Annotated in this window: 47 protein-coding genes, 2 tRNA genes and 1 pseudogene; 31 read left to right on the top strand and 19 right to left on the bottom strand. The window is 60.3% G+C overall.

Translation table 11 applies throughout. The annotated features are described in order from the left end of the window. Positions 1-140 precede the first annotated feature (140 nt). The 4 genes and pseudogenes from sseA to DC522_RS21930 form a co-directional block, all read right to left on the bottom strand. Positions 141-995: a 3-mercaptopyruvate sulfurtransferase gene (gene sseA, locus DC522_RS21945; protein ID WP_116530756.1), complete on the bottom strand. Its 855-nt coding sequence runs from the start codon at positions 993-995 to the stop codon at positions 141-143. A 42-nt stretch (positions 996-1,037) separates the two neighbouring features. Continuing rightward, positions 1,038-1,760, bottom strand: coding sequence for an alanyl-tRNA editing protein (locus tag DC522_RS21940; RefSeq protein WP_116530755.1), 723 nt, complete (start codon positions 1,758-1,760; stop codon positions 1,038-1,040). A 75-nt stretch (positions 1,761-1,835) separates the two neighbouring features. Further along, a pseudogene (locus tag DC522_RS21935) lies at positions 1,836-3,310 on the bottom strand (deoxyribodipyrimidine photo-lyase). 137 nt (positions 3,311-3,447) lie between these two features. Next, a tRNA-Asn gene (locus DC522_RS21930) sits at positions 3,448-3,522 on the bottom strand. A 200-nt stretch (positions 3,523-3,722) separates the two neighbouring features. Between DC522_RS21930 and DC522_RS21925 the strand changes: the two genes are divergently transcribed. From DC522_RS21925 to DC522_RS21905, 5 genes are all read left to right on the top strand, one after another. After that, positions 3,723-3,796 (top strand) — tRNA-Cys (locus DC522_RS21925). A gap of 24 nt (positions 3,797-3,820) precedes the next feature. Next, entirely contained in the window at positions 3,821-4,483 is a 663-nt protein-coding gene (locus DC522_RS21920) for a protein-L-isoaspartate O-methyltransferase (protein WP_116530749.1), read from the top strand. A 228-nt stretch (positions 4,484-4,711) separates the two neighbouring features. Then, complete coding sequence (locus DC522_RS21915) at positions 4,712-6,094, top strand: TolC family outer membrane protein (RefSeq protein WP_116530754.1); 1,383 nt, start codon at positions 4,712-4,714, stop codon at positions 6,092-6,094. Between the two features lie 121 nt (positions 6,095-6,215). Then, positions 6,216-6,791, top strand: coding sequence for a PopZ family protein (locus DC522_RS21910; protein WP_371680199.1), 576 nt, complete (start codon positions 6,216-6,218; stop codon positions 6,789-6,791). A gap of 99 nt (positions 6,792-6,890) precedes the next feature. Beyond that, positions 6,891-9,599 carry a valine--tRNA ligase gene (locus tag DC522_RS21905; RefSeq protein WP_116530748.1) on the top strand — a complete coding sequence of 903 codons (2,709 nt, stop codon included), beginning with the start codon at positions 6,891-6,893 and terminating at the stop codon, positions 9,597-9,599. Positions 9,600-9,743: 144 nt separating this feature from the next. Here DC522_RS21905 and DC522_RS21900 read toward each other — a convergent pair whose 3' ends face one another. After that, positions 9,744-11,090 (bottom strand): Nramp family divalent metal transporter, encoded by a 1,347-nt coding sequence (locus tag DC522_RS21900; RefSeq protein WP_116530747.1) that lies wholly within the window; start codon positions 11,088-11,090, stop codon positions 9,744-9,746. 280 nt (positions 11,091-11,370) lie between these two features. On the opposite strand from DC522_RS21900, the gene DC522_RS21895 reads away from it, so the two are divergent. The 5 genes from DC522_RS21895 to DC522_RS21875 all read left to right on the top strand — a co-directional run bounded on the left by DC522_RS21895 (position 11,371) and on the right by DC522_RS21875 (position 15,399). Next, a complete protein-coding gene (locus tag DC522_RS21895; RefSeq protein WP_116530752.1) occupies positions 11,371-13,350 on the top strand; it encodes an acetyl/propionyl/methylcrotonyl-CoA carboxylase subunit alpha in 1,980 nt (659 codons plus the stop codon). A gap of 55 nt (positions 13,351-13,405) precedes the next feature. Further along, positions 13,406-13,843, top strand: coding sequence for a DUF1489 family protein (locus tag DC522_RS21890; RefSeq protein ID WP_116530746.1), 438 nt, complete (start codon positions 13,406-13,408; stop codon positions 13,841-13,843). A gap of 23 nt (positions 13,844-13,866) precedes the next feature. Next, positions 13,867-14,118: a hypothetical protein gene (locus DC522_RS21885; protein ID WP_116530745.1), complete on the top strand. Its 252-nt coding sequence runs from the start codon at positions 13,867-13,869 to the stop codon at positions 14,116-14,118. 80 nt (positions 14,119-14,198) lie between these two features. After that, positions 14,199-14,555, top strand: coding sequence for a hypothetical protein (locus DC522_RS21880; protein ID WP_116530744.1), 357 nt, complete (start codon positions 14,199-14,201; stop codon positions 14,553-14,555). 133 nt (positions 14,556-14,688) lie between these two features. Continuing rightward, positions 14,689-15,399: a DnaJ domain-containing protein gene (locus tag DC522_RS21875; protein WP_116530743.1), complete on the top strand. Its 711-nt coding sequence runs from the start codon at positions 14,689-14,691 to the stop codon at positions 15,397-15,399. A 93-nt stretch (positions 15,400-15,492) separates the two neighbouring features. Here DC522_RS21875 and DC522_RS21870 read toward each other — a convergent pair whose 3' ends face one another. Then, positions 15,493-17,085 carry a D-alanyl-D-alanine carboxypeptidase gene (locus tag DC522_RS21870; protein WP_116530742.1) on the bottom strand — a complete coding sequence of 531 codons (1,593 nt, stop codon included), beginning with the start codon at positions 17,083-17,085 and terminating at the stop codon, positions 15,493-15,495. 254 nt (positions 17,086-17,339) lie between these two features. Here DC522_RS21870 and DC522_RS21865 point away from each other — a divergent pair, with 254 nt between their 5' ends. The 5 genes from DC522_RS21865 to DC522_RS21845 all read left to right on the top strand — a co-directional run bounded on the left by DC522_RS21865 (position 17,340) and on the right by DC522_RS21845 (position 21,817). Next, on the top strand, positions 17,340-17,675 hold the full coding sequence (locus DC522_RS21865; RefSeq protein WP_116530741.1) for a phasin family protein: 336 nt from the start codon (positions 17,340-17,342) through the stop codon (positions 17,673-17,675). A gap of 270 nt (positions 17,676-17,945) precedes the next feature. Beyond that, the gene (gene clpS / locus DC522_RS21860) at positions 17,946-18,338 is read left to right on the top strand and encodes an ATP-dependent Clp protease adapter ClpS (RefSeq protein ID WP_116530740.1); all 393 of its coding nucleotides are present in this window, start codon (positions 17,946-17,948) and stop codon (positions 18,336-18,338) included. 29 nt (positions 18,339-18,367) lie between these two features. Further along, a complete protein-coding gene (gene clpA / locus DC522_RS21855; RefSeq protein WP_116530739.1) occupies positions 18,368-20,830 on the top strand; it encodes an ATP-dependent Clp protease ATP-binding subunit ClpA in 2,463 nt (820 codons plus the stop codon). Then, positions 20,827-21,078 (top strand): hypothetical protein, encoded by a 252-nt coding sequence (locus DC522_RS21850; RefSeq protein ID WP_116530738.1) that lies wholly within the window; start codon positions 20,827-20,829, stop codon positions 21,076-21,078. Before clpA ends, DC522_RS21850 begins: the two co-directional genes overlap by 4 nt. A 163-nt stretch (positions 21,079-21,241) precedes the next feature. Next, positions 21,242-21,817, top strand: a complete 576-nt coding sequence (locus tag DC522_RS21845; protein ID WP_205769716.1) for an NADPH-dependent FMN reductase — start codon at positions 21,242-21,244, stop codon at positions 21,815-21,817. Here DC522_RS21845 and DC522_RS21840 read toward each other — a convergent pair. From DC522_RS21840 to DC522_RS21830, 3 genes are all read right to left on the bottom strand, one after another. Next, positions 21,814-22,995, bottom strand: coding sequence for a GNAT family N-acetyltransferase (locus DC522_RS21840; protein ID WP_116530736.1), 1,182 nt, complete (start codon positions 22,993-22,995; stop codon positions 21,814-21,816). The two genes, DC522_RS21845 and DC522_RS21840, sit on opposite strands and share 4 nt — an antisense overlap. A gap of 156 nt (positions 22,996-23,151) precedes the next feature. Next, positions 23,152-23,904, bottom strand: coding sequence for a glycerophosphodiester phosphodiesterase family protein (locus DC522_RS21835; RefSeq protein ID WP_116530735.1), 753 nt, complete (start codon positions 23,902-23,904; stop codon positions 23,152-23,154). Further along, the gene (locus tag DC522_RS21830; protein ID WP_047188435.1) at positions 23,901-24,371 is read right to left on the bottom strand and encodes a RidA family protein; all 471 of its coding nucleotides are present in this window, start codon (positions 24,369-24,371) and stop codon (positions 23,901-23,903) included. The genes DC522_RS21835 and DC522_RS21830 overlap by 4 nt, the downstream gene beginning before the upstream one ends. A 238-nt stretch (positions 24,372-24,609) precedes the next feature. Here DC522_RS21830 and DC522_RS21825 point away from each other — a divergent pair, with 238 nt between their 5' ends. Then, the gene (locus tag DC522_RS21825; protein ID WP_165820244.1) at positions 24,610-25,446 is read left to right on the top strand and encodes a cell envelope integrity EipB family protein; all 837 of its coding nucleotides are present in this window, start codon (positions 24,610-24,612) and stop codon (positions 25,444-25,446) included. Here the strand turns inward: DC522_RS21825 and DC522_RS21820 are convergent. Then, positions 25,437-26,714 (bottom strand): DNA polymerase IV, encoded by a 1,278-nt coding sequence (locus tag DC522_RS21820; RefSeq protein WP_116530733.1) that lies wholly within the window; start codon positions 26,712-26,714, stop codon positions 25,437-25,439. The genes DC522_RS21825 and DC522_RS21820 overlap by 10 nt on opposite strands. A gap of 12 nt (positions 26,715-26,726) precedes the next feature. Further along, positions 26,727-27,017 (bottom strand): DUF3572 domain-containing protein, encoded by a 291-nt coding sequence (locus tag DC522_RS21815; protein ID WP_116530732.1) that lies wholly within the window; start codon positions 27,015-27,017, stop codon positions 26,727-26,729. Positions 27,018-27,117: 100 nt separating this feature from the next. Between DC522_RS21815 and DC522_RS21810 the strand changes: the two genes are divergently transcribed. Together DC522_RS21810 and DC522_RS21805 are read left to right on the top strand one after the other, a co-directional pair. Then, entirely contained in the window at positions 27,118-27,501 is a 384-nt protein-coding gene (locus tag DC522_RS21810; protein ID WP_116530731.1) for a response regulator, read from the top strand. Between the two features lie 509 nt (positions 27,502-28,010). Next, positions 28,011-29,852: an adenine deaminase gene (locus tag DC522_RS21805; RefSeq protein WP_116530751.1), complete on the top strand. Its 1,842-nt coding sequence runs from the start codon at positions 28,011-28,013 to the stop codon at positions 29,850-29,852. A gap of 3 nt (positions 29,853-29,855) precedes the next feature. Here the strand turns inward: DC522_RS21805 and DC522_RS21800 are convergent, their stop codons facing one another. The 4 genes from DC522_RS21800 to DC522_RS21785 form a co-directional block, all read right to left on the bottom strand. Continuing rightward, positions 29,856-30,665, bottom strand: coding sequence for an alpha/beta hydrolase (locus DC522_RS21800; RefSeq protein WP_116530730.1), 810 nt, complete (start codon positions 30,663-30,665; stop codon positions 29,856-29,858). A gap of 35 nt (positions 30,666-30,700) precedes the next feature. Then, positions 30,701-31,822 (bottom strand): FUSC family protein, encoded by a 1,122-nt coding sequence (locus DC522_RS21795; RefSeq protein WP_116530729.1) that lies wholly within the window; start codon positions 31,820-31,822, stop codon positions 30,701-30,703. Between the two features lie 61 nt (positions 31,823-31,883). Then, positions 31,884-32,078: a hypothetical protein gene (locus DC522_RS21790; RefSeq protein ID WP_116530728.1), complete on the bottom strand. Its 195-nt coding sequence runs from the start codon at positions 32,076-32,078 to the stop codon at positions 31,884-31,886. A 70-nt stretch (positions 32,079-32,148) separates the two neighbouring features. Continuing rightward, entirely contained in the window at positions 32,149-32,523 is a 375-nt protein-coding gene (locus tag DC522_RS21785; RefSeq protein ID WP_116530727.1) for an SPW repeat protein, read from the bottom strand. 83 nt (positions 32,524-32,606) lie between these two features. Here DC522_RS21785 and DC522_RS21780 point away from each other — a divergent pair, with 83 nt between their 5' ends. Next, a complete protein-coding gene (locus tag DC522_RS21780; RefSeq protein WP_116530726.1) occupies positions 32,607-32,858 on the top strand; it encodes a hypothetical protein in 252 nt (83 codons plus the stop codon). 38 nt (positions 32,859-32,896) lie between these two features. On the opposite strand, the gene DC522_RS21775 is transcribed toward DC522_RS21780, so the two are convergent. Further along, a complete protein-coding gene (locus DC522_RS21775; protein ID WP_116530725.1) occupies positions 32,897-33,154 on the bottom strand; it encodes a hypothetical protein in 258 nt (85 codons plus the stop codon). A gap of 345 nt (positions 33,155-33,499) precedes the next feature. On the opposite strand from DC522_RS21775, the gene DC522_RS21770 reads away from it, so the two are divergent. From DC522_RS21770 to DC522_RS21715, 12 genes are all read left to right on the top strand, one after another. After that, positions 33,500-34,135 (top strand): SGNH/GDSL hydrolase family protein, encoded by a 636-nt coding sequence (locus DC522_RS21770; RefSeq protein WP_116530724.1) that lies wholly within the window; start codon positions 33,500-33,502, stop codon positions 34,133-34,135. Positions 34,136-34,359: 224 nt separating this feature from the next. After that, complete coding sequence (locus DC522_RS34970) at positions 34,360-34,989, top strand: hypothetical protein (protein WP_165820242.1); 630 nt, start codon at positions 34,360-34,362, stop codon at positions 34,987-34,989. A gap of 248 nt (positions 34,990-35,237) precedes the next feature. Continuing rightward, positions 35,238-36,452 (top strand): site-specific integrase, encoded by a 1,215-nt coding sequence (locus DC522_RS21760; RefSeq protein ID WP_116530723.1) that lies wholly within the window; start codon positions 35,238-35,240, stop codon positions 36,450-36,452. A gap of 62 nt (positions 36,453-36,514) precedes the next feature. Continuing rightward, complete coding sequence (locus DC522_RS21750; protein WP_165820243.1) at positions 36,515-37,144, top strand: hypothetical protein; 630 nt, start codon at positions 36,515-36,517, stop codon at positions 37,142-37,144. Positions 37,145-37,255: 111 nt separating this feature from the next. Next, positions 37,256-37,468 (top strand): AlpA family transcriptional regulator, encoded by a 213-nt coding sequence (locus DC522_RS21745; RefSeq protein WP_116530720.1) that lies wholly within the window; start codon positions 37,256-37,258, stop codon positions 37,466-37,468. A 296-nt stretch (positions 37,469-37,764) separates the two neighbouring features. Beyond that, positions 37,765-38,613, top strand: a complete 849-nt coding sequence (locus tag DC522_RS21740; RefSeq protein WP_116530719.1) for a hypothetical protein — start codon at positions 37,765-37,767, stop codon at positions 38,611-38,613. Further along, positions 38,610-39,050 carry a hypothetical protein gene (locus tag DC522_RS21735; protein ID WP_116530718.1) on the top strand — a complete coding sequence of 147 codons (441 nt, stop codon included), beginning with the start codon at positions 38,610-38,612 and terminating at the stop codon, positions 39,048-39,050. Before DC522_RS21740 ends, DC522_RS21735 begins: the two co-directional genes overlap by 4 nt. Before the next feature lie 61 nt (positions 39,051-39,111). Beyond that, on the top strand, positions 39,112-40,113 hold the full coding sequence (locus DC522_RS21730; RefSeq protein ID WP_133239337.1) for a hypothetical protein: 1,002 nt from the start codon (positions 39,112-39,114) through the stop codon (positions 40,111-40,113). Positions 40,114-40,266: 153 nt separating this feature from the next. Then, positions 40,267-40,773: a hypothetical protein gene (locus DC522_RS21725; RefSeq protein ID WP_116530716.1), complete on the top strand. Its 507-nt coding sequence runs from the start codon at positions 40,267-40,269 to the stop codon at positions 40,771-40,773. A gap of 910 nt (positions 40,774-41,683) precedes the next feature. After that, complete coding sequence (locus DC522_RS37355) at positions 41,684-42,070, top strand: HNH endonuclease signature motif containing protein (RefSeq protein ID WP_371680185.1); 387 nt, start codon at positions 41,684-41,686, stop codon at positions 42,068-42,070. A 92-nt stretch (positions 42,071-42,162) separates the two neighbouring features. After that, positions 42,163-42,516 (top strand): hypothetical protein, encoded by a 354-nt coding sequence (locus tag DC522_RS21720; RefSeq protein ID WP_116530715.1) that lies wholly within the window; start codon positions 42,163-42,165, stop codon positions 42,514-42,516. Positions 42,517-42,697: 181 nt separating this feature from the next. Continuing rightward, positions 42,698-43,033 (top strand): hypothetical protein, encoded by a 336-nt coding sequence (locus DC522_RS21715; RefSeq protein WP_116530714.1) that lies wholly within the window; start codon positions 42,698-42,700, stop codon positions 43,031-43,033. 29 nt (positions 43,034-43,062) lie between these two features. On the opposite strand, the gene DC522_RS21710 is transcribed toward DC522_RS21715, so the two are convergent. The 3 genes from DC522_RS21710 to hsdR are packed head-to-tail and all read right to left on the bottom strand — an operon-like array spanning position 43,063 to position 48,698. Beyond that, positions 43,063-44,802: a restriction endonuclease subunit S gene (locus tag DC522_RS21710; RefSeq protein WP_116530713.1), complete on the bottom strand. Its 1,740-nt coding sequence runs from the start codon at positions 44,800-44,802 to the stop codon at positions 43,063-43,065. Continuing rightward, a complete protein-coding gene (locus DC522_RS21705; protein ID WP_116530712.1) occupies positions 44,799-46,256 on the bottom strand; it encodes a class I SAM-dependent DNA methyltransferase in 1,458 nt (485 codons plus the stop codon). Before DC522_RS21705 ends, DC522_RS21710 begins: the two co-directional genes overlap by 4 nt. 3 nt (positions 46,257-46,259) lie before the next feature. Further along, positions 46,260-48,698: an EcoAI/FtnUII family type I restriction enzme subunit R gene (gene hsdR, locus DC522_RS21700; RefSeq protein ID WP_116530750.1), complete on the bottom strand. Its 2,439-nt coding sequence runs from the start codon at positions 48,696-48,698 to the stop codon at positions 46,260-46,262. Positions 48,699-48,872: the final 174 nt, after the last annotated feature.

Here is a 48,872-nt window from a genome sequence, read left to right as displayed (position 1 = left end):
AACACGCCCGACGAGTTCTTCAGGAACCCGCAGCACGAGCGCACCAGGCTCTTCCTGTCCCAGATCCTGCACTGAGCGGATCGGTGAAATGCAAAAGGCCCCGGAAAACTCCGGGGTCTTTTGTTTGCTGTGCTCGGATATCAGTCCTTCTTCGCAGGTCCCGTTCCTAGCGGCAAATCCTCCCGCGCGCCCCATTCGGCCCAGGCGCCGTCGTAGATCGCCCTCATCGGATGGCCAGCCACTTCGAGGGCGACGCCAACAATAGCCGCCGAAACGCCGGAGCCGCAGGTGGTGATCACCGGCTTCTCGGGATCGATACCGGCTTCTTTCAGAGCCTGCTGGATTCCCGCCTTGTCCTTCAGCTTGCCGTTCTCGACGATTTGGCCGAAGGGCAGGTTGAGGCTTCCCGGAATATGGCCTGAGCGAAGACCCGGGCGGGGCTCGGGCGCTTCGCCGCGGAAACGTTCGGCCGGGCGTGCATCGACCACCTGCGCAGCGTGTGTCCGAAGAGCCTCCTGAACGGCAGAGGCATCCGCCACGGCAGCGGTGTTGAAGGACGGCTTAAAGATCCTCGGTTCGCGTTTTCTCTCAGGCCCGGTCTCGATTGGGCGGCCTTCCGCCTTCCAGGCCGGGAAGCCGCCCTCGAGGATCGAGACGTTGCGAGCGCCGAACACCTGGAAGGTCCAGCGGACGCGCGGAGCGGAAAAGAGGCCAGCGCCATCATAGACGACGATGACCGTGTTCTCGTCTATGCCCATATCGCCGACCGTTTTTGCAAACACCTCCGGCGAGGGCAGCATGTGGGGCAGGGAGGACGAGGTGTGCTTGACCTTATCGATGTCAAAACGCACTGCGCCGGGGATGTGGCCCGCCAGGAACTCTGCGTCAGGGTCGCGGTTCTGTGTCGGCAGATACCAGGAGCCGTCGATGATCACGACATTCGGATCGTCCAGATGCTCCTGCAACCGTTCGGGTGAAACGAAGAGCTGGGACATGGTGATGCTCCTGATGATCGGTTTCATGGAAAGATAGGGTCTTCACTCGACGAGGGACAGGCGAACGCGGCGGTTCTGCTTGCCCTTCTTCTCGATGTCGGTGATGACGGCTTGGCCGATCTCGCCCGTGCGGCGCACATGGGTACCGCCACAGGGCTGCAGGTCGATGCCCTCGATCTCCACCAGGCGAACCCGGCCCGATCCGCGCGGCGGTTTCACCGACATGGTTTTCACCAGCCCTGGATTGGCATCGAGCTCCTCATCTGTGATCCAGCGGTCGGTGACAGGTGCGTCGCGCGCGATCAGCGCATTCAGCTTGTCGGTCAGGTCTGCCTTGTCGAGACCAGCGTCGGGAATGTCGAAATCAAGCCGCCCATCGCCATCACCAATCGCGCCGCCGGTGACCGGATAGGGCAGGACGACGCTCAGGAGATGAAGCGCGGTGTGGACGCGCATGCGCTTGAAGCGGCGCTCCCAATCGAGCTGCAGCTCGATATTATCTCCCGGGGTAAAGCGGGCGGCCTCTTCGGTGTCGACGAGATGGACGATCTGCGCGCGGTCGGAGCCGTAAACCGTGTTCGTGACATCGACCTTCTCGCCATCCGAGCGCACGATCAAACCCACATCGCCCGGCTGGCCGCCGCCTTGGGCGTAGAACACGGTGCGGTCGAGAATGACGCCGCCTTCGGGCGTCACAGCGAGCACGGTTGCCGTGCAGGAGCGGGCATAGGCATCGTCGCGAAACAGAAGAGCAGTGGCTGTCATGATCATTCCAGAAAGGCGGGGACAGGGGTGTTCCTGCACGAGAGCGCCGATGCTGACGGCAAGCAGCCTGATGGGTCAAGCCACTCCCTTGGTCTCATGGTCGAGATCACGCAGGCTGCGGAAGGCCGCGAGCGCACGTTCGCGCAGGGCCATGTGGCACGATGGGGACGGGATATGTCTTGCCAAGCTCCACGCCCGCGGCTTTCAGAACTGCCGCAGGCGTTTCCCAGGGCTGATGAATGTTGGCGGCGGGAAGGCTCGCAAGCTCCGGCACATAAGCGCGGACATAGTCACCGTTCGGATCGAATTTTTCGCCTTGTGTGATCGGATTGAAGATGCGGTGAAAAGACGCCGAATCCGGACCTGAGCCTGCGATCCACTGCCAGCCGAAGGCGTTGTTCGCCGGGTCCGCATCCACCAGCATATCCCAGAACCAAGCCTCGCCCTGCCGCCGATCAGTGAGGAGATGTTTTACCAGAAAGGACGCGACGATCATCCGCACGCGATTGTGCATCCAGCCCGTGCGCCAAAGCTGACGTGTCCCGGCATCCACGATCGGACAGCCTGTCCGGCCTCTCTGCCACGCTTTCAGGTATTCCGGATCGTTCTCCCACGGAAATCTTTCGAAACGCGGCGTATGCGAATTTTTTTGGCAGATGTGGATAAGTGTGCAGAAGCTGATCGCTGAAATCGCGCCAGACGACTTTACTCAAAAATTTTTGCGTGTCCTGAGACAGTTCAGGGCGTTCGGCAACGATATTCCGTGCCGCATGCCAGACCTGGCGCGGACCGATCTCGCCGAACTCAGATGCGGCGACAGGCGCGATGTTGCTTCTTTCCCCGGCACATTCCGGCTTTCTGCAAAGCCAAGAAGGACGGTTTCGAGAAAATGCCGCAGCCTTTCCTGAGCCGGGCGTTCGCCCGGCTGCCATATGGCACCGAATTCGGCAGCCCAATCGGGTTTTTTTGGCTTCAGTCCAGTTCATCTAACGGCACACCGAGATCGAGGACCGACTGAGGCCATGTGCCGCTGGGAATCAATGTAGGGACAGGGCGAGGGCCTTCGACGAGTCGCGCCAGGGGGCCTTGAGATAAGGCGTGAAGACCTGGAAGGGCTTTCCTGACTGATTCATCACTCGCCAGGGCTCGTGGAGAAGCCGCCCATTGAAGCTCTGAATCGTCAGGCCCCGATCCATCAGGCGCTTCTTGATCGTGCCGTCGAGGGCTATTTCGGCAGCGCCGTAGCGGCGATTCCAGAAAACAGCCTGGGCTCCGGTAGCGGAAATCACCCTCTCGATCGCCTGCAGAGCAGGGCCACAACACATCAGGACAGGGCGGGAACCTGCCCGCCGGAGCGATTCGTCGAGAGCCTTGAGCGAACCATGGAGCCGTCAGCGGGCCGCACCTCCCAAAGGTCTCGGGCCATCAGCCGATTCTCCCATAATTTCGAGGCACAGAACCGGTGCGCCCGCCTCCAGGGCGGCTGAGAGAGCAGGATTGTCGCTCAGGCGGTGATCGTCACGAAACCAGACAAGGACGGGGGAAGCCACGCCGTTTCTCCAAAGCACACGCCGAAGCAAAGCCTACTGCTACGCTTGGAAAACCTATGCAGCACGAAAGCGCACGAACCCCAAGCAGGCAGGGGCGTCGCTGAAGATGTATGATTTTTTCAGAGAGGGGGAGAAGTTGGCTCCGGCGGTAGGATTCGAACCTACGACCAACGGATTAACAGTCCGCTGCGCTACCGCTGCGCCACGCCGGAATAAGCCATACCTTCAGGAGACTTTCGCCTCTTCTCGCCGGGACTGCCGGAGCAGCTCTCGTCGGCGACGGTGCGTGGCATATAACACGAGTTTGGCGGGGTGCAAGCCCCTTTCGTGAGCTATCTCACAAAACGGGCTGTTGCTCTTTGGAAGGGCACTTGCTATGAGGCTCCCGCCGCGTTCGCGGTACGCCCCGGATGGCCTCGTGGCGGAGTGGTTACGCAGAGGACTGCAAATCCTTGCACCCCGGTTCGATTCCGGGCGAGGCCTCCAAGTCGAATTTCTGAGGCAATCTCCATGGTCGATTTCACGCAAGCGCGCCGGATGATGGTTGATAGCCAGCTGCGCACTTTCGACGTGAACGACCTTCCGTTGCTCGATGCCATGGACACCGTTCCGCGCGAGAAGTTCGTTCTCCCCGGCCGTGAGGAGCTTGCCTATATCGATCAGGACATTCTGGTCAGCGACAGCGCCACCCGCCGCTACATGCTCTCTCCCATGAACCTGGGCCGTATGATTCAGGCTCTTGGCGTCGAAGCCGGCGAGACGGCGCTCGATGTGGCTTGCGGCCGCGGCTATGCCGCCGCCGTATTCGACAAGCTCGGCGCTCGGGTGACGGCTCTGGAATCGGACGAGGCTCTCGCCGATGCGGCCAAGAAGAGCCTTGCAGTCGCCGGTGCAGGTGGGGTCGAGGTGGTGACCGGTCCGCTCGACCAGGGATATGCCGGGAATGCTCCCTACGACGTTATTCTCATCAACGGCGCGGTGGATGTGCGCCCCGAGGCGCTTCTGCAGCAGTTGGCCGAAGGCGGCCGCCTGGTCTGCGTGAAGGGTCGTGGCCGTGCGGCCCGGGCAACCCTCTATGTGCGCTCGGGCGATGCGTTCGGCGAGCGTACCCTCTTCGACGCTGCGGCTCCCGTTCTGGCGCCCTTCGTCCAAGAGCCCGGCTTCACATTCTGAATTCTTACTAAATTCCTAATTTCGTTCGAAAATAGTGTCGCTTTTTTGCGCCACCCCCACACTAAAATTCATCGCCTTGAAGGGGGGCTGTTGCCGACTCGAATGGCATAGTTATTGTTGCGCTTTGAATGATCCGAGTTTTGTGAATCGGTTTCGACGACGATTGAGCGTATCGAAATCGTCAGGCAGGTGGGCGTGAACGGGAAGCAATCCAGCAACAAGTATCGCATGCTCCTTGGAGTCATGGCCTCCGCATTCGTGCTGATGGGCGCGAACGGTGTTTCAGCCGAGACGCTGGAAAGCGCATTGGCCAGGGCCTATGGCAACAACCCAAACCTGAACGCCCAGCGCGCCGGCGTTCGTGCCGCCGACGAAGACGTTGCTCAGGCGAAGTCCGGCTACCGTCCACGGGTTACGGGCACTGCGGAGATCTCGCGCACCTACTCGCAATATGACCCGAGGACGCCGCGCAATATTTTCGGTACAGGGGGTGAGCAGACTGAGTGGCTGACACCTCGTAATTTTGGCGTTGAGATCACTCAACCGATCTTTGACGGGTTTCGGACGGATAATCAGGTTCGGCGGGCGGAATCAGGCGTTCTCCGCTCCCGGGAAGACCTGAACACCGTCGAACAGGATATGCTGTTCAGCGCCGCCAGCGCCTATATGAACGTGCTGCGCGACACGGCAATCCTCGATCTCCAGCGCAACAACGTCGAGGTGATCGACGAGCAACTGCGTCAGACCCGGGACCGCTTCAACGTCGGTGAGGTCACTCGAACAGACGTGGCTCAGGCCGAGTCGCGTCTCGCCGCCGCGCGCTCCCAGGCAAGCGCGGCCGAGGCCAATTTGCGGACCAGCATCGCGCAGTACCGCCAGTTTGTTGGCGTTGAGCCGCGACAGCTGGCGCCTGGGCGTCCGCTCGACAGGCTGACTCCCCGTACTGTGGATGCAGCTATCAAAATCGCACTTGGAGAGCATCCGGCCATCAAGGCTGCCCAGCATGCCGTCGATGCCGCCGAGCTTGCCGTGAAAGTTGCTCAGGGTGCACTCGCTCCGCAACTTGGGGTTACGGCTTCTGTTAACCAGGCCTATGACGTGCAAACGTCTGGCGACGAGAGGCTCGCTGCCGCCGTTGGGGCGAGGCTGACTGTTCCGATCTATGAAGGTGGACAGGTCTATGCCGAGGTCCGACAGGCCAAGGAACAGGCCGGTCAGGCTCAGCTCCAGGCGGATTGGGTTCGCGATCAGGTGCGCGCCGCAGTTCTATCATCCTGGGGTGAACTTGAGGCCGCTCGCGCACAGATCCAGGCTGCGCAGGCCCAGATCGATGCGGCCGAGACGGCTCTCAGCGGTGTCCGTGAAGAGGCCCGCGTCGGCCAGCGTACCACGCTGGATGTGCTGAACGCTCAGCAGGAGCTTCTCACGGCCCGCGTGAACCTGATCCAGGCGCAGCGCGATCGTGTGGTGGCCTCCTACAGCCTGGTTCAGTCCATGGGACGCCTCAACTCCCGTGCTCTGGGGCTCGCTGTGAATCACTATAGCCCCAAGATTCACTACGATCAGGTCAAAGATCTTTGGATCGGCACGGCCACGCCTGATGGTCGTTGATAAGTATCGGGGCCAGGGCGATTCAGTTCTGGCCCCGCTTGTTTTCTATAAGTTTGCGTAAAATACTTAAAAACAATTCTCAAGAATGAGATTCTAAAACTCTATTGTATTGGGTGGGGCTATGGGTTCGATGAACCTGAAGGTCAATGAACCATCGATGGAAGATATTTTAGCTTCCATCCGTCGCATTATTTCTGATGATCATGAACCGGCCCCGGGGCCGGCTTTCCGGGAGCCCGAGCCGACGCCCCTGAAGACCGTTCTCGATATCGCCGAGAGACATGTTTCCTCCGGTCTTTATCCTGAGCCTTTGCTTGACGTCGCCGAGGAGGAGAAATCTCTCGCCCAGGGCGATTCATTCCAGGAGGAGCGGTCCATCGCCCGTATCGCGGAGAGCTATGAGGCCGAACGGCCTGTTTCTCCGGCTGCCGTGCCAAAGGCTCCCGCTCCTCAGGCCTTCGCTCAGCCCTGCGAGCGGAACCCTGGCGAATCCCTCTTGTCCCGGATGACGGAAGCCTCCGTTTCCGAGGCCTTCGGACGGCTGAGTGCGGTCCGCGCGCAGAGCCAGCCCCAGACCGTCGAGGACCTGATGAAGGAGATGCTGCGGCCTATGCTCAAGGCATGGCTCGACGATAACCTTCCGACCCTCGTGGAGCGGCTGGTGAAGACCGAAATCGAGCGCGTGACTCGCGGATAAACCCCAAGTTTTCCGTCCATCGGTTGACTTCGTCCCATCCGTCCGGTTTGTAGCCGTCTTGCTCGCGCGTTTGGCGCGCCAACTGGCCGGTATCGCATCATGATGGACAAGACGTTCGACCCTGCTTCCGTCGAAGCACGCATCGCCACCCTCTGGGAGGAGGCCGAGGCCTTCAAGGCTGGACGGCCGGATCGCAGGGACGCCGAACCTTATTCCATCGTCATCCCGCCGCCGAACGTCACGGGCTCGCTCCACATGGGGCATGCCCTCAACAACACGATCCAGGACATCCTCTGCCGCTTCGAGCGCATGCGAGGCAAGGACGTGCTGTGGCAGCCGGGCACCGATCACGCGGGCATCGCCACCCAGATGGTGGTCGAGCGCAAGCTCATGGAGAAACAGATCCACCGCCGCGAGCTCGGCCGCGAGGAATTCATCAAGCGCGTGTGGGAGTGGAAGGAGGAGTCCGGCGGCACCATCGTGCGCCAGCTCAAGCGCCTCGGCGCCTCCTGCGACTGGTCGCGCGAGCGCTTCACCATGGACGAGGGCCTGTCCAAGGCCGTGCTGAAGGTCTTCGTCGACCTCTACAACCAGGGCCTGATCTACAAGGACAAGCGCCTCGTGAACTGGGACCCCAAGTTCCAGACCGCGATCTCCGATCTCGAGGTGGTCCAGGTCGAGGTGAAGGGCAACCTCTGGCACATCCGCTATGCCATCGAAGGCATGCCTGACCGCTCCATCACCGTTGCCACCACGCGTCCTGAGACGATGCTGGGCGACGTGGCCGTTGCCGTGCATCCGGAGGACGAGCGCTACAAGGATCTCGTCGGCAAGTTCGCGATCCTGCCGCTGGTGGGGCGCCGCATTCCGATTGTCGCCGACGAATATTCCGACCCTGAGAAGGGGACGGGCGCGGTGAAGATCACGCCTGCGCACGACTTCAACGACTTCGAGGTCGGCAAGCGCCACAAGCTGCCGCTGATCAACATCTTCGGCACGGAAGCGCAGCTGGCGCTCTCCGGCAATGAGGGCTTCCTTGAAGGCCTTCAGCAGACGGACGATCTGCAGGCCGTGATGGCTCTCGAGGGTCTCGACCGCTTCGAGGCGCGAAAGCGCATCGTCGCGATGCTCGAGGAGCGCGAGGTTCTCGTTCAGATCGAGCCGAACACCCATGTGGTCCCGCATGGCGACCGTTCGAACGTGGTGATCGAGCCTTATCTCACCGATCAGTGGTACGTGAACGTGAAGCCGCTGGCGGATCGTGCGCTTGATGCCGTGCGCAAGGGCCAGACCAGGTTCGTGCCGGAAAACTGGGAGAAGACCTACTTCCAGTGGCTCGAAAACATCGAGCCGTGGTGCATCTCGCGCCAGCTCTGGTGGGGCCACCAGATCCCGGCCTGGTACGACGACCAAGGCAACGTGTTCGTCGCGCACTCTGAGGAGGATGCGAAAGCCGAAGCGCGCACCACGCACGGCAAGGACGTGGCGTTGAAGCGCGACGAGGACGTGCTCGACACTTGGTTCTCCTCCGCGCTCTGGCCGTTCTCGACGTTGGGTTGGCCGGACGAGACGCCGGAACTCAATCGCTATTATCCGACCAACACGCTTGTCACTGGCTTCGACATCATCTTCTTCTGGGTCGCCCGCATGATGATGATGGGCCTGCACTTCATGGACGAAGTGCCCTTCGACACCGTCTACATCCACGCTCTCGTCCGCGACGAGAAGGGCGCGAAGATGTCGAAGTCGAAAGGCAACGTCATCGATCCGCTCGACGTGATTGAGCAGTATGGCGCGGATGCGCTGCGCATGACGCTCACCTCGATGGCCGCGCAGGGGCGCGACATCAAGCTGTCGGTTCAGCGCGTCGAGAACTACCGCAACTTCGCGACCAAGATCTGGAACGCGGCCCGCTTCGCCGAGATGAACGAGTGCAAGCGCATCGCAGGCTTCGATCCGAAGTCGGTGAAAGAGACGCTCAACAAGTGGGCGCTCAGCGAGTGCGCGAAGGCGGTCAACGACGTCGCGGCCGGTATTCAGGCCTACAAGTTCAACGAGGCGGCAGGTGCTGCCTATCGCTTCGTGTGGAACGTGTTCTGCGACTGGACGCTGGAGCTCGCCAAGCCCGTGCTGCAGGGGGCGGATTCTCCTGCGAAGGATGAGACCCGTGCCACCATCGCGTTCATCCTCGATGAAATCTGCAAGCTCCTGCATCCCATCATGCCCTTCCTGACGGAAGAGCTGTGGGAGGTGAAGGGGCAGGAGGGGCCGAAGCGCGAGACGATCCTGGCGCTGGCGCCCTGGTCGAATCTGGATCACCTCATCGATCCGCAGGCCGAGGCCGAGATCGGCTGGGTGGTGGACCTCGTCACCGAGATCCGCTCGGCCCGTTCCGAGACGAACGTGCCCGCCGGTGCGCAGATCCCGCTCGTGCTCGTCGCGTCTTCCGCCGATGTGAAGGCTCGTGCGGATCGCTGGGGCGATATCGTGAAGCGCCTCGCGCGCCTCTCCGGCATCTCGTTTGCAGATGCCGCGCCGAAGAGCTCGATCCAGCTCCTCATCCGCGGCGAAGTGGCGGCGCTGCCGCTGGAGGGTGTGATCGATCTCGATGCCGAGCGCGCGCGCCTCGCCAAGGAAATCCAGAAGCTGGATGTGGAGATCGGCAAGATCGATGCGAAGCTCGGGAACGCGGACTTCATCAAGCGCGCGCCCGAGGAGGTCGTCGAAGAGCAGCGCGAGCGCCGCGAGGAGGCTCTCACTCGCAAGACGAAGATGGAAGAGGCCCTCTCGCGCCTTAAGGATGCGTAAGCAATCCTTGCAAACACTCGTCATCACCGGCCTTGGGCCGGTGATCTCGATCTGAACGGCTCTGTGTCTCACAGAAGCGGGATGGCCGGGATGAACCCGGCCATGACGGGGAGGATACGGCGGATGACGAGGCGCCTATGCTCCTCACCCGATCACGAAATCCATCAGCAGCTTCACGTTCAGCGTCACAATCACCGCCGCGATGACACCGGCGATGACGGTGAGCCAGCGCGGCGTGACGAGTTCGCCCATCTTCCGCTTGGAGGCTGTCATCGTCACGAGCGGGACGACTGCAAAGGGCAGCTGAAGGCTGAGGATCACCTGGCTGAGGATCAGCAGTTTCGCGGTGCCGCTCTCACCATAGGCAATGGTGACGGCAGCTGCCGGAACAATGGCGATGCCACGGGTGATCAGGCGGCGCATCCAGGGTGCCATCTTGAAGTTGATGAAGCCCTCCATGACGATCTGGCCGGCCATGGTAGCTGTTACCGTGGAGTTGAGACCGCAGCAGAGCAGCGACAGGCCGAACAGCATCGGCGCGATGGCGCTCCCCAAGATCGGCTGCAGCAGGGTATGCGCTTCGCCGAGTTCGGCAATCTCCGTACGCCCCGTGCCGTAGAAGGCTGCCGCGGCGAGGATCAGCAGAGAGGCGTTGATGGTGAGAGCGAACATCAGCGCAATGGTGGAATCGAGCGTTGCGAAGCGCATCGCCTCGCGTTTCTCCGGCAACGTCTCACCATAGGCGCGTGTCTGCACGATGCCGGAATGCAGATAGAGGTTATGCGGCATCACCGTCGCGCCAAGAATGCCGAGCGCGAGATAGAGCACGTCCGGATTGGTGACGATCTCGGTTGTCGGCGCAAACCCGGTGATGACAGCACCCCAATTCGGATCGGCCATGGCAATCTGGACGCCGAAGCAAATGGCGATCACGCCGAGCAGGGTGATGATGAAGGCCTCGACCCAGCGGAAGCCGAGATTCTGCAGATAGAGGATCAGGAACACATCCAGCGCCGTAATGATGACGCCGATCTCCAGCGGAATGCCGAAGAGAAGATTGAGACCAATCGCCGTGCCGATCACCTCGGCAAGATCCGTGGCACAGATGGCGAGTTCTGCCAGAAGCCATAAGCCCCAGGCGATGGGTCTCGGGTAGGCATCCCGGCAGGCCTGTGCGAGGTCGCGGCCGGTGGCCACCGCGAGACGCGCGCAGAGCGACTGCAGGATGATCGCCATGATGTTCGAGATCAGGGCTACCGAAAGTAGGGCGTAGCCGTATTTCGAGCCGCCGGCGATGGAGGTCGCCCAGTTGCCCGGGTCCATATAGCCTACGGCCACGAGATAGCCCGGCCCCAGAAACGCCGCCGCCCTCCGCCAAACTGAGCCAGGGCGCACCTTGATCGAGCGGTTCACCTCCGGAAGGGAGGGCAGGCTCACGTCCTGACGCCAAGCTGCTTTGCGCACGAGGGAAACAGGGGCGGACTGATCCATGATTCTTTCTGCAGTTGCAAATCATTTGCAAGAAAACGGTAGCGTGGCTTTTTCAGATAGGCAAGGGGCTGCCTCCAAAGGGATCTTCCAAACGGGTGTCGCATAGGATCTAGCCGACCTGTTGGACGAAAGTCGGAAACGGAATGCGGGAACGCCGCGGCTCGCCGTCTCGCCTGTTAGGGACAACTCGGAATAAGCTGTTCCCGCGTGACAGGCGGCCTAGGTTTTGCTTTAGCTTCTGACAAAACCGAACCAGAATTCGGACTTATAAGGGATGGCCATGCTCGAGAGTGTTCTCATCGCCAATCGCGGCGAGATTGCCTGCCGGATCATCCGCACCGCCAAGCGGCTCGGGATGCGCACCATCGCGGTCCATTCGGAGGCGGATGCGAATGCGCTCTTTGTGCAGATGGCGGACGAGGCGCACCTGATCGGCCCCGCGCCCGCCCGCGAAAGCTATCTGAAGATCGACAGGATCATTGAGGTCGCCAAGCGCACGAAGGCTGCTTCCATCCATCCCGGCTATGGCTTCCTCTCCGAGCGCGCCGAATTCGCCGAGGCCTGCGCCGCCAACGGCATCGTGTTCGTCGGCCCGCCGGCCTCCGCCATCAAGGCCATGGGTCTGAAGGATGCGGCAAAAGCGCTCGTGCAGCAGGCGAACGTGCCTGTGGTGCCTGGCTATCACGGGTCGAAGCAGGATCCGGATTTCCTGCGCCAGAAGGCTTACGAGATCGGCTATCCCGTGCTCATCAAGGCTGTCGCGGGCGGCGGCGGCAAGGGGATGAAGCGCGTCGAGAAGGCGGCCGATTTCGAGGCTGCTCTCGAGAGTGCCCAACGCGAGGCCTCGAGCGCCTTTGGCGATCCGCGCGTGCTGGTGGAGAAATACATTCTCTCGCCGCGCCACATCGAGATCCAGGTATTCGCGGATGCGCACGGCAATGTGGTGCATCTCTTCGAGCGCGATTGCTCGCTCCAGCGCCGCCATCAGAAGGTGATCGAGGAAGCGCCGGCTCCCGGCATGACGCCGGAAATGCGCAAGGCCATGGGTCAGGCCGCCGTCGAAGCCGCCCGCGCTGTCGGTTATGTGGGCGCGGGCACCGTGGAGTTCATCGCCGATGGACGCGAAGGGCTTCGTCCCGACCGCTTCTATTTCATGGAAATGAACACGCGCCTGCAGGTGGAGCATCCGGTCACGGAAGCGATCACGGGGCTCGATCTCGTGGAACTGCAGTTCCGCGCAGCCTCGGGCGAGAAGCTGCCGTTCACACAAGAGGATCTCACGATCAACGGTCACGCGGTCGAGGCGCGCCTTTACGCCGAAGATCCGGAAAAGGAATTCCTGCCTTCGACCGGCAAGCTCTGGGCCCTCGAATTTCCGGAGAACGAGGGTATTCGCATCGACACGGGCGTCGAGACTGGCGCCGAGGTGACGCCTTACTACGATCCGATGATCGCGAAAGTGATCGCACATGGCGCGACACGCGAGGAAGCGTTGTCGATGCTTGCAGAGGCGCTTGGCGAAACGATTGTCGCCGGACCGAAGACCAATGTCGCGTTCCTGAAGAAGCTGTGCGAAGCGCGCGAGTTCAGGGCAGGGCAGTTCGATACCGGATTCATCGACCGCAATCTGGACAGCCTCGGCGTCGCGCCGCAGGCGCTGGATGAGGTTGCCGTCTCCTTCGGTGCTGCAGCCTTGGTCTCGCGGGAGATCGACCGGTTATGGATGATGGAGCATCTGAGAAATGACGAGCCTTCATCTCCCTGGTCGGAGCCGGACGGTTTCCAGCTGCTCGGAACGCGCAGTGTCGGCATGCCCTTAAGGGTCGATGGTGAGCGCGTCGAGGCGCGTGAAATCTTCAGCCCTGACCATCCTGGTGTCAGCACGGTTGCGGTGGGCGAGAGCGATCGATGGGCCGATGAACAGGTCGACCGGGAGGTCGATGCGCCGCATGGAGTCTACATTTTCAGGAACGGTCGTCAGACGCTCGTGCAGCCCTATGATCCGTTCGACGTCGATCTCGAACACATGGACGAGGGCGGCTCTGTGAAGGCGCCGATGCACGGCAAACTCGTGGCCGTGTTCGTGCAGCCTGGAGAGAAGGTCGAGAAGGGACAGCGCCTTGCCATCGTCGAGGCGATGAAGATGGAGCACGTGCTCGTCGCGCCTTCGGACGGCGAGGTGGCGGAGATCGCCGCCGAGCCCGGTGCGCAGGTGGCGGAAGGCGCGCGTCTCATTGTGCTGAAGGCTCAAGAGGAATAGAAGTACGGCGCATCGCCGGATTTGCGATCCGCCGCGCGCATGGTTCAACGCTGACATGGCCCTTCATCTGATCAAACTCTGCGTAGGCTGCGAGTCCATCACCGATCTCGAGGAATGGATCGAGGAGAACCGCGCGCATCATCAGCGGCTCGGTCGTGACTACGAGCAGACGCACACCACCCGTATGGTGCCTAAGCGTGTGGAAGAGCTCTTGGATGGTGGCTCCCTCTATTGGGTGATCAAGGGCCAGGTGGCTGCACGCCAAAAGCTTCTGGATGTGCGCCCATTCACGGATGCGGACGGCATCGGGCGTTGCCGGCTTGTGCTGGAGCCGAAGGTGATAGCCGTTGAGCCGCGTCCCTACAGGCCTTTCCAGGGTTGGCGCTACCTCGTCGCGAAGGATGCCCCGCGTGATATCGACGGCAAGGCAGGCGATCTTGCCAAGATGCCCGAGGACATGCGACGAGAACTGGCCGAACTCGGCTTGCTTTAACTTATGTGAACCTGGAGCGGGTCATGACGCGCCTGACCATTCTCGCAACTTCCCTGTTCGTGTTGGCGGGGCCGGCCCTTGCGAAAGAGTGCCGCATCCCTGATCCGAAGCCGGGCCAAGCGGTCCAGGTGCCGGAGGCATGCAAGGACGTCGTTCGCGCAAAAAGCCGCCAGACTGATGCTCTCAAAAGCGACAAGGGTGCCATCGATCTGGGCCACGGCACAACGCTGCGCATCGGCGGGCGTGTACGGGCTGAAACGAACTGGAGACATTAGACTTTTTTGCTGGGGAACATCTTGGAACCCCGCTGCCTGGATTCGCATTGGCCTTGCAGTTCAGTAGAGTGGAGGTTCCAATGCTCCTGTCTGCATCCGAAGGCCGGCACTGGCGCTATGAAGTGTGTGAGCATGAGGACGGTTATCTCGTCCAGATGCGCGATCTGACGACGGGAGAGTTGGACGACGATTTCTCCACCATCTTTCGCACTCTGCCGGTTGCTTTCGCCTATGCCGAGATGTCGGCCGCTTACGAACGCTACGCCGCGTGCGAACTCGAACAGGTCGAGGACGAGCAGATCGAGTTCGACGTGGAGGCCACCGAGCGGCACTTCATCGATTTGAGCGACCGCCTGCACGATTCCGGCGTCAACGGCGTCGTCATCCAGGCCTGGGAGCGGGAAAGCCAGCGCGGTGCGGCACGCCTCCTTCATTAAGCTGGCCAACACAGGTTTTTCGGACGCTAGGAAGCCGGTCCCTCGAAAGAGGGGCCGGCTTTCGCGTGAAATGGACCGGCGGTGATTTACAAGTGCCTTATCCCGGCCCACATCTTGGGATGGGGATGAACACATGATGCTGCTTTATGGAATAGCGGCTGCTGCTCTTGTCTGGTGGCTGCTGAAGGTCTTTGCCCGCTCCGACACGGCGGCCGTGGCCAAGGCTGTGAAGATTTTCGGCGGGATTGCCGCCCTCGGCGCGGCTGTGGTGCTGGGCGCCAAGGGGCAGGTTGCCACGGCCCTTTTCGTGGGCGGCTTGGGCGCCTGGCTCTTAGGCTGGGGCGGTCTTCCACTCCCTGGCTCCTGGGGACGCTTTCAGAAAGTGTCGGGCCGCTTTTCGTGGATCCGGTCTGCCATGATCGAAATGGAAATCGACCATGCCACAGGGGGAGTGGAGGGCAGTGTCCTGGCCGGTACCTTTGCAGGCCGTCGCCTGTCGAGCCTTAATCCAGAGAGCCTGCGCCGCCTTTACGACGAGTGCAGCGCTCTCGATTCAGAGGGCGTGCCTCTTCTAGAGGCTTATCTTGATCGCCGGTTTTCCGGCTGGCGTGAAGACGCTCAGGGCGATCGAGACACGCGGACGCGCACTCATGCGCAGTCGGGCGTAATGACGAAAGATGAAGCCTACCAGATCCTGGGGCTTAAGCCGGGAGCGAGCGTCGACGAGATCAGACATGCGCATCGCACGCTGATTAAGAAACTCCATCCCGACCAGGGAGGGTCGGCGTATCTCGCCGCTCGCGTAAATCAGGCGAGAGAAGTCCTGCTGAGCCGACATCGCTGATACTCCACGCGCGATCCGGTTTCTGAAACTGCGACGGTACAAAACACACCGTACCGTCGCTTCTGATTGAAGCAGTGAGAGATTAAAACTTCGTCAGCCGCGAGAGGCGAAGCAGTTCATGCCGCCTTTCTTCAGCTGCTTGCAGACCTTCTCGGCATCGCCGGATTCCTGGAAGCCTGAGAAGCGGGCACGATACAGGGTGCCGCCGCTGGAGGTCACCTTCTCGGTGAAGGGAGAAGCCTTCCCGAGCACCTTGCTGAAGCGGCTGCGGGCGGAGTCCAGAATTTCCTTCGCCTTCTCCTCGTCGTCCGTCGCGCCGAGCTGGATTACCCAGCCAGTGACGGTCTTCTTGACCTCAGGGGCCTGAGCCTTGGGAGCTTCCGCCTTGAGGGACGCAACCTTCGTCGCTTCGGCCTGAGCAGGAGTGGACGTCTTGGCCTCAATCTTCGCCTGAAGGGCAGCCTTTTGCGTATCGGTGATCTGAGCCGGAGCAGCTTGAGGCTGAAGGGCGGCATAGGCCTGGGCATTCAACGGCAGCGGTTCCTGCCCCTTCTGCCAGCGAATGGACGAGCTTGAGGACGGGGTCGTGGTGGAACTGGCGCCCGCCGCGGAAGCTACGACAGGGCGCAGGGTGTTCAGGTCAAGCGGCTTTCGCTCAGGCGCAGGGATGGGCGCGGGAGCCGTCGTAGCTGCGGCCTGGGCGACGGAGGCCGGCGGCGTCGCGGAGGCCACCTTCACGGGAGCAGGGGCCGGTTCGGGGGCCTCGGCAACCTGCATTGTCTGGGCGCCGCGCTCGACGACCGGCGGTGCAATGCGAGCACCCGCATAGGCACGCGGCAGGTGAGCATCGATCAGGCCTGCCATTTTCTGGTCGCGAGATGCGCCGGAGCGGCCGCCCAGAACGACTGCGACGATGCTGCGGGTGTCGGTGTTGACCGAGGTCAGGAGGTTGAAGCCGGAGAGGCGGGTATAGCCGGTCTTGATGCCGTCCACGCCGGGAACCTTGCCCAGAAGCCGGTTGTGGCCGCGAATCGTGCGCTTGCCGAACTGGAAGGAGCGGGTGTCGAAATAGGCGAAGTATCTCGGGAAACGGTCCTGGATCGCGCGGCCCAGGATCGAGAGGTCTCGCGCCGTGGTGATGTTCGGCGGGGAATGCGGCAGGCCGTGGGGGTTGTGGAACTCTGAGGCGTTCATGCCGAGTTCCCGGGCCTTGCGCGTCATCATGCGCGCGAATGCATCCTCGGAGCCGGCGATGTTCTCAGCCACCACGACCGAGACGTCGTTGGCGGAGAGCGTCACCATGGCCTTGATGGCGTCTTCGACCTCGATGGTCGAGCCGGGGCGCAGGCCGAGCTTGGTCGGAGGCTGGCTCGAGGCGTATTCCGAGACGGTAAGCGGCGTGTTCAGGGTCATGCGACCGCGCTCCAGCTGCTCGAACAGCAGATAGAGGCTCATCACTTTCGTGATGGAGGCAGGAATCCGGGGCTCGTCGATGCTTTCGCCCTGGAGGATCTTGCCGGTCTTGGCATCCACGACGATGGAGGCCGTGGGAGGGCTGTAGCCGCCGCCCCTGGAACTCACCTTGCGGCGTGCCGCTTCAGCGGGAGCAGAAAAGGCAATGGCGGCAGAAGTGACAATACCAATAAAAGTCCAAGCAGTTCGGCGTCCTACCCAAACCGAAGTCATGCTGAAAAATCCCTGTTGAGTTTGGTCTCAGGCCTCCGCGACCGGTTCTCCAAAAGGAGATTGTTGCCGGCGCAACACATCCTTTGACAGTAAGAGGATGCGGTTACGGGGGCGTTAACAGGGATTGGCTCAACGGCATGGCTTATTGTGCACCGCACAATAACTCTTGACAATTTTTGTGCGGTGCACATAATAAGTTCCGTCACTATTCCCGGCACTTGGTGCCATTAAACGCGTTATTGTCGAGGTTCACAATGCTTCAGCCGTTTGCAAACCTGCAAAAGCTTGGCCAGGAAAATCTGGAAGCTGCTATCAAAGCCGTGGGCGCCTTTTCCACCAATGCCCAGGCCATCGCCCATGAATCGGCCGAGTTCGCTCGCAAGTCGATCGAGCACAACTCGGCCACTATCGAGAAGCTGATCGGCGCTCAGAACCTCGAGAAGGCAATCGAGGTGCAGACCTCCTATGCCAAGGGCGCTTACGAGAGCCTCGTCGCTCAGTCCAGCAAGATGGGCGCGCTCTATACGGCGCTCGCCACCGACACGTTCAAGCCTTTCGAGGGGCTTCTGTCCAAGACCATGAAGGCCTGAACCCTGGCCGGATTGTCTAATCGGTTTTGAATGGAACGCCCGGTCGCCATGCCGGGCGTTTTGCTTTTTCAGGGTTCGCGAGGCTTGGCCTTGGTCGACCTCACGGGAGAGTGACGAAGATGTCGCGCTTCTCAATGCTGATGTGAGCACCCATGTGGTTGATCTGGCGAACCGAATGGAGCGACTATACATTTGACTCAAGCGCTGGAGTCTGAGCGGAGAGGCAGGCTGCAGGGCAGAGGCCAATAAGAAGGGGTCGGTCGAAATATCATGCTGCGGTTAGCTCAGGACAGTTTGATCCGGACGAAGCGGTCTCCACTCTCCGCTGCCGGCGGGTCACAGCCCCCTGGCGGCGACGATGATGGCCGCTCGAACACCGCCATCGTCACGAAAGTCAAACCGCGCACGAAACGGCCGAACCTTTACCGCGTTCTTCTTTTGAACGACGATTATACCCCGATGGAGTTCGTGGTGCATGTGCTGGAGCGTTTCTTCAATAAGAACCGTGAGGATGCGACCCGGATCATGCTTCACGTGCATCAGAACGGTGTCGGGGAGTGTGGAGTTTTTACCTACGAGGTTGCGGAGACCAAGGTGACGCAGGTGATGGATTTCGCCCGTAAGCACCAGCACCCTCTGCAATGTGTGATGGAAAAGAATTAGCCGAGACCCGTCTCATAAAGGACAAGCCGTTGCCGAGCTTTTCTCGCAGTCTTGAACAAGCCCTTCATCGAGCCCTCGCTCTCGCGGGCGAGCGGCGCCACGAATATGCAACCCTCGAACACCTTCTCCTCGCACTGATCGACGACCAGGATGCGGCCGCCGTGATGCGGGCCTGCAATGTCGATCTCGAAGTCCTTCGCCGGAACCTGGTCGATTACGTTGACAGCGAGCTCGCCAACCTAGTTGCCGATGGGCGCCAGGATTCCAAGCCGACGGCCGGTTTCCAGCGCGTGATCCAGCGCGCGGTGATCCATGTCCAGTCCTCGGGCCGCGACGAGGTGACCGGCGCCAACGTGCTCGTGGCGATCTTCGCCGAGCGCGAGAGCCATGCCGCCTACTTCCTGCAAGAGCAGGACATGACCCGCTACGACGCCGTGAACTACATCAGCCACGGCATCGCCAAGCGTCCGGGTCTCACCGAGAGCCGCTCGCCGCGTGGCGCGGAGGAGGAATCCTCCAACGAGCGTCCGACCCAGGACGAGGCGGATACGCGCGGCAAGAAGAAGGGCGATGCGCTCGAGGCTTACTGCGTCAACCTGAACAAGAAGGCCAAGGAAGGTAAGATCGACCCGCTGATCGGCCGCGAGGCCGAGGTGCAGCGCACGATCCAGGTCCTCTGCCGCCGCCAGAAGAACAACCCGCTCCTTGTCGGCGATCCCGGTGTCGGCAAGACCGCCATCGCGGAAGGTCTTGCCCGCAAGATCGTACAGGGCGAGGTGCCGGAGGTTCTCCAGGGCGCCACGGTCTTTGCCCTCGACATGGGCACGCTGCTCGCCGGCACCCGCTATCGCGGTGACTTCGAGGAGCGCCTGAAGCAGGTGATGAAGGAGATCGAGTCGCACCCGAACGCAATCATGTTCATCGACGAGATCCACACGGTGATCGGCGCCGGCGCTACCTCCGGCGGCGCGATGGACGCCTCGAACCTCCTGAAGCCCGCGCTCGCCCAGGGTACGCTTCGCTGCATCGGCTCCACGACCTACAAGGAATACCGCCAGTATTTCGAGAAGGATCGCGCTCTCGTCCGTCGCTTCCAGAAGATCGACGTGAACGAGCCGTCGCTGCCGGATGCCATCGAGATCGTGAAGGGTCTGAAGCCGTACTTCGAGAATTTCCACAAGCTCAAGTACACCAACGAGGCCATCAAGGCGGCGGTGGAGCTCTCCGCCCGTTACATCAACGACCGCAAGCTGCCGGATAAAGCGATCGACGTGATCGACGAGACCGGCGCATCGCAGATGCTCCTGCCAGAAGGCCGTCGCAAGAAGACCATCGGCATCAAGGAGATCGAGGCCACCATCGCCACCATGGCCCGCATCCCGCCCAAGACCGTGTCGAAGGACGATGCGGAGGTGCTCGAGCACCTTCAGGAGACCCTCAAGCGCGTGGTCTATGGTCAGGACAAGGCCATCGAGGCCCTGTCCTCGGCCATCAAGCTGGCCCGCGCGGGCCTGCGCGATGCGGAAAAGCCCATCGGCTCCTATCTCTTCGCCGGCCCCACGGGCGTCGGCAAGACGGAGGTGGCCAAACAGCTCGCAGCCTCGCTCGGCGTCGAACTCCTGCGCTTCGACATGTCGGAGTACATGGAGCGCCACACGGTCAGCCGTCTGATCGGTGCGCCGCCCGGCTATGTGGGCTTCGACCAGGGCGGTCTCCTGACCGATGGCGTCGACCAGCATCCGCATTGCGTGCTCCTGCTCGACGAGATCGAGAAGGCGCATCCGGATCTGTTCAACATCCTGCTCCAGGTCATGGATCACGGAAAGTTGACGGATCACAACGGCAAACAGGTCGATTTCCGCAACGTGATCATCATCATGACCACAAACGCGGGCGCCGCTGACATGGCCCGTCCGGCTTATGGCTTCACCCGCACCAAGCGTGAGGGCGAGGACACCGAGGCGATCAACAAGCTGTTCACGCCGGAATTCCGCAACCGTCTCGATGCGGTCATTTCCTTCGGTCACCTGCCGAAGGAGGTGGTGCAGAAGGTGGTCGACAAGTTCGTAATGCAGCTCGACGCGCAGCTCGCGGACCGCAACGTGTCCATCGAGCTCACCGACGAGGCCCGCGACTGGCTGGTCGAGCATGGCTACGACGAGGCCATGGGCGCCCGCCCGATGGGCCGCCTGATCCAGTCCACCATCAAGACGCCGCTGGCGGATGAGGTGCTGTTCGGACGCCTGAAGAGCGGCGGCGCGGTCAAGGTCGTGGTCAAGACGGACGAGATCGGTCTGCAGAGCCTCGGCTTCGAGTACGTCGAAGGCCCGGTCAAGCCGAAGCCCGAGAAGGTCGTGGTTGCCGCCAAGAAGAAACCGCGCGCGAAGTCGGCTTCCTCCAAGACGAAAAAATCCGTGAAGCCGAAGGGATCAGGTGGTAATGGGGGCGGAGGTATCCGTACTGTTCCCAAGGTTCCATTGGTTAGAGCATGACGACTGAGTTGCATGAGGCCCCGATCGAGGCCACCCGGATCATCGAGCCTCCGCCGAAGCTGTCTTGGCGCGAAAAGCGCGAGCTGCGTCGGCGCCGGCGGGTGTGGTTCGAGGAAATCCTCGGCTGGATCCTCGTGCCCGCCATCATTTTCGGCTGCTATTGGCTGCTGAATGTGGGGCTCACCGCGCTCGGAACGTCTCCGGCGGCCCTGATGGATGGTCTCAAGACCATCACCGACGCTCTCTAACGAGAGCAGATCTCTGGGACCTGACTTTCCAAAGAGCCGCACCGGCTTCCTGGCCGGTGCGGCTTCTGCCTTTTCAAGCGCCACATCCTGCTTAGGAAACGGAGTCCACTTTCCCGCAGGTTGCGCTAACCTTTGGTAAGCTCTGATGGAAAATGAGGTCAACGTGACGAAGCTGATCGGCCTTTCTGGAAGCCTGCGCCAAGCCTCATACAATTCGGCATTGCTGCGGAGCGCAGCGGGGTTGATGCCGGAGGATTCTGAACTCGTCATCGAGACCATTCGCGGCATTCCGCTTTACGATGGAGACGTGGAGGCGGCCGAGGGAATTCCGGAGCGGGTTGCTGCCCTGAAGGAAGCCATCGCGGCTGCGGACGGGCTGCTTCTGGTGACGCCGGAATACAACAACTCGATCCCTGGCGTGTTCAAGAACGCCATCGACTGGCTTACCCGCCCGGCTTCGGATATCCCGCGCGTTTTCGGTGGCAGGCCGGTTGCCGTGATAGGCGCCTCGCCCGGCGGCTTTGGCACCATACTGTCCCAGAATGCTTGGCTCCCGGTCCTGCGGACCTTGGGCGCGGAGCTCTGGTCCGGAGGGCGCCTGATGGTCTCCCGGGCTCAGACCGTCTTCAATCAGGACGGCACGCTCGCAGATCAGAAGATCGAGGAGCAGCTTCGGACATATCTGAAGGGTTTCGTCGCTTTCGCCCGCACAGCGCAGCAAAAGACGGCATCGTCTTAATCCCGGTCGTCGTTCCGGTGCTTGAAAGGCGTGGCTTCCGCCAGTTCCTCGGCGGCCTCGGAGACGTAGGCGCGCTCCTGTTCGAGATAGGCCCGCACCGCCCGGCGCAGCGACGGGTCGGCGATGTCATGGGCCGATGAGGTGATCACCGGTCGATAGCCCCGCGCGAGCTTATGCTCGCCCTGGGCTCCCGCTTCCACCCGGTCGAGACCGCGTGCGATGGCAAACTCGATGGCTTGGTAATAGCAGACCTCGAAATGCAGGAAGGGGTGATCCTCGATGCAGCCCCAGTTGCGCCCATAAAGCCGCTTGTCGCCGATGAAGTTGATGGCGCCCGCGATATAGCGGCCCCCGCGCTTGGCCATGACGAGCAGCACCCGGTCGGCCATTCGCTCGCCGATCAGCGAAAAGAAGCGGCGGTTGAGATAAGGCCGTCCCCATTTGCGCGAACCCGTATCCATGTAGAAGGCAAAGAACGCATCCCAATGGGCCTCGATGATCTCAGATCCTGTCACCCATTCGATGGAGATGTCGTTCGCAAGCGCATCCCGCCGCTCGCGCTTGATGGCCTTTCGCTTGCGGGAGGCAAGGGCGCTCAAGAAATCCTCGAAACTGCCGTAGCCTTCGTTGAACCAGTGAAACTGCTGGTCGTCACGCCGCAGGAAATCGTGGTCCGTGAACGCCTCGAGATCGTCCCGTTGGAGGAAGGTGGCGTGGATCGAGGAGGCTCCGATCTGGTCCCGTAACGCCCGCAGGCCTGCGATCAAATGAGCCCGCACATTCCCGGCTTGCGGCCCATTCGGCACGAGAAGGCGAGGGCCGGTAACGGGCGTGAAGGGTACGGAGACCTGGAGCTTGGGATAATAGCGCCCGCCCGCTCGCTCATAGGCATCCGCCCAGGAATGGTCGAACACGTACTCGCCTTGAGAGTGAGACTTCACATAGCAGGGAGCAGCGCCGAGCAAGGCTCCGCTGTCGTCCTCGACCAGCACATGCACGGGCGCCCAGCCGGTCTTCGGCCCGACGCAGCCGGAATCCTCCAGCGCGGACAGGAAGGAATAGGACGCGAAGGGGTTGAACGGATCGTCATCGCCCGAGCCTGTTTTCAGGGCGCAGGCATCCCAGGCGGCGGCAGAGACCGCTTTCAGGCCTTGGGCGATTTTGACTTGGAATGTCACTGAGTGGAAGGATCCCGCCGTTCAAGCGTAGAGCTAATCACTTGGCGGGATCCTTGCAACGGTTCGGCTCTAGTCCCGTCCAAAACGGACCAGAGCCGAAATCCCGAGTGGGCATGATCTGATCAGAAAACCGATTCCCACTTTTCTGAATCATGCCTATGGCAGGAAGCCCTCGAACACCATCTGGTCCGCATGCTTCTCGGCGCGGGCGCGGTCTTCCGGATTGCGCACGGTCCAGGTCATGACGGGCAGGTGGCCCAGAAGTCGGCTCAGGTAGGTCGAGGCGCAAGGCAGGTCCTTCACGCGCCAGGACAGGAACTGCGGCTGCGTCTCTTCGAAATGCAGCAGGTTCGCCATCCGATGCTTTTGCTCAGGGCTAAGGAAGCCGTCGGATTTCGACCCGTATTCCAACTCGCCGATGAAGCCGCGCGTGATGTTCGGCGCATGCTGGCGCAAGTAGGCCACGATGTCCGGATCGAAGGACTTCACCACGAAGGGGCCGCTATAATCGTTCAGGATCTCGATTACGCGTTTGGTCAGACGCATATCGCCGTTGAACTTGCTCTTGATCTCGATAACCAGCGGCGTGCGCCCGGCAATCCTGGCAAGATAATCCTTGAACGCAGGGATCTTGTCCCCACCCATGGTTCCGGAGATGCCAATCCCCGTGAGGGTCGAGAGGTTGCGCTCCACGACGAGGCCGGTCTCGCCGGTGAGGCGATCCAGCTCGAAATCGTGGAACACGATGGCTTCGTTGTCGGCGGTCAGCTGAACATCGAGCTCGATGGAGAAGCCGCGCGCGATGGCGGCTTCCGCAGCCGAGAGGGTGTTCTCGATGATGCCGTTTGCCTTGTTATGGAGGCCGCGATGGGCGATGGGCTTCGCGACGAGCCAGCCGGGGGTGCTCATTTGACTTCGAACATTCCTTCGACTTCGACGCAGGCATCGAGCGGCAACTCGGCGACACCGATGGTGGAGCGGGCGTGGCGGCCCGCATCACCGAGCACCTCGACCATGAGGTCCGACGCACCGTTCATGACGGGTGCGAGCGCGGCGAACGTGGGCACGGCGTTGATGAAGCCGCCAAGGCGCACGCAGCGCGTGACGTTGTCGAGATCGCCGACAGCCGCTTTGAGCTGAGCGAGCAGATTGATCGCGCAAAGCCGCGCAGCCTGCTGGCCGACTTCCGGAGAGATCTCTGCACCGAGCTTGCCCTTGTGGGCATCGGCGAGCTTGCCGTCCAGGCCGAGGCAGAGCTGGCCTGAGATGATGACCAGGTTGCCCGTGCGCACGAACGGGACGTAATTGGCAACGGGGGCTGCGGGAGTCGGCAAGGTGATGCCCAGCTCCTGAAGTTTCTTGTCGACTGCGCTCATGGGGTTCCCTCTGCTTGTAACAGTGTGGGGGATTAGTGGCGGATGGTGCGTTAGGACGCAAGCTGGAACATTGCTCTGTCCTCAAGGTGCTCTTAATCTTCGCCTAGCGCATCGTGCAGAAAGGGGACGCGGCTTTCCCCACCCGACAATGCGCCGTTTGGAAAAGAGAGCCTCGGATGGATCCCAAGAGTGGATTCCACTTTCGGGTCCGCGGCTCAAGGCGAAACCTGGAGATGTCATGCGTTCCCTCATCGTGGCCACCGGCCTGTCCTTCGCCATGTTCAGCCCCGCTTGGGCGGAAGCCGCCAAGACGCCCGTTGTCCTTGTGCCGCACAGGGCCGTGTATGACCTGTCGCTCCTGCGCTCGGGCGGCACCAAGGGCATCGAGTCGGCAAGAGGGCGCATCGCCATGGAATTCGCCGGCGATGCCTGCGACGGCTACACACTGAACTATCGCCAGGTCACCGTGCTCCAAGGCGGCGACTCTGGGTCCCGCACCCTCGATACGCAGACCACCACCTTCGAGTCGGGCGATGGCCTATCGATGCGCTTCAAGAGTTCATCGACCACACAGGGGCTCGTGCGGGATGGCGTCGACGGCGATGCGCAGTTGCGGCCCGATGGCTCGCTCGATGTCCGCTTCAAGCAGCCCCGCAATGAGACCTTCGCGGCCGCCGGGCAGCCGACTTTTCCGACCGAGCACATGAAGCGCCTGATCGAACTGGCCCGGAAGGGAGAAACCACCTATTCGGTCCGGGTCTATGACGGCTCGGATGATGGCAAGAAGATTTATGAGACCCTGAGCCTGATCGGCCGCAAGATCGAGCCGGGACCAGGGGGCAATCTGGAGGAGCCTGCGCGTCAGGAAACCTTGGCGAAGACGCCGCGCTGGCCCGTGACCATCAGCTATTACGAAGAGGGCAGTGCCGATCGAGAGCCGGTCTATAAGATTTCACTGGAGCTCTACGAGAACGGCATCGCCCGCGCTCTGAAGATCGATTACGGCGACTTCGCCTTGAAGGGCGACCTCAAGAGCCTGGAGGTACCTGCCGTGACAAGCACCTGTCAGCGCTGAGGCTTGTTGCGCAGCGCGATGCCCTTCTGAAGGGCGGCGGCGCCGAATTTGTCACGGATCTTGTCGATGGCGGATTCCATCTGAGCCTGCTTGATCACACTCTGATCCGCCAGATCGCCTTTATCCGCCTCGGCTGCATCGCACAGATCCGCAGCGCCGATCCCGATCAGGCGATAGGCCGTGCCGTCGCATGAGGTTTTCAGGAGTTGCCTCGCAGGCTCGAATAAGCGCGCGGCAAGCTGCGTAGCTGGTAGGCCCGAACGGGTGCGGGTGAGCAGACGAAAATCCCTGTCCTTGAGCTTCAGGGTCACGCTGCGCCCTGCAAGCCCTGCCGCCTTCAGGCGTCGCGAGACTTTTTCCGAGAGGCGCCAGAGGATCGGCTCCAGGTCATCGAATGATTTGAGATCCGCATCGAACGTGGTCTCGGCCGAGATGCTTTTGGTCTCCCGTTCCGGCGTCACGCGCCGCGTATCCTCACCCCAGGCAAGGCGCGAAAGCCGCTGGGCGTCCCTGCCCAGGGCCTCGAACAGGGTCTTCAGGGGAACGTCGCGCAGATGCGCGATCTGCGTCACGCCCACCTTCGCAAGTCTCGCCTGAGCGGAGGCTCCGATGCCGGGAATGATGCCGACGGGTTTGTCCGCAAGGAAGCCGGGAGCCTCCTCCCGTCCGATGATCGAGAACCCACGCGGCTTCTGGAAGTCCGAGGCGATCTTGGCCAAGAACTTGTTGTAGGAGAGCCCAACCGAGATCGTGATCCCGATCTCCTTCTCCACCTTGTGTGCGAAGCGGGCGAGGGTCAGCGCCGGGCTGCCGTGATGGAGCCGCTCGGTTCCCGTGAGGTCGAGAAAGGCCTCGTCGATGGAAACCGGCTCCACGAGAGGGGTCAGCTCCAGCATCAGCTCCCGCACTTCGTACCCGGCCTTGCGGTATTTCTCGCCATTGGGCGGAATCACCACCGCATGAGGGCATAGCTTCAGGGCCTGGAACATAGGCATGGCTGAACGCACGCCATAGGTGCGGGCCACATAGCAGGCGGTCGACACCACGCCGCGCTTGCCGCCACCGATGATCACCGGCTTGTCGGCGAGGCTCGGATCGTCCCGCTTCTCCACCGCCGCGAAGAAGGCATCACAATCCACATGGGCGATGGAAAGAGTATCGCGCTCCTTATGCCGCAGCAGGCGCGGCGATCCGCAGGCGCCGCAGCGCTCCGCCAGGGGCGAGGCTGCGAGGTTGAGGCAATCGCGGCAGAAGGGAGCGCGGCTCATGGCGTGAGAGTGTTACTCGAACTCGGAGGGCGAGAGGGTCCAATGGGCCGCCATGATGTGCTCGGGTTTGGTGTTCATTTCCTTTGCCAGAGCAATCAGAAGAGGCTCATCGGCTGCGACGTAATCGAGAATTCCGGCGAAAAAGCCGGGTTCTGAGGCCGCAGAGCGGATCGTATCGGGCCTTAGCCCCGAAACTGCCAGAAAGCGGCCCATACGTTCCTCATCGCTCGTGATGAACGCGAAGGCGCTCAGAGCGATGGTCTCGGCCTCGTCCCGGTTTATCCTCTTTAAGGGAGTGTTCATGCTGTCGATTTGCACTTCATCAATAGGTTATGCCCTAACTATATCATCCGAAGACAAAATGGGCCGGTGAAATACTACCTTTGGCCCCAGGACAGCGCCAATGAAGAAGACCGTGCTCATTGTTGAGGACAACGAACTCAACATGAAGCTCTTCAACGATCTCCTCGAGGCCCATGGCTATGCCACGCTGAAGACCAGCCACGGCATCGAGGCCATGGAGCTGGCGCGCGCCCACAAGCCGGATCTGATCCTCATGGACATCCAGCTCCCCGAAGTCTCGGGCCTGGAGGTAACCCGCTGGCTAAAGGCGGACGAGGAGCTGAAGTCGATTCCCGTGATCGCCATTACGGCCTTCGCGATGAAGGGCGACGAGGAGCGTATCCGCGAGGGCGGTTGCGAAGCCTATATGTCCAAGCCGATTTCCGTGGCCAAGTTCATTGCGACCGTGAAAACATACCTAGATGCGGATAAGGCTTCCAAATAGATGTCAAGTTCCGGTAGGGCGGTTTCTAAAAGAAAAAAGCCGCTCCATTAACTTTTCTGGGAAAATGCAGCTTTTCAGGCACATGGGCGCTTGCATCCGCCCATGTATTCAATATGTTCATGCCAACATTCCGCCGAGGCGGAAGAAATGCCCTACGGATGCTCAGGTCCGCCGCATCTCCTGGGACTTCGGGGGCTCGGCCAAGCTGGGGGCGGATCGTTGCCTCCTCAACACCGCTCTCAGCTGGCCACCTCCATCATAGCCAAACGCAGCGCCGCAAGGCGCTTTTTTATTGCCCGGCCGCCGGGCCTCGGCCCTGTCGCAATCCTCTGAAGGCTCTAACTTCCCGTTAATCTCCCTTCGTGCCCAAGCGTATTGCCGGTACACGAATCGAGAATGGTCACAGGGCTTTCTTGCAGCGTAAGCTCGGCCGTGACTATTTATCCAGATAGTCGATGCCGTTGGGGAATGACTCGCAGAGCATCGGCTTCGCGAAAGGGGACCGGACCATGGATCAACGTACGCCCTCACTGCCTCCGAAATCGGCCCTGACGCGGTTCTCCGTGGCGCCTCTCTCCACCATGACCCGGCGGCTGGCGGATGTCGCCTCCGGGCGCGCTCCGGCGGATCTGGTGATCACCGGCGCGCGGGTGCTCTCGACCTATAGCGAGCGCATTACGCCGGAGCGTGAGGTTTGGATTGCAGGCGGACGCATTGCCGCCGTGAAGCCCGCCGGTGCCTACAAGCAGGTGAATGGGACGCCGGGGCGGGTTTATGACGCTGAGGGTGGCATCATCGCGCCGGGACTTGTCGATCCGCATATCCATATCGAGAGCAGCATGGTGACAGCCTGTGCCTATGCGGAGGCGGCGCTCCTCAATGGCACGACGACGATCTTCTGCGACAGTCACGAGATCGGCAACGTGATGGATGCAGCCGGAATCGAGATGATGCTGGAGGATGCGCGTCACGCCCCGCTCTCCATCTTTCTCACCGTGCCGAGCACCGTGCCCGCGACATCGCCTGATCTCGAAACAGCAGGCGGCGATCTCACGCCCGAAAAGATAGCCGCGATCTTCGACCGTTGGCCGGAGGCGGCAGCGCTCGGAGAGAAGATGGATTTCGTCCCCGTTACCATGGGCGACGAGCGAAGCCACGCGATCCTCGCGGCAGCGCTCGAACGCGGCAAGCCAGTCTCCGGCCACATCTATGGGCGCGAATTCGTGGCGGCTTATGCGGCAAGCGGCGTAACGGATACGCACGAGGCCATTGACCGCGACATTGCTGACGATCTCTTGGATGCGGGCGTGTGGATCTTTCTGCGCGGCGGGCCGCCGACGACGCCGTGGCATTCGCTGCCGGAAGCCATCAAGACCATCACAGAGTTGGGTTCGTCTCACAAACGCATCTGCGTCTGTACGGATGACCGCGATGCAGACGATCTCATGATGTTCGGCATGGATTGGGTGACGCGCGAGGCGCGCCGCGCGGGCATGAGCCGCGAGCAGGCCTGGAGCATGGGCTCGCTCCATCCCGCTACGCGTTTTGCCATGGAAGGCGAGATCGGCGGCCTCGGCGGGGGACGCCGCGCCGATGTGGTGCTGCTCGATGATGATCTCAAGGTTCGGAACACTTGGTATGGCGGCGAACTCGTTGTCGAGAACGCGAAGATCACGCCCATGCTCGATCAGGCGCTCTCCAGTCGCTACCGCTATCCGGATGTGGCCTATCGTACGGTGCACATCCCGAGCATCCCGAAGTTGATCCCGGAGCTTCCGCAAGAAGCGTGTACCGCCAACGTGATCCGCGTGGCGCTGCCTGGCATCGTGCTGTTCCACGACAAAGTGAGGCTGGAGAAGGAAGAGAGCTGGGACGCGCTTCTTTCCAAGAACGATCTCACCTTTGTCACCGTCATCGAGCGCCATGGGCGCACGGGCGGCAAGGGCGTGGCGCATGGGCTTCTGAAGGATTTTGGCCTCAGGAGCGGCGCGGTGGCGAGCAGCGTGGGTCATGACTCCCACAATATCATCGTTGCGGGCACCAACGAGGCCGACATGCGCGTCGCGCTCGATGCATTGATCCAGTCACAAGGCGGTGTCTGCGTGGTGGATCAGGGCAAGATCGTCGCCATGGTGCCGCTGCCGATCGCGGGGCTTCTCTCCGACAAGCGCGTGACGGAAGTGGCGGAGGAGACGCGGGCGCTGAAGGCCGCGTGGGAGAAGGCAGGCTGCAAGATTCCCTATATGGGCTTCAACCTGATCCCGCTTTCGGTGATCCCGGAAATCCGCATTACCGATAAGGGGCTGGTGCTCGTGCCAGAGATGGAACTCGTGCCGCTCTACGAAGGATAAGAGCTATCGAGGCGCGGCATCCTCGAACAGCGCCATAGCCTCGCGTATGGCTGCTGCGAAAGCCGGGTGATTGTAGAGATCGTTGTGCCCGGCTTCCGCAATGATGCGGTCGAGAACGAGATTGGAAATCGCGCCTCGCAATGGCTCGCTGCGCCGTGCCGGAATAATCGTATCGCGCCCGGCTGCGATCAGGGCGGTGGGTGTCGGTCGATCACGGACAAAGTCGATGGTTGGCATGTGATGGCGCAGAAGCAGACCCGTTGGAGCCCATGCGAAATGCTCCCGGGCTAGAGCCTTTAATGAATCGAAGGGCGTGACCAGGATCAATCCGGCAAGGGTGCGATGATGCGCGAGATAAGCCGCCACGCCGCTGCCGACGCTGAAACCAACCGCCACAATCTTGCGTGATCGGGCTCGTTGCCAATGATCGAAGATTGTCAGGGAGTCGCTGAGCAAGGCCCTTGCGCTGGGCGTGCCAGTGCTTGGCGGATAGCCGCGGTAGTGAAACGCGATCACCTCGTGCTCAGGAAAAAGACCATGCAGATAAAGCGCCATGGCTTCCGCATTCCAGGCGTTGCCGCCGAATCCCAAGATGAGAGGCCTCACATCGGATGAGGGGCCGAGCCGCACGCCGAACAGCCTCTCGCCATCCGGTGTCGCCAGTTCAAGCCGCTCGGTGGAGTGGGGTAGGGCAGGCCTGCTGGCTGCTGCCATCTGGACGGGGAACAGCAGTTTCGTTTGCGACAGCGCCGCAACTGATACCAAGCCTGCATAAAGAAGGGCGATGCCGAGGAGGAGGTAGAGCAACCACATGCGGTTTGACCTGGGATGATCGAGAGCGCTTAAGATCAACTCTCGGCCGTCTCGTTAGAGCGATGTGCCGCCAACTCCTCTGCGCGGGCCATGAGATCCTCCAGGTCTTTCCGGAACTGTTCGAAAGCGAAGCCAAGGGCGAAGACCTGGCCGAAGCTGCCATAGGCCAGATCGTGCGAGAGGGCGTGGGAACGCAGGGCTTCCGTCTCGCTCACGAAGGTATGGATCGCTTCTTCAAAGGCCGTCGCGTCCGGAGGCAGCCTACGGGTCCTCAAGGCCTTGGCCAGGCCGAGAAGAAGCGCACAGGTTTCGTCCCGCAATCTCAGAAGAGCTGGGCCGAGCTTGTCCAGCACGCGCTCCGGAAGAGGATTGGCGGCGGCGCGGCCGACCATCACGAGATCGTGGCGCACACGGTAAAGCGTGCGGATGAGGGGTTCCGGGTCTACGGCATCGGTGAGATGGCTTTTGCGCTCCCGCGCCGCTTCATCCGCCGCGGCTTCCGCTTTTTTAAGCGCCACGCGGATTTGTGGATGGATCGTCTGGAGAGCGCTTCTTCCTTTCGGGTCTGCGGTGAGTTCGCCGACGAGAACCTCGATCAGGTTGGCATTGAGAGACACGACCTTGGCGGCGGCTTCCACCATCAGGGTATGCGCGCGTGCCGGCAGCACGAACAGAGACACGACGACGCCCACGATGTTGCCCAATGTGATCTCCGCCACCCGGTCGATGGCGGCGGCGAGGGGACCGATGGCTTGTCCTGTCGGCGGCAAGAGCATGATGAGCGACGTGACGGGCGCAACCCGGAAGCTCGGCTTGACGGCCGCCAGAAGCGCCAGCGGAAACAGGGCAGCCGCAATGGCACCGGCAAGGCTTAAAGGAGAGTCGTGCGGCACGAGAGCGGCAACCGCTCCGCCATAGATCGCGCCTGCAAGCGTTCCCATGAACCGCTCGACAGCGGCCTTGAGAGAGCCGCCGACGCTGGCCTGCATGATCACGACGGCGGTGATCGCTGCCCAATAGCCTTGCGGGAGATTGAAGATTTTTGTGATCGCAAAGGCGAGTGTGCCCGCAATGGTCACGCGCAGGGCGAGCTTCAGCTCCGCCTGCCGCGCTCCAATCCTTCCGGTCACCTGTTCGAGCCACCCTGACGATGCCATGCGATTCTCCGAACGCACAGCATAGAGGGTGGTTCGCAATCGTTGCTACGCGTATTCCGGTTCAAGCAAGCCGAGCGTCGCTCTCGAGTACCTGCAGGCGGGAGCCGCAATCGGCGCAGGTGCCAAGCTCTGGCGATGCGATCATCTGCATCGTGCGGCATTCCGGGCAGCCTTTCATCGCCATCCGGAGCGTTCCCTGCATCTGGCCGGCACCTTGGCGGTGCGCCTCGCTGACCTGAACGGCCTGTTCGAACATGGTCGCCTCCCTTGTGGGAAAGCGATGCTGCGCCTAGTTGAGCGCCCCGGCAAGAGCGAATTGGAGGGAGTTATACCGGTTCGCGACGGCCGGTTGCCAACGTCATTTCCATGCGGGTGACGAGGCTCGCGACGACAGAGAACAGGCCGAAGAGAAGATGGGGCAGAAAGACCCGATCCGAGAAGCCGAGCAGGAAAGGCGAGGCTGCCAGCAACGCGCCTGCCATGCCGTCCAGGATCAGATGCAGGGACATCGGCAGGATGCGCAACACCCCGAGCTCATAGGCCGTGAACAGGGAGTAGAGGATGGCGCCGACACCGAAGATCACCGCAACCCATTTCGTCGCCGGGACATCGGCATAGCCGAGCACCCACGGGGAGACGAACAGGGCAAGGCCCCAAAGATAGTCGATGACGCCGTGAATACTGGTCGGGAGAAAGCGCATGGCTGGTCTCTCACTAGGCCCCTTGCGCCAACATGGCGACCCGCGGCCTGTTCCCCGAGCAGGCCTGCGCTAGATCGCGTGGAATGAGCAGAATTCAGTGGCAGCAGGACAAGGTGGCCGGCGTGCCGCTCAACCGTCACTTAGGCTACGTGGGCCCTGTCGAGGTGGGCCATGTTGCCTATGATGGCAGCAACAGGTTCTGGATCTGGTCGACGCCCCTCCAGGAAGATGCGTGGGGCTATGGACCCACGGAACAAGCCGCCAAGGCGGCGCTTGAACATTGGCTTGCCGCTTGGCTGGAGAACTTCCGCCCGTTCTTTCAAGCTGACGCGTGAGCGCCAGCTTGATCGGGAGCGAATTTCAGGTTGTCAGGCTAGACCCGCGTGCTGCGGCTGCGGCCCAGGAAGTAGAAGAGCAACCCTGCGACCACGACGACGGCGATCACGATCCAAAGCCAGTTGGTCCCGTCGTCGGCAACGGCGCCTGTGGTTCCGGGAGATGTTGTTGTCGGAGAGGACGTGCCGGTTCCCGGCGTGCCGGGGGTCCCGCCCGGTGCTGTTTGCGCCATGGCAAGGGTGCTCCAGGCCATCAGCATCATCGTCAGCAGCGATACTTTGATAGTCTCGATCATTCCATCGTCCTCCCAAGGTGATGAGCCCCCGCGGATCAACGTTGCCTACGACAACCTGTTCCTGAACGAGAGCCAGGCAGTTTCAATGCGGGAACAACGGCCTCTTGGCTTCAGTTGTGGCATCAGGGTTTTTCCTTCCTGAAAAAGCCGCAGAGGCCGTTGCGATGGAGCTGCCGATGACCCTGAGTGATCAGGGAGCGAGCTGCTGGAAGAGGCGTTTCGACCAAGGGCGGGGTCTTGGCATTCCTGCAAACTCCGTGAGACCTGGCAGCGTCACTTTATTGCCAAGCCGCTCCCTTTTGGTCATGTTATTGCGTCCTTGAATCGGCAGACGAGGAAGGCCTGATGAACCACGTGGTTCTGCTCGGCGACAGTGTGTTCGATAACGGCGCCTATGTGCAGCGGGGGGAACCCGATGTGCTGGCTCAGGTTCGGGCCAAACTCCCGAATGGTTGGCGGGCTACGATGCATGCCGTGGATGGAGCCGTCACCACAGGGGTCGAGCGCCAACTAGCCCGCCTTCCGGAAGATGCAAGCTACCTCATCCTGAGCGTCGGCGGCAACGATGCCCTCGGCAACAGCGCTATCCTGCGCGAGAGCGCCCGCTCCGTCGCCGAGGTCATGACCCGGATTGCCGACGTTCGGGATTCCTTTGCGCGCAGCTATCGCAAGATGCTGGACCTGGTCGTAGGATTCCGGCTGCCGACGGCGATCTGCACCATCTACGATGCGCGCTTTCCTGACCCTCAGGAGCAGCGCCGGGTGGTGGCGGCCTTGTCCGTCTTCAATGACGTGATCACCCGTGAAGCCTTCTCCCGTCGGCTTGCCCTTATCGATCTGCGTCTGATCTGCAACGAGTACGACGATTATGCCAACCCCATCGAGCCTTCGGCTAAGGGAGGAGACAAGATTGCCGCCGCTATCGCACAGGTGGTAGCCGGAAACACGATCTTCCCACGCTCGCAGGTTTATGCCGAATGACAGCCTAGCTGGCGCGCAATTGCGAGCCGCCTAGAAGCGAAGCAATAACATGTGCTTTGCCTTGGAAAGTGCTTGGGAGTGTTTGCGTTATTTCACTGCATTATGAACAACAGATAAATATTCAAGCTTCTTGAGTAAAGTATCGCTTTGAAATTGAAACCTTTCTTCATCTTCGAAATTAGTTTTGCAAGAATTGTGCTTGCCTTTTTTCGAAGAGGTCGATCATGAAGAAGGCGATCCTGCTTACGAGCGCTGCCTTGCTAACCTTTGGCAGCATCAGCTCGGCTCAAGCTCAAAGAATCTATCGCGGCGATGGCTGGCGTGGCGGCTATTACCATCATCACCATCATCGAGGCTGGGGAAGTGGTGGCGCCCTTGCCGCGGGCCTGGTCGGTGGTGCCCTGTTGGGCGGCCTTATCACGGCAGCTGCGACTCCAGCCTATGCCTATCCTGGCTATGGCTATCCCGCTTACGGGTACAGCTATCCGGCGTATGGCTACCGCTATGGGTATAGCTATCCGGCCTACGGGTACAATTATCCGGCGTATGGCTACCGCTATGGCTATAGCTACCCCGCCTATGGCTACGGCTATGGTCCCTATAACTATGGCTATGCGGCACCTGTAACCACGCGCGTGGTCTACGCGCCGGCGCCGGTCTACCGCACCCGTGTCGTCTACCGCCAGCCCGCCTATCGCACCCGTGTGGTGTATCGCGAGCCGCGTTATCGCGTGCGGACCGTCTATCGCCGCGACGGCGAGCGTGCCCGCGTGGTTCGAACCGTGCGCCGCGGCGACGTGGTCACGACCGGTTCCGTCCGCGAGCGCCGCTATATCCGGAGAATGAACTATTAAAGCCGAAGTACTGTTCGCCAAAACAAAAACCGCCCCCGGTGAGGAGGCGGTTTTTCACTTCTGAGCAACTCTGCCCGGAAGATTACTTAATCTTGGCTCAAGTGAATAACAGTTCCGCGTTGTTCCAGGCTGACCCAAGTCACTGTTTTTAAAAGAAAATTGATTTCGCTCTGTTGCGCATTGTTCCGCCAAGTGCCATGATTCTGTGACCCCGGTGTGACCCGAGATCCAGAAGGCGAGTTCACATTATGCCTGCCCGTTCCCTGACAGATGTTGAGGTTCGCTCTTTGCGAGCCGCCCCCGGCCAACGCCTCATCGTGTACGACGCGAAGGTGTCCGGTCTGTGCCTGCGGGTCACTGCAGGCACAAAATCGTGGAGCTTCATCTACCGGCCCAAAGGCGACCCCAAGCAGCGTCGGTACACCATTGGGGACTATCCCAGCTGGTCGTTGGCGGCGGCGCGGGAGAAGGCTCTTGGCCTCAGGAGGCTTGTCCAAGATGGCCAGGACCCTGTTGCGACCGCCAAGGCAAAGCGGGAGGCTCTTTCCGTTGCTGGCTTGGTCGACCGATACCTTGATCGTTATGCGAAGGCCAAGCTCCGGTCGTGGCGCGATTATGAAGCTACGCTGAAGCGGGACGTGATCCCCGTCCTCGGGCCACTGAAGGCTGAGGACGTGACCCGCCCGCAGGTCGCCGATCTGCTTGACAAGGTCCATGCACGGGCACCCGTGGCAGCAAACCGCGTGCAGAACATGCTTTCATCAGTTTTCTCATGGGCCCTGTCTGAAGGGCTCGTCACCGCGAATCCGGTCGCTGGCTTACGGAAGCGAGCTGCTGAGGTCGCAAAAGCTCGGGTCCTCAGCGATGATGAAATTCGCACGTTTTGGTCAGCAACTGAGGAGATTGCTCCTGCCTATCGGGACACGCTGCGGTTGATCCTCCTCACAGGTCAGAGACCCGGCGAATGTGCTGGCCTCCGGGCGGAGGAGGTCGATCTGCAATCCAGCGTCTGGACCCTTCCGCCATCCAGAACCAAGAACAAATCGGAGCACCAACTGCCGCTGGTTGGAGCAGCCCATGAGATTCTCCAGCATTTGGCGGAGCAGGGCGCGCGGACCGGTGCCTTGATATTGACCCCGCGCGGGAAGGAACTCACGTCCCAAAACTTGGCCAAAGCCTGTGAGCGGCTCCAAGACAACTTCGCAACTCCCTTCACGGCGCACGACCTGAGGCGGACGGCGGCGACCCTCCTCGGACGCCTTGGTATCGATCAGATGACCATTGCTCGCGTCTTGAACCATGCGAGCACAACTAAAGCCACGGTGACGGGCAGCGTTTATGACAGGCACCACTATCTTTCGGTGAAGAAGAGGGCTCTGGAGGCGCTCGATGGCGAGATCATGAGGATCACGACAAGCACAACGCTCTCTCTGAATGTCATACAACTGCAGCGGGGTTCGTAATCGCTGTGTCGGTCCCGGACTTCACGCCAGAGCAGGAGGAGCGGCTTTGCAAACTCCTAGGGTTGAGAAACGAAACGGAGATCGTTCGCGTCGAAGGAATCATTACAGGATATGTTTTCGCGGTGCCGTTCTTTCAGGATCTCCGCCGGAAGGCTCCCCGAACTTTCACAGCGGCACGTATTTGGATTGAAGATGTGCGCCATCATGCCCGTATGCTCGCACGTCTCCTGCGGGAGGGACCGGTGCGAACTGCGATATTGATCGAGGGACGAGACGCGATGCGTGAGCGCCTTTCTAAACCGAGGTCGGATAGCGAAAGCTTTGAGTGTGATAGCATCGGGATCGTGAGCGACTTCAGTTCTCAACTGGATAAGATTGTGGAAGGCGCGGGAGCTTTTCTCAAGAATGACGAGGATCTTCGCCACTTCTTTGATCTGCAGTTTGCGACCGAAAAGTCGGTGATCACGACTCTCCTATGGCCAAGATTATTTGAGCTATGGGAGCAGGCTGGCCGTCGAGTTGCTCATACGCCGGAAGGACCGCTTTTTCGCTTCCTCAACCTCGTTCATGAGGTAGGCAATCTTCCCGAACCTAAACATAGCACCTTCAAAGATGCTGTTGCTCGTTGGAAGCGCGAAGAACAGTCAAAGAGATACCCAGGCGGCGCGCGGTGGCGCGAGAAGGGGGATTAAGGTTGAAGCATCGGCATGGTGGCGTGAGCCAGAATTAGTTGCTCCGCCACCATGCCGGAGCGACCGCGCCTATGATCAATATGGTGTCTCACGAACCAAGGAGACATCGACATGCACAGCACCCCCCGGCTTATTTCTGAGAAGCATACATGCCTGAAGACCGGGCTTGGTCGGTCGACGATCCGCCGCAAGGTGGCAGCACAGCAGTTTCCCGCCCCAGTCCAGGTTACGAGCAAGCGCATTGCTTTCATCGAGGCCGAAATCGATGAATGGATCACGTCTCGCCCACGCGTGGGCGAGGGGGGGCGGCGCGAGAGAAGCTGATCTTCTAGTGTCCCTCTACCGATTGGAAGTTGGGGGCGGGTCCCTGCTGTAAGGCGGCGCGACGGACCATTGATCAACTCGACATTTGCTTCAGTCCACTCGGCTCCATCCGCCTGCAAGCGGGCAATTAGGGCCGGTCTGTTGCTGTCTTACAAACAAAACGCCGGGTGGGATGTACGTCCTGCCATGATGCGAAGGACTCGCCAGTGCGCAATCCTGAAAACACGCGTGCGCATCACCGTGAAGCAGCCAACACAGGAAAATCCCGACTCGGTCAAAGAGGCGGTTTCTCCCGAATGCCCTCTATCATAATGGGCAAACTGAGGAAACTCGCTGCGTTACGGCGTCGGCACGGCATTCCCATCAATCTGCACGGCTGGGCGCAGGTTATTGCCGCCGAACTCGACGACTTCAATTTGGTGAGCCTGCGACATCAGTGTTGCAGGATCGGACTTGCCAATCTGGCGTCGCATCTGGCGCAAGAGATTATCGCTCGGGAGCAAGAGCGCAGGCAGCGGGGGCGTCACCTCTCGCTCAAGCAGCGGGGCGAGCTGCTGGAGCTTACGACCGCCGAGCGCGATGCGATCGATTTCTGGTTGGCCTACGCCATTGACGAAACACCCGAGGCGGGACGCAAGCGCCGCGCCCGCGAGCGCGCTCAAACGGCTGAAGGAGCCGCGAAGAACGCCGCTCGCAACGCGAGGAGGAAAGAGCGCGACCGCAACCGCAAGGCGGCCCAGCGGCTGGCAGAGGGACGCCCGACACAAGAGGACCGATCCCGCGCGGCGGCGGAGCGCCGGGCAGCTATCGAGGCTTCGGGCTTGTCTCAGGCGTCCTACTATCGGCAACTCAAAAAGGCCGAAAACGAGAAAGTCGGTTCCGCTGAGAATGTCGGTTCCACAAGGGAGCATAAGAGGAGATTAAATAGGTCGAACAGAGGCGACACGATTTCCAAGATTATCGCCCATCTGGAACGGGCGAACAGGGAGCGTGACGTTCGCCTTGGGGCTAACATCACGCTCCCCGTTCCCCCTCCGCCGTTGACATACTCCGTCAATGACAGACGCGATGCAGCGGGCGTGATAGCGTCCCCAGCTCCCAAGCTGGGAGGCGCTGTCACGATCCGCCTTAAGGTCGCATCATGACGGCCATCGTTCAGCGCCTCTTCAATCTGGCTAAGGTGCTTGAAACCTGCGCACCGCTAGCCGATGAAGACGCGCGTCTTCTCGCTTCAGTCATTCGAGGCGTCATCACCGGTCAGCCGGTCGAGCCGGTTCTTGGCTTGGCGCATGGCCCCGGCCAGCGCACCCTTGCCACCCAAGCCGCCCTTGCCCTGCGCAACGATCTTCTGCGCGAGGCGGCAATCAGGTTCTATCCTGATTTGCCGCCCTCTGCGCAGGCGCGCGAGCTGGCCCGTGATCTGCAAAGATACGCAGCAACTGGCTGGCTGCGCGAACGCATGCACGATGCATGCCCAGTTCGTCACGTAGGCAAGCAAGGTGAACTGCTGTGGCGCATTCTTAAAGCCAGAGATAATCCACTCAGGCCGCGCGCAATTCGAAAGATTTTGGCACTGAAATAAGCGTTTTCAGTGCCATGGTTCAGGTGCATCCTTGTTCTTGGGAAATAAGGATGACCTGACCATGAAGCTCTGGGATCGAGCTGTTGATGCCGTGAACGCCGCGCTCTCTGTATCGCCATTGGCCGTTAATGGTGACCCGGTCGATGATCTGCGTGCTGAGGCGCGTGACAAACTTTTAAATCTACGCCAGCAGGCGAAGGATGCTCACGCGGTTCTCGTTAGCCTGACCGGTGAACTCAACGAGCTGCGCAACGAGAAGCAGCAGATCGATAGTCACATTAAGCGGCTGACCATGGGGGCGGGTGCCGGGGGCTTCCAGATCGCTCCCGATCATCCGACCGTGACAGCCGAACAGGCGAAGGCTGCCCGCATCGGCGACGAGATGGTGCGGCTCAACAGCCTGTATGACGCGCGGTCCTCCCGTTGGCAGGATTTGGCACGGCTTGTTTCCGGTCTCGACGCTTGGGTTAAGGGCCAAGGAGGCCGTGAGCTGGTGGCTCATGTCGCTCCGGTCCCGAAGCTCCAACGTGGTGAAACCCCTTCAGATGCGGTCGAGCGATGCCGTCGCCGTCTGCGTGAGCTGCACGCTGATCTTGCTCGTGTCGAGGCCGCGCCAATTCCGAGTGCACAGGCGAAGGAGGCCGCCCAACGCGAGGTTGCGCGCCTTGCAGCGCAAGGTTGCCCGAACGTTGGTGCTCTCGTGGAGGCTGGGGCGAAGATCGAATGGCCGATGAGCCGTGCCGACGTTGCCATGTGGGCTGATGGCAAACCATCCCCGCATGTGCCGCTTGTTCGGACAGTTGACCCGCTCGCTCTCGCCGCATGGCTCAATCCCAGTGCCATGACCGCCGCCCTTGAGCGCGAGATTGACGAGCTGGCCGATGATGCCGCCGCGCTGACCGACGAGGCCAGAGCCGCGAAGAGAGCCGAAGTTCTCGCCGATCTGCTGGCTGTCGAGCGCGACGAGGAAGCCTTCATCATCATGGCCGCTGCCTCGGGCATCGAGATCATGCGTCGCCCCGATGCAAGTCCGCTCGCCGTGCTTGGTCTGTCCGGCTCGTGACATGGGACAGCCACGAGCGTGACAGGGCTGTCACGCCCTCCGGTCGGAGTGCCCGAGGGTCCCTAGCCCTAAACGCGGAGAGGGCGAACGGGAGGCGCAGGCTTTTCCTAGGCAAGGAAATTTTATCAACGCTCCACCACGAGGAGGCCAGAGATGGCAATGCAGAAGCAGTTATGGAGCCTGAGCGCCTTGGCCGTCGAACTGAACAGGGACCGGCGCACGGTCGCGAAGGCTCTCGACGGTATCTCCCCGGATGGCCTCGTTGCAGGCAATCGCGCTTGGCACCTCCAAACGGCCCTTAAGGCGCTCAACCTCGGCGATCCTGCGCCCGCCGCAAGCCGAAGCGGCGGGAGCGGGATGGTCGAGAACATCAAGCACAGGCTCGCGAACTGGAAGACGATCCATGACGACAAGGAACCGCCCGCCCTACCCATCGAAGTCGTCGCCGAGGTGATGGATGTACGGGTCTCGACGGTTCTAGCGTGGCTGCGCGCTGGCTGTCCGTACCTCAAGGCGGGAAGCTGGGCGAACGGCTCCGGCTTCAAGCTGCATTATGCATGGATCGTTGAATGGAGTGTCATGGTTGCCGAGACTGTCGCGCGGTCCGGTGATGCCGACCTTTCCCGCCAGCTTGGGTTCAACGGCACAAGATCAGAATAGACGGGGGCTTTCCGAGGGGGGCTCCGACCCTCGCCCTGTCTGCCGCCTCCGGTTCTCGTCATGGCTGGAGGCGGCAAGCTTCTGAATTGTCTGCTTCGCCTTCGCGGATCGTGGTGGTGGGAGGCGCGTCAGATGTATGCACGCCTCCCGTATCCACCTTTTTGCCTTTGTCATCATCCGTCAGGCCAGTGTAGGCTTTCTGTCTTAATTCAGGAGCGTAGACATGAAGCGGACGTCCTGGGGACCGACCCCTGGTCAGATTGCCCGTGCCAAGGGATGGGTGTCGCCGCATCGCTTAAAATACAGAACCGGAATGACGCTTGGTCAGGCTCAAGCTGCTCTTCAGGAGGCGTGCCGCCGAGGGGAAATCTACCAAGCTTCGGACGGAAGATATTATCCTAATCGATTTGTAATCCCTTCAATGAGATGGGAAAGGACAGCTAGACAGGGGTCGGGCAATGTCGTTTGGGCGAAGAAATCCCGTTTAGACCACGGATCGCCTCCTGCCTATCAACCTTCTGTCCTCCCTGAGACTGTCCTCCCAGAAGTCGTCGCCGCAGCCTCCACCGCTCCTATCGCCTCAGCGCCCGGAACATCAAGGATCGCTGAACTGCGCGAACGCTTCGGAACGACGCTGGACCTCTGGGCCAACGGCGACAAACTCGAACCACCGAACCCCAAGCCTGCCTCGACGGTTTCAAGCACCTCCACACCCGCCTCAATCTTCGATACTCCCACGGCCTCCACTCCGGGGAAGTCTAGGATTGCGGAACTGCGCGAACGGTTCGGAACGACCTTGGGACGTTGGGAGAAGGACGGAAAGTGACGTCCTGCACATGACCATAACTTATAGCGCATAGGCTTGATCAGAGCTTACACCCCCAAGAGCAGTTAAGTCTCTAGAGGACGCATGAACGAGACTTTTTCCCTCCTAGCTCCACGTCGGCAAGGCGAGGCGCACCGGACTGCACGAGCCGCCTATCCATTCCGGTGTTGCGTTGTTTGCGGGCTTCAGGTCCCAACCTGTCTGACAGTCGCTCATCTCGACCACGCGGCAGGCAACAATGACCCGGATAATCTCGCCTATCTCTGCCACACCCATCACTGGATGTACGATGCGGGGTTGTATCCGCTTGAGGCGATCAAGCTACTGCGGGCGCACTGGCAGCAGACGGAAGGCAAGCCAACCCATGCCGCCCGAATGAAGGACGCTGGTGCAAAAGCAGCTGCTACCCGAAAGCGAAGGACAGCAGCGCGGAAGGCGTGGGAAACGCGACGTCAGCAGGCCGAAACTTAAGACACTTGGCAACCACAAACTGTTCGGCGCTGCTCAAAGGGCTTTGAAGTCTAGGTGAGCACGGACAGGATCACGACCGAGGGAAAACCATTATGGCAGAGCCAGAAGACGAGCGGGAGGCAGGCGGGAGGGACGAACCCTTCCAGGTAAAACGCCATGGAAAGTATGAGTTTTCCCACGATCTGAACCGTAGGATCTTCGTCGTCGATGGCTACACAATCTATCGAGTTGTCAATCGGAATAGCCCCCGACCGGAGCAGCAGTTCGGCTTCCTTCCAGGCCGGAAGAAATGGACGAACCGTATCGAGGCCGAAGAGGCCGCCAAGCGAGCAACCGAAGGCTGGACCGAGGGGATCGAAATTGCGGTCGGATACCTACCCTATGAACACATTGATCTCAATGGCAACAGCTATCCCGATGAATACACGGATCCCAGCTGGGGATGATCATCGATCCTTAAAGGCTACTCAGACACTCGGAGAGTGCGTTGGGCAGGAGCGAACGCTTCGTGAAGCACTGTCTCTAACAAGCGCCCTCCGATTGCATCAGCATTTGTGATGCTGTTCTCCAGTGGAGTGCAGATCCCCCAAATGAAATACCTGCCACGCCTTTTAAAGGAGGAGCGTTATGAAAGAACCAGAGGACAGTCGGAAAGAAAGCGGAGCGGCTGAACCGTTCCAAGTTAAACGCCATGGGAAGTACGATTTTTTCCCTGAATGGAACCGTAGGCTCTTCGTCCTGGACGGCTACACGATCTATCGGGAACTAAACCGAGACAGTCCTCAGCCGGAGCAGCAGTTCGGCACTCGTCCTGGCCGAAAAAAGTGGGCGAACCGGATCGAGGCCGAAGAAGCCGCAAAGCGGGCGACCGAAGGCCGGATCGAGGGGATCGAAATTGCGGTCGGCTCCTTGCCCGATGACTACGCGGATCCCGACGACTACATGGATGCCAACCGGGACTGATCGTCAAATTTTCCCCCCTATTCCAAAAGCTACTCAGCAGCTTCAAGAACACGGTGGGCAGGTGCAAGCGCCTCGTATAGTACTGCATCCAACAGACGCTTCTTAGCTGCGTCAGTATTTGTAATGCTGTCTTCCAAACGATCACATATCCCCATCAACTCGTTGGCCTTGGCGACAATGCGCTGCTGTTCGGCTAAGGGAGGTAGCGGTATGCTAAGTGCAGCCAGTTCCGCTGAATTCACATTCTTTAGCCCGACCGTTGATCTGATGGGCTTCTCAATCTGGTCGCGCAGGTGATCTGTATTCATTACTAACGAAATAAAGCGAGGCAGCAGATTGTCGACGCTTAATCGAACCCGAACAAGGTACCCGGCATAAGCCATACCTTCCGCAGATTGATCGACTTCCGTTGCGCGACCAACAATGTCGAGACTGCCATTCGATCGAACGACCAGCAGATCACCACGGCGGAGGCTCAGTTCCTCAGCCTCACTCTCTGTCAGCGGCCCATACTTAAGATCCTTCAAGCTAATTTGCCCGCCTGAGACATTTGGAATGCGCAATACGGGTACGCCAACGGTTTCGTAGTCGCACTTCTTCGCCGTCCCGTATCTCATTTCAACCGAGAGTTCACCGAGGTTGGTCCATTCCCAACCCTGCGGCAACTCGAACGGCCGTGCCGAAACTTTGTCATCGCCACCGTCGCTTCGGCGACGCCGAAGGCGCTTCACTGAACCGCGCTTCTCCTTCGCAATTCGCTTAAGCAGTTCCGAGGCTGGCTCATCCTCTGGGGACTGCGGAACCAGCTTGCCACGTGCGGCGAGGTTGAGGATAGCCTTGCGCACTTGAGCGACTTGGTCGGGGCGTACCGTAAGTTCTGGAAGAACGTCGAGCGCAAAGCGGGCGTCGTTCTGAAAAGTGTCCGGATCAGGCGCATTGAGACGTGCTAGGCTCGCAGCCGTCAGTCGATCACGCCTCGCCTCCTCATCCAAGCGCGCCGCTTCCAACTGGTCGCAAAGCGCCATAAGTTCAGCGACTTTCGCCGCGATGCGGCGCTGTTCAGCGAGAGGCGGTAGAGGAATCAAAAGCTTCCTGAGCCCTGATAATGGAACAGTTTTTTGTGCAATACCTGTAGCGCAAGCTGTCGCTTGATCAAACACAAGGCGGCTCTCCATAGAACGAGCCAGGAAGTCTATGTCTACCAGTGAGGAAGGTCGCAAAATGCCGATGTGTCGCTGAACGCAGAACGGCTGACTATCGCGGACTACTACGGGTATACCATACGACCCGACAAGCGTGTACAGCAGGTCACCGCTTGTTGGACGCCGTATTGGATCAAGGGCTTCGTAGTAATGCATCGGCACAAACCTAGATCCGGCGAAGTCAACGCGTTGATTGCGAATATTTCCGATGACCAAGAACGGTATGCCGGTTTCAGCTTTCGGAGGTGGAAGGTGATCCCCATCCGTGACAGAAGTGCAAACCGACTGTAGATCTGTGATTGCCCATCCGTTTGGCACTAGCAAGCCATGATCCGAGTTAGTTAGGTCCGCAACTCGATCCGATTTCTTAAGCCCTCCAGCCTTCACCAACAGTGCCTTCTCGTCCGCAATGCGTGTAAGCAGTTGCGATGCTGGCTCGTCTTTGGGGTCCTGTGGCACGAGCTTGCCGCGTACGGCGAGGTCCAGAATGAAGCGACGCAGTTTGGCGATTGCATCGGGCGCATCGGCAATGCGTTCGTAGTGGGCGAGCAGGTGTTCAGCATTCATCGGGCCAGCGCCTCAGCAAGGATGTTCTTTAACTGATCGCGTAATGCTGCCGTTCGAATCTGGGCGGCGCGCAAGTCCTGCCAAAGCGTTTCCGGATCCCCATGATCATCGGCTACTGCATGCGGGTTCTTAAAATCCAGGTTATATCCGCGCGCCTTCACTTCCTCAGCCGTTACCTTCCACGCCTGTGGGCTTGCCTCGCGCCCTTTGCGCTCCTTGCCGCCCCACCAGTCGATACAGCCTTGCAGATGTTCGAAGCGGATAGGCTTCGTCATTGAATAGGCTTTCTGTCCCTCCGGTACTTGGTGCTCGTAGAACCAGATGTCTTTGGTTGGCTCACCCTTCTCGAAGAACAGCAGGTTGGTGCCGATCGAGGCATAAGGTTTGAAGACAGAATTAGGCAGGCGGACGATCGTGTGGAGGTTGCATTCCTCCATCAGGTGTTCCTTGAGGCGTGTCTTGACACCCTCGCCAAACAATGTGCCATCAGGTAGCACCACGGCGGCCCGTCCACCTGGCTTGAGCAAGCGAATGATGAGCGCGAGGAACAGGTCCGCGGTTTCGCGTGTACGGAAATGGGCGGGAAAGTTACTCTCGATCCCGTCCTCTTCTCGGCCACCGAACGGTGGGTTTGTCAAAATGACGTCTACGCGATCCTTTTGCTCCCAGCTGATGTAAGGCCGTGCGAGTGTATTGTCGTGTCGCACGAAACTCGGGTCTTCGATGCCGTGAAGCAGCATATTCGTGACACAGAGCATGTGAGGAAGCTGCTTCTTCTCGACCGCCCGCAGTGCGCCCTGCATCTTCTCCTCATCCTCCGGTCGCTTCACATAATGGTCGCGCATGTGACGTATTGCACAGGTGAGAAATCCGCCCGTGCCACACGCCGGATCGAAAAAGATTTCGCCGGGTCGTGGATCAATTCGGTTAGCCATAAAGGCTGTAACGGCGCGCGGCGTATAATACTCGCCCGCATTCCCAGCTGATTGCAGGTCGTTTAGGATCTGCTCATAAATATCGCCGAAGTGCTGACGTTCCGTTAGATTGTTGAAGTCGATGGCGTTGATCTTGTTAACGACCTGCCGCATCAGCTGGCCCGACTTCATATAATTATAGGCATCCTCAAACACGTCGTGGACGACACGACGGCGATCCCCCGCGTCACCTGTGATCTGCAAGTTTTTGAGCCTGGGGAATAGTTCATCATTGATGAAGGTCAGGAGGGTATCGCCGGTGATACCCTCCGGGTCTGCGGCCCAAGCTCGCCACTGAAACTTTTCCGGAATGGGTGATCGGTATCCGGACCTCATCAATTCGAGTTCTTGGTCCTGATCATCGATGATCTTAAGGAAAAACATCCAGCACAGCTGGCTGATGCGCTGGGCATCGCCATCAACACCGGTATCCTGTCGCATGATGTCCTGGATGGATTTGACGATGGCACGAACGGACATGGATTAGGCAGCTTCCTGATAGAGAGCGGATTGCAATTCGTGAACGGCTCGCTCAAAGCCGCTTTTATCGCCGAATGCCTTAATGAGTTGTACCGGCGTACCAAGGGCCGTGAATGGTGCAATCCGCAGCACGTTAGTATCGTCGAGGTTTAGAACACCCTCGTCGGCATACTTGGCGAGCAGCGCCTCAAGGACGGCACGCGCCTGATGGCCGTATTTCGTGAACACGTCACGCTTCTTCACGTTCTCCGCGCGCTCGCGACGAGTGAGCGGCTTTTTATCGAACGCAACGTGGCAAATTATGTCAAAGGGATCGAGGTCCTTGCCGACCTCCTCAACGAGCGGGTCGAGCAGCAAGCCTTCGGCAGCGAGTTCTTCGATGACGGCCTGCTTACGTTCCTCAGATTTCCAGCGTTTGAGGAAGGTGTCGAGGCTGGCGAAGCGTCTCCTGATCGCCTTCTTAGTAAAGTCCCGCAGGGTTTCAGTGACCAGCTTCCCATCTTCATCGAGATACTCGACGCGCTCAGCAAGGATTGTGGCCCCTATGCCATCGACATAGATTTTGCGTGTTGTGGCGCTAGGAGGTGGAGGATCGACCGGGTTGATTAGGATCGTCTCGCTGCCATCAGGGCCGAGCGGCAGCGGCTCACCCTCGTTTGGTGGCTCATCCTCTGGTGGCGTGATGGATTGCCCAGTATCTGGAGAATAAACTTGCACCGGCTCGCCATCAAACTCGGGGTCGGCGAAATGGTTGGTCGCACCTCGGAAGTCGATAAGAGTGAAGTAGAACTTGCGCGTGTCCTCGTGCACCCGCGTTCCGCGCCCGACAATCTGTTTGAACTCCGTCATCGAGCCAACCTCACGATCGAGCACGATAAGGCGGCAAGTCTGCGCATCGACACCGGTCGAGAGAAGGCGCGATGTCGTGACAAGCACAGGATATTTTGCTTCCGGGTCGATGAAGTTACCGAGTTGCGCTTGACCATCGGCATCGCTGCCCGTGATCCGCATGACATAGCGGTGGTTCTCGGTCATAAGATCGGCATTCTTGTTGATGAGGGCTTGCCGCATTCGCGCGGCATGCTCCTCATCAACGCAAAAAACGATCGTTTTCTGAAATCGGTCACCGCTGTCCTTCAAGAACTCAGTGACCTTCTTAGCCACGAGTTTGGTTCGGTCATCCAGAACCAAGGTCCGATCAAAGTCTTTGCTGTTATAGATCCGGTCCTCGACCTCCTCACCGTTTCGATCGAGCTGCCCCTTCTCGGGCCGGTAACCTTCCACGTCGCGGTCGATGTGAACCTTGATCACTTTGTAAGGGGCGAGAAAGCCGTCGCGGATACCCTGTTTCAAAGAATACGAGTAAACCGGGTCGCCAAAATAGGCGATATTCGAAATGTACTTGGTTTCCTTTGGCGTCGCAGTGAGGCCGATCTGGGTGGCAGAGGAAAAATACTCAAGGATTTCCCGCCATGCCGCATCCTCAGCCGCGCTGCCGCGATGACATTCATCAATAATGATCAGGTCGAAAAAGGTGGGCGAGAATTCTCGAAACAGCTTTTGACGCTCTTCCGGCCCGGTAATCGCCTGATACAGACCAAGATAAATCTCATAGGCGGGATCGATGCGGCGTTTCTTGTCGAGCGCAAGGGTAAGATCGACCTCAGTGCCATCCGCTCGTTCAATGGTCTTCGCCTTAGTCGATAGCTTCGCCATCTTGCCCCCAAAGGGACGGAAGTCGTTTACCATCGTCTGGTCGATCAGAACGTTGCGGTCGGCCAGGAACAAGATGCGCTTCTTGACGCCCGCCTTCCACAATCGCCAGATGATCTGGAATGCGGTGTATGTCTTGCCCGTGCCAGTCGCCATGACCAGCAGGATACGATCGCGACCACTGGCAATTGCCTCGACCGCTGCATTGACAGCATTGACTTGGTAATAACGCGGAGCCTTTCCGCTGCCGTCGTTGTAGTAATCTTGAAGGACGATCCGCTCCGCCTGGTCGGTCAAGCCTTTCCAGTTGCGATAGCGCGCCCATAGATCGACAGGCGACGGGAAGGCGTCCAGGCTGAGCGTTGATTCCAGCGTTGGGCTTGCGCCGGTGCGATCATGGAAAACGAAACCATCGCCGTTTGATGAGAACACAAACGGGATGTCGAGAATATCTGCATATTCGAGGGCTTGCTGAAGGCCATCACCGATACTGTGGCTGTTGTCCTTTGCCTCAATGAGGGCGATCGGGATATTCGGCTTGTAGTAGAGGATATAGTCGGCCCGTTTGCCTTTCCCTCGGCTGACCAACTTCCCACGAACGATGATGCGGCCTTTGGTGAAACTCACCTCTTCGCGAATCTGGGTGAGTTCATCCCACCCGGCGCTTCTGAGCGCCGGTGTGATGAACTTGGTACAGATATCGCGCTCGCTCAGCCCCCGCTTGTCCAGGTTAGCCCCCGAATTCACCACACGAGAGAGGCACTTTCCTCGTTCGCGTGGATTTTGCGCCTGTATTAAGCGCTACATTAAATGCTACAGCTCTTGCTAGAGCAACGGCAGTTCTGACGGAATCGTTGGGGCTATGCGGTGTGGCGGCTTCGTGATTCACTCATCTTGGCTCTC

This window comes from Microvirga sp. KLBC 81 (assembly GCF_003075415.1).
In the GTDB taxonomy this organism is placed as follows: Bacteria; Pseudomonadota; Alphaproteobacteria; order Rhizobiales; family Beijerinckiaceae; genus Microvirga.
This window is presented reverse-complemented; position numbering and strand designations above follow the sequence as displayed.

Excerpts from the sequence above, each read along its gene's own strand:
- DC522_RS21790 (WP_116530728.1), bottom strand. The coding sequence starts at position 32,078 with ATGTTCGAACAGGCCGTTCAGGTCAGCGAGGCGCACCGCCAAGGTGCC.
- DC522_RS21915 (WP_116530754.1), top strand. The coding sequence starts at position 4,712 with ATGCTCCTTGGAGTCATGGCCTCCGCATTCGTGCTGATGGGCGCGAAC.
- DC522_RS21770 (WP_116530724.1), top strand. The coding sequence starts at position 33,500 with ATGAACCACGTGGTTCTGCTCGGCGACAGTGTGTTCGATAACGGCGCC.
- DC522_RS37355 (WP_371680185.1), top strand. The coding sequence starts at position 41,684 with ATGAACGAGACTTTTTCCCTCCTAGCTCCACGTCGGCAAGGCGAGGCG.
- DC522_RS21735 (WP_116530718.1), top strand. The coding sequence starts at position 38,610 with ATGACGGCCATCGTTCAGCGCCTCTTCAATCTGGCTAAGGTGCTTGAA.
- DC522_RS21830 (WP_047188435.1), bottom strand. The coding sequence starts at position 24,371 with ATGAGCGCAGTCGACAAGAAACTTCAGGAGCTGGGCATCACCTTGCCG.
- DC522_RS21920 (WP_116530749.1), top strand. The coding sequence starts at position 3,821 with ATGGTCGATTTCACGCAAGCGCGCCGGATGATGGTTGATAGCCAGCTG.
- DC522_RS21740 (WP_116530719.1), top strand. The coding sequence starts at position 37,765 with ATGCCCTCTATCATAATGGGCAAACTGAGGAAACTCGCTGCGTTACGG.
- DC522_RS21800 (WP_116530730.1), bottom strand. The coding sequence starts at position 30,665 with ATGTGGTTGCTCTACCTCCTCCTCGGCATCGCCCTTCTTTATGCAGGC.
- DC522_RS21890 (WP_116530746.1), top strand. The coding sequence starts at position 13,406 with ATGGCCCTTCATCTGATCAAACTCTGCGTAGGCTGCGAGTCCATCACC.
- DC522_RS21825 (WP_165820244.1), top strand. The coding sequence starts at position 24,610 with ATGCGTTCCCTCATCGTGGCCACCGGCCTGTCCTTCGCCATGTTCAGC.
- DC522_RS21780 (WP_116530726.1), top strand. The coding sequence starts at position 32,607 with ATGAGCAGAATTCAGTGGCAGCAGGACAAGGTGGCCGGCGTGCCGCTC.
- DC522_RS21895 (WP_116530752.1), top strand. The coding sequence starts at position 11,371 with ATGCTCGAGAGTGTTCTCATCGCCAATCGCGGCGAGATTGCCTGCCGG.
- DC522_RS21870 (WP_116530742.1), bottom strand. The coding sequence starts at position 17,085 with ATGACTTCGGTTTGGGTAGGACGCCGAACTGCTTGGACTTTTATTGGT.
- DC522_RS34970 (WP_165820242.1), top strand. The coding sequence starts at position 34,360 with ATGAAGAAGGCGATCCTGCTTACGAGCGCTGCCTTGCTAACCTTTGGC.
- DC522_RS21745 (WP_116530720.1), top strand. The coding sequence starts at position 37,256 with ATGCACAGCACCCCCCGGCTTATTTCTGAGAAGCATACATGCCTGAAG.
- DC522_RS21760 (WP_116530723.1), top strand. The coding sequence starts at position 35,238 with ATGCCTGCCCGTTCCCTGACAGATGTTGAGGTTCGCTCTTTGCGAGCC.
- DC522_RS21730 (WP_133239337.1), top strand. The coding sequence starts at position 39,112 with ATGAAGCTCTGGGATCGAGCTGTTGATGCCGTGAACGCCGCGCTCTCT.
- DC522_RS21810 (WP_116530731.1), top strand. The coding sequence starts at position 27,118 with ATGAAGAAGACCGTGCTCATTGTTGAGGACAACGAACTCAACATGAAG.
- DC522_RS21940 (WP_116530755.1), bottom strand. The coding sequence starts at position 1,760 with ATGACAGCCACTGCTCTTCTGTTTCGCGACGATGCCTATGCCCGCTCC.
- sseA (WP_116530756.1), bottom strand. The coding sequence starts at position 995 with ATGTCCCAGCTCTTCGTTTCACCCGAACGGTTGCAGGAGCATCTGGAC.
- clpS (WP_116530740.1), top strand. The coding sequence starts at position 17,946 with ATGCTGCGGTTAGCTCAGGACAGTTTGATCCGGACGAAGCGGTCTCCA.
- DC522_RS21720 (WP_116530715.1), top strand. The coding sequence starts at position 42,163 with ATGGCAGAGCCAGAAGACGAGCGGGAGGCAGGCGGGAGGGACGAACCC.
- DC522_RS21875 (WP_116530743.1), top strand. The coding sequence starts at position 14,689 with ATGATGCTGCTTTATGGAATAGCGGCTGCTGCTCTTGTCTGGTGGCTG.
- DC522_RS21880 (WP_116530744.1), top strand. The coding sequence starts at position 14,199 with ATGCTCCTGTCTGCATCCGAAGGCCGGCACTGGCGCTATGAAGTGTGT.
- DC522_RS21910 (WP_371680199.1), top strand. The coding sequence starts at position 6,216 with ATGGGTTCGATGAACCTGAAGGTCAATGAACCATCGATGGAAGATATT.
- DC522_RS21820 (WP_116530733.1), bottom strand. The coding sequence starts at position 26,714 with ATGAGCCGCGCTCCCTTCTGCCGCGATTGCCTCAACCTCGCAGCCTCG.
- DC522_RS21785 (WP_116530727.1), bottom strand. The coding sequence starts at position 32,523 with ATGCGCTTTCTCCCGACCAGTATTCACGGCGTCATCGACTATCTTTGG.
- DC522_RS21775 (WP_116530725.1), bottom strand. The coding sequence starts at position 33,154 with ATGATCGAGACTATCAAAGTATCGCTGCTGACGATGATGCTGATGGCC.
- DC522_RS21705 (WP_116530712.1), bottom strand. The coding sequence starts at position 46,256 with ATGTCCGTTCGTGCCATCGTCAAATCCATCCAGGACATCATGCGACAG.
- DC522_RS21795 (WP_116530729.1), bottom strand. The coding sequence starts at position 31,822 with ATGGCATCGTCAGGGTGGCTCGAACAGGTGACCGGAAGGATTGGAGCG.
- DC522_RS21710 (WP_116530713.1), bottom strand. The coding sequence starts at position 44,802 with ATGAATGCTGAACACCTGCTCGCCCACTACGAACGCATTGCCGATGCG.
- DC522_RS21805 (WP_116530751.1), top strand. The coding sequence starts at position 28,011 with ATGGATCAACGTACGCCCTCACTGCCTCCGAAATCGGCCCTGACGCGG.
- DC522_RS21900 (WP_116530747.1), bottom strand. The coding sequence starts at position 11,090 with ATGGATCAGTCCGCCCCTGTTTCCCTCGTGCGCAAAGCAGCTTGGCGT.
- DC522_RS21850 (WP_116530738.1), top strand. The coding sequence starts at position 20,827 with ATGACGACTGAGTTGCATGAGGCCCCGATCGAGGCCACCCGGATCATC.
- DC522_RS21835 (WP_116530735.1), bottom strand. The coding sequence starts at position 23,904 with ATGAGCACCCCCGGCTGGCTCGTCGCGAAGCCCATCGCCCATCGCGGC.
- DC522_RS21885 (WP_116530745.1), top strand. The coding sequence starts at position 13,867 with ATGACGCGCCTGACCATTCTCGCAACTTCCCTGTTCGTGTTGGCGGGG.
- DC522_RS21715 (WP_116530714.1), top strand. The coding sequence starts at position 42,698 with ATGAAAGAACCAGAGGACAGTCGGAAAGAAAGCGGAGCGGCTGAACCG.
- DC522_RS21725 (WP_116530716.1), top strand. The coding sequence starts at position 40,267 with ATGGCAATGCAGAAGCAGTTATGGAGCCTGAGCGCCTTGGCCGTCGAA.
- DC522_RS21815 (WP_116530732.1), bottom strand. The coding sequence starts at position 27,017 with ATGAACACTCCCTTAAAGAGGATAAACCGGGACGAGGCCGAGACCATC.
- DC522_RS21905 (WP_116530748.1), top strand. The coding sequence starts at position 6,891 with ATGATGGACAAGACGTTCGACCCTGCTTCCGTCGAAGCACGCATCGCC.
- DC522_RS21865 (WP_116530741.1), top strand. The coding sequence starts at position 17,340 with ATGCTTCAGCCGTTTGCAAACCTGCAAAAGCTTGGCCAGGAAAATCTG.